48 protein-coding genes and 2 tRNA genes (1 of these 50 running past the window's edge) are annotated in these 57,671 nt (G+C 39.4%); 44 read left to right on the forward strand and 6 right to left on the reverse strand.

Features of this window, described 5'->3' with window-relative positions:
- Positions 1-48: 48 nt before the first annotated feature.
- From ICL16_RS36110 to ICL16_RS36120, 3 genes are all read right to left on the reverse strand, one after another.
- Positions 49-1,059, reverse strand: a complete 1,011-nt coding sequence (locus ICL16_RS36110; protein WP_190836405.1) for a peroxidase family protein — start codon at positions 1,057-1,059, stop codon at positions 49-51.
- Positions 1,060-1,190: 131 nt separating this feature from the next.
- A complete protein-coding gene (locus ICL16_RS36115; RefSeq protein WP_190836406.1) occupies positions 1,191-1,517 on the reverse strand; it encodes an S-layer protein in 327 nt (108 codons plus the stop codon).
- 1 nt (position 1,518) lies between these two features.
- Positions 1,519-1,671, reverse strand: coding sequence for a hypothetical protein (locus ICL16_RS36120; protein ID WP_190836407.1), 153 nt, complete (start codon positions 1,669-1,671; stop codon positions 1,519-1,521).
- A gap of 188 nt (positions 1,672-1,859) precedes the next feature.
- On the opposite strand from ICL16_RS36120, the gene ICL16_RS36125 reads away from it, so the two are divergent.
- A complete protein-coding gene (locus tag ICL16_RS36125) occupies positions 1,860-2,117 on the forward strand; it encodes an acyl-CoA thioesterase (RefSeq protein ID WP_238361108.1) in 258 nt (85 codons plus the stop codon).
- 8 nt (positions 2,118-2,125) lie between these two features.
- Positions 2,126-2,365, forward strand: a complete 240-nt coding sequence (locus ICL16_RS36130) for a hypothetical protein (RefSeq protein WP_190836408.1) — start codon at positions 2,126-2,128, stop codon at positions 2,363-2,365.
- Positions 2,366-2,424: 59 nt separating this feature from the next.
- On the opposite strand, the gene ICL16_RS36135 is transcribed toward ICL16_RS36130, so the two are convergent.
- Together ICL16_RS36135 and ICL16_RS36140 are read right to left on the reverse strand one after the other, a co-directional pair.
- Positions 2,425-3,213: a TrmH family RNA methyltransferase gene (locus tag ICL16_RS36135; RefSeq protein WP_190836409.1), complete on the reverse strand. Its 789-nt coding sequence runs from the start codon at positions 3,211-3,213 to the stop codon at positions 2,425-2,427.
- A gap of 40 nt (positions 3,214-3,253) precedes the next feature.
- Positions 3,254-3,335, reverse strand: a tRNA-Leu gene (locus ICL16_RS36140).
- A gap of 174 nt (positions 3,336-3,509) precedes the next feature.
- Here ICL16_RS36140 and murA point away from each other — a divergent pair.
- The 10 genes from murA (at position 3,510) to ICL16_RS36190 (ending at position 14,471) form a co-directional block, all read left to right on the forward strand.
- The gene (gene murA, locus ICL16_RS36145; protein ID WP_190836410.1) at positions 3,510-4,871 is read left to right on the forward strand and encodes a UDP-N-acetylglucosamine 1-carboxyvinyltransferase; all 1,362 of its coding nucleotides are present in this window, start codon (positions 3,510-3,512) and stop codon (positions 4,869-4,871) included.
- A gap of 125 nt (positions 4,872-4,996) precedes the next feature.
- Positions 4,997-5,866 carry a M48 family metallopeptidase gene (locus tag ICL16_RS36150; RefSeq protein WP_190836411.1) on the forward strand — a complete coding sequence of 290 codons (870 nt, stop codon included), beginning with the start codon at positions 4,997-4,999 and terminating at the stop codon, positions 5,864-5,866.
- Positions 5,845-5,929, forward strand: a tRNA-Leu gene (locus ICL16_RS36155). The genes ICL16_RS36150 and ICL16_RS36155 overlap by 22 nt, the downstream gene beginning before the upstream one ends.
- A gap of 278 nt (positions 5,930-6,207) precedes the next feature.
- Positions 6,208-6,405 (forward strand): hypothetical protein, encoded by a 198-nt coding sequence (locus ICL16_RS36160; RefSeq protein ID WP_190836412.1) that lies wholly within the window; start codon positions 6,208-6,210, stop codon positions 6,403-6,405.
- Positions 6,406-7,074: 669 nt separating this feature from the next.
- Complete coding sequence (locus tag ICL16_RS36165) at positions 7,075-7,887, forward strand: WecB/TagA/CpsF family glycosyltransferase (protein WP_190836413.1); 813 nt, start codon at positions 7,075-7,077, stop codon at positions 7,885-7,887.
- Between the two features lie 195 nt (positions 7,888-8,082).
- Positions 8,083-8,892: an ABC transporter permease gene (locus ICL16_RS36170; protein ID WP_420485324.1), complete on the forward strand. Its 810-nt coding sequence runs from the start codon at positions 8,083-8,085 to the stop codon at positions 8,890-8,892.
- A gap of 43 nt (positions 8,893-8,935) precedes the next feature.
- The gene (locus tag ICL16_RS36175) at positions 8,936-9,925 is read left to right on the forward strand and encodes a KpsF/GutQ family sugar-phosphate isomerase (RefSeq protein WP_190836415.1); all 990 of its coding nucleotides are present in this window, start codon (positions 8,936-8,938) and stop codon (positions 9,923-9,925) included.
- 109 nt (positions 9,926-10,034) lie between these two features.
- The gene (kdsB, locus tag ICL16_RS36180) at positions 10,035-10,760 is read left to right on the forward strand and encodes a 3-deoxy-manno-octulosonate cytidylyltransferase (protein WP_190836416.1); all 726 of its coding nucleotides are present in this window, start codon (positions 10,035-10,037) and stop codon (positions 10,758-10,760) included.
- A 27-nt stretch (positions 10,761-10,787) separates the two neighbouring features.
- A complete protein-coding gene (locus ICL16_RS36185; protein ID WP_190836417.1) occupies positions 10,788-12,662 on the forward strand; it encodes a GtrA family protein in 1,875 nt (624 codons plus the stop codon).
- Between the two features lie 90 nt (positions 12,663-12,752).
- Positions 12,753-14,471, forward strand: a complete 1,719-nt coding sequence (locus tag ICL16_RS36190) for a hypothetical protein (protein WP_190836418.1) — start codon at positions 12,753-12,755, stop codon at positions 14,469-14,471.
- A gap of 25 nt (positions 14,472-14,496) precedes the next feature.
- Here ICL16_RS36190 and ICL16_RS36195 read toward each other — a convergent pair whose 3' ends face one another.
- Positions 14,497-16,506 (reverse strand): AbfB domain-containing protein, encoded by a 2,010-nt coding sequence (locus ICL16_RS36195; RefSeq protein WP_190836419.1) that lies wholly within the window; start codon positions 16,504-16,506, stop codon positions 14,497-14,499.
- 465 nt (positions 16,507-16,971) lie between these two features.
- Between ICL16_RS36195 and ICL16_RS36200 the strand changes: the two genes are divergently transcribed.
- From ICL16_RS36200 to ICL16_RS36355, 32 genes are all read left to right on the forward strand, one after another.
- On the forward strand, positions 16,972-18,240 hold the full coding sequence (locus ICL16_RS36200; protein WP_190836420.1) for an ABC transporter ATP-binding protein: 1,269 nt from the start codon (positions 16,972-16,974) through the stop codon (positions 18,238-18,240).
- A 6-nt stretch (positions 18,241-18,246) separates the two neighbouring features.
- The gene (locus tag ICL16_RS36205; protein ID WP_238361109.1) at positions 18,247-19,101 is read left to right on the forward strand and encodes a motility associated factor glycosyltransferase family protein; all 855 of its coding nucleotides are present in this window, start codon (positions 18,247-18,249) and stop codon (positions 19,099-19,101) included.
- Between the two features lie 35 nt (positions 19,102-19,136).
- Positions 19,137-20,642, forward strand: a complete 1,506-nt coding sequence (locus tag ICL16_RS36210) for a glycosyltransferase family protein (protein WP_190836422.1) — start codon at positions 19,137-19,139, stop codon at positions 20,640-20,642.
- Between the two features lie 84 nt (positions 20,643-20,726).
- Complete coding sequence (locus tag ICL16_RS36215; RefSeq protein ID WP_190836423.1) at positions 20,727-22,187, forward strand: MBOAT family O-acyltransferase; 1,461 nt, start codon at positions 20,727-20,729, stop codon at positions 22,185-22,187.
- A 58-nt stretch (positions 22,188-22,245) separates the two neighbouring features.
- Positions 22,246-23,334, forward strand: a complete 1,089-nt coding sequence (locus ICL16_RS36220; RefSeq protein ID WP_238361110.1) for a hypothetical protein — start codon at positions 22,246-22,248, stop codon at positions 23,332-23,334.
- Between the two features lie 47 nt (positions 23,335-23,381).
- On the forward strand, positions 23,382-24,224 hold the full coding sequence (locus ICL16_RS36225; RefSeq protein ID WP_190836425.1) for a 2OG-Fe(II) oxygenase family protein: 843 nt from the start codon (positions 23,382-23,384) through the stop codon (positions 24,222-24,224).
- Between the two features lie 79 nt (positions 24,225-24,303).
- Positions 24,304-25,629 (forward strand): hypothetical protein, encoded by a 1,326-nt coding sequence (locus tag ICL16_RS36230; RefSeq protein WP_190836426.1) that lies wholly within the window; start codon positions 24,304-24,306, stop codon positions 25,627-25,629.
- Positions 25,626-26,621 (forward strand): glycosyltransferase family 4 protein, encoded by a 996-nt coding sequence (locus ICL16_RS36235; RefSeq protein WP_190836427.1) that lies wholly within the window; start codon positions 25,626-25,628, stop codon positions 26,619-26,621. The genes ICL16_RS36230 and ICL16_RS36235 overlap by 4 nt, the downstream gene beginning before the upstream one ends.
- A gap of 73 nt (positions 26,622-26,694) precedes the next feature.
- A complete protein-coding gene (locus ICL16_RS36240) occupies positions 26,695-27,543 on the forward strand; it encodes a glycosyltransferase (RefSeq protein ID WP_190836428.1) in 849 nt (282 codons plus the stop codon).
- 29 nt (positions 27,544-27,572) lie between these two features.
- Entirely contained in the window at positions 27,573-29,732 is a 2,160-nt protein-coding gene (locus tag ICL16_RS36245) for an NAD(P)-dependent oxidoreductase (protein ID WP_190836429.1), read from the forward strand.
- A 130-nt stretch (positions 29,733-29,862) separates the two neighbouring features.
- Entirely contained in the window at positions 29,863-31,500 is a 1,638-nt protein-coding gene (locus ICL16_RS36250; protein ID WP_190836430.1) for a GDSL-type esterase/lipase family protein, read from the forward strand.
- Between the two features lie 128 nt (positions 31,501-31,628).
- Complete coding sequence (locus ICL16_RS36255) at positions 31,629-33,851, forward strand: carbohydrate-binding protein (RefSeq protein WP_190836431.1); 2,223 nt, start codon at positions 31,629-31,631, stop codon at positions 33,849-33,851.
- A gap of 97 nt (positions 33,852-33,948) precedes the next feature.
- The gene (gene kdsA / locus ICL16_RS36260) at positions 33,949-34,785 is read left to right on the forward strand and encodes a 3-deoxy-8-phosphooctulonate synthase (RefSeq protein WP_190836432.1); all 837 of its coding nucleotides are present in this window, start codon (positions 33,949-33,951) and stop codon (positions 34,783-34,785) included.
- The gene (locus ICL16_RS36265; RefSeq protein ID WP_190836433.1) at positions 34,782-35,291 is read left to right on the forward strand and encodes a KdsC family phosphatase; all 510 of its coding nucleotides are present in this window, start codon (positions 34,782-34,784) and stop codon (positions 35,289-35,291) included. Before kdsA ends, ICL16_RS36265 begins: the two co-directional genes overlap by 4 nt.
- Before the next feature lie 68 nt (positions 35,292-35,359).
- Positions 35,360-36,643 (forward strand): polysialyltransferase family glycosyltransferase, encoded by a 1,284-nt coding sequence (locus ICL16_RS36270; protein ID WP_190836434.1) that lies wholly within the window; start codon positions 35,360-35,362, stop codon positions 36,641-36,643.
- A 74-nt stretch (positions 36,644-36,717) separates the two neighbouring features.
- Positions 36,718-37,563, forward strand: a complete 846-nt coding sequence (locus ICL16_RS36275; RefSeq protein ID WP_190836435.1) for a class I SAM-dependent methyltransferase — start codon at positions 36,718-36,720, stop codon at positions 37,561-37,563.
- A 28-nt stretch (positions 37,564-37,591) separates the two neighbouring features.
- The gene (locus ICL16_RS36280) at positions 37,592-38,464 is read left to right on the forward strand and encodes a glycosyltransferase family 2 protein (protein ID WP_190836436.1); all 873 of its coding nucleotides are present in this window, start codon (positions 37,592-37,594) and stop codon (positions 38,462-38,464) included.
- A 20-nt stretch (positions 38,465-38,484) separates the two neighbouring features.
- Positions 38,485-39,750: a glycosyltransferase family 4 protein gene (locus tag ICL16_RS36285; RefSeq protein ID WP_190836437.1), complete on the forward strand. Its 1,266-nt coding sequence runs from the start codon at positions 38,485-38,487 to the stop codon at positions 39,748-39,750.
- Between the two features lie 4 nt (positions 39,751-39,754).
- The gene (locus tag ICL16_RS36290; RefSeq protein WP_190836438.1) at positions 39,755-40,957 is read left to right on the forward strand and encodes a glycosyltransferase family protein; all 1,203 of its coding nucleotides are present in this window, start codon (positions 39,755-39,757) and stop codon (positions 40,955-40,957) included.
- Positions 40,958-40,971: 14 nt separating this feature from the next.
- A complete protein-coding gene (locus ICL16_RS36295) occupies positions 40,972-42,240 on the forward strand; it encodes a glycosyltransferase family 4 protein (RefSeq protein ID WP_190836439.1) in 1,269 nt (422 codons plus the stop codon).
- The gene (locus tag ICL16_RS36300) at positions 42,221-43,666 is read left to right on the forward strand and encodes an AMP-binding protein (RefSeq protein WP_190836440.1); all 1,446 of its coding nucleotides are present in this window, start codon (positions 42,221-42,223) and stop codon (positions 43,664-43,666) included. Before ICL16_RS36295 ends, ICL16_RS36300 begins: the two co-directional genes overlap by 20 nt.
- Before the next feature lie 16 nt (positions 43,667-43,682).
- Complete coding sequence (locus tag ICL16_RS36305; RefSeq protein WP_190836441.1) at positions 43,683-43,973, forward strand: acyl carrier protein; 291 nt, start codon at positions 43,683-43,685, stop codon at positions 43,971-43,973.
- 25 nt (positions 43,974-43,998) lie between these two features.
- Positions 43,999-45,273 (forward strand): coproporphyrinogen-III oxidase family protein, encoded by a 1,275-nt coding sequence (locus ICL16_RS36310; RefSeq protein ID WP_190836442.1) that lies wholly within the window; start codon positions 43,999-44,001, stop codon positions 45,271-45,273.
- 43 nt (positions 45,274-45,316) lie between these two features.
- Complete coding sequence (locus ICL16_RS47490) at positions 45,317-46,561, forward strand: glycosyltransferase (protein WP_190836443.1); 1,245 nt, start codon at positions 45,317-45,319, stop codon at positions 46,559-46,561.
- A 35-nt stretch (positions 46,562-46,596) separates the two neighbouring features.
- A complete protein-coding gene (locus tag ICL16_RS36320; RefSeq protein ID WP_190836444.1) occupies positions 46,597-49,359 on the forward strand; it encodes a condensation domain-containing protein in 2,763 nt (920 codons plus the stop codon).
- A gap of 196 nt (positions 49,360-49,555) precedes the next feature.
- Positions 49,556-50,614 carry an NAD-dependent epimerase/dehydratase family protein gene (locus ICL16_RS36325; RefSeq protein ID WP_190836445.1) on the forward strand — a complete coding sequence of 353 codons (1,059 nt, stop codon included), beginning with the start codon at positions 49,556-49,558 and terminating at the stop codon, positions 50,612-50,614.
- The gene (locus ICL16_RS36330) at positions 50,601-51,863 is read left to right on the forward strand and encodes a glycosyltransferase (RefSeq protein ID WP_190836446.1); all 1,263 of its coding nucleotides are present in this window, start codon (positions 50,601-50,603) and stop codon (positions 51,861-51,863) included. Before ICL16_RS36325 ends, ICL16_RS36330 begins: the two co-directional genes overlap by 14 nt.
- Positions 51,864-51,876: 13 nt before the next feature.
- On the forward strand, positions 51,877-53,070 hold the full coding sequence (locus tag ICL16_RS36335) for a glycosyltransferase family 4 protein (RefSeq protein WP_190836447.1): 1,194 nt from the start codon (positions 51,877-51,879) through the stop codon (positions 53,068-53,070).
- A 6-nt stretch (positions 53,071-53,076) separates the two neighbouring features.
- A complete protein-coding gene (locus tag ICL16_RS36340) occupies positions 53,077-54,261 on the forward strand; it encodes a glycosyltransferase family 4 protein (RefSeq protein ID WP_190836448.1) in 1,185 nt (394 codons plus the stop codon).
- A gap of 42 nt (positions 54,262-54,303) precedes the next feature.
- The gene (locus ICL16_RS36345) at positions 54,304-55,596 is read left to right on the forward strand and encodes a glycosyltransferase family 4 protein (protein WP_190836449.1); all 1,293 of its coding nucleotides are present in this window, start codon (positions 54,304-54,306) and stop codon (positions 55,594-55,596) included.
- 15 nt (positions 55,597-55,611) lie between these two features.
- On the forward strand, positions 55,612-56,853 hold the full coding sequence (locus ICL16_RS36350) for an O-antigen ligase family protein (RefSeq protein WP_190836450.1): 1,242 nt from the start codon (positions 55,612-55,614) through the stop codon (positions 56,851-56,853).
- A 37-nt stretch (positions 56,854-56,890) separates the two neighbouring features.
- Positions 56,891-57,671, forward strand: the 5' portion of a protein-coding gene (locus ICL16_RS36355) for a glycosyltransferase family 4 protein (protein WP_190836451.1). Its footprint extends 389 nt past the window's final position; 781 of the gene's 1,170 nt are visible here — the first part of the coding sequence; the start codon lies at positions 56,891-56,893; the stop codon falls past the right edge of the window.

A 57,671-nucleotide genomic window follows, 5' to 3' on the forward strand; every position in this document is an offset into this window, starting at 1 on the left:
GCCCGACTTAGCTCTCTAGGTCGTATTCACCCTGTTTCTACAGCTGTTTCATCCTCGTAATTTGGCAAAGGTATTGCAGTCAATGATCCAATCACTAGGAATAGGAATGTTAGCGAAATCGCCTAACTCACCAGATTTGGCAGTGAACAAAAACAGCAGTCGCAGAGTAGCAGCAGGTATAGTTCTGCCTTCTACTTCTCTGGGAACGTTAGTGAAAACCCGATTATAATCATAAACCCCACGCACCATGCTGTGACCGAGACGATAAGCAGCTACGGAAAACTCGACAGGGATGAATGGCTGTTCCTTAAATAGGAAAAAGCGCCTGCCGCCCTTGAGTACTATTTCTAGCTGTTCTCTGTCAATAATACGACCCAAAAAGTCGAAAAGTACAATCCACTGATAATGCCAAATCACTAATTCTCTGGCTTGTTCAAAAACAGACTTGTCAGTGGAATGATTTAGTTTAATGCTGCCATCCCTGATACCTTGAACCACCTTGTTGTGAAACTTCAGGAATGCTACATGCATTTGGGCAACAATTAAGTTTTCGTCGTTGCGTGGATCACCAATGATACCTAAAGTACTTGAAGCACGAGGGATGTCGTTGGGTAGTTTTGTAGGAATTGTGGGATCTCCACCACCTGGCTGTTCGTTCGTTGTTCCAATCAAAAACAGATCTGGGTCTTCAAGTTGATATAGATAAGGTTGTGCATCAGGTCCAGAACCATAGATACTATCTAAGTCAAGCATCGGCGTGCGAAAATTTCTGATCGCCAATGGATCAACAATAATCTCTTGCAGAGCAGTTGTATCAAAGGTGATGTCATGATCTACAAATTGACCGAGATAGGTGAATCCTGCAGGAACTTTTTCATTATCCCCTTCAGGAGACTCTGTTGATTCACTCATTGCTTTCCCCAGATCGGTCAAACTTTCCACTGAGGGAGTAAAAGCTGGCAGTTTGGGAAACATTCTGCCAAATTTTCCAGTAGGGACAAATTCACCGCAGGGGTGATTTTCACCTTTACGAGGCGGGAATCCATGACGTCTACGCATACTACATTACCTTATTATTTTTGAGAATGAATATCCATTGGAGAAAATTCCGTTGGATATGTTTGTAGTATGGTGTAAACAAAGTAGCCTTGACAGCACCCTCATGGGTACTATCTTCTTAAAACAGAAACTTACATTCGTAATTTTAATGCTTCATTTTGGCTCCTGTCTCCTGACTCCTGTTTTTCGGTTGGTCGAAGCCGCTCAAATAAAGCAGGCGGAGTAGCTTGGCGGAATGCACCACAGTAGTGCATAGTCATAACTGCTTTAAAAGCCCAATGGTTGGGTGAGACATCGCTAAAAGGTATGGGCAATGTCTCAGCCCGATTTTGGACACAAGCATTGAGAACTTGATTTGATGTAGTTGGGGTTTGAGTAGGTGGGTTTTGAGCTTTGACAGGAGCTAACGTACTAGCTGTGGTTAGCAGCACTGTTGTAACAAAAATTTTTAGATTCATGCTAAGTGGGTATTTCTATAGTGTTGGCATACATTGTCATGATCATTAACAATATAACCAACGCAAAAACCCAAAGTACTAAAGATCCCCAACTTGCAGAATCTTGTTGTACTTTCTGCCATAAGTTATTCACTAAATTATTACGGCTTGCCATTGTAAACCCTCAAATTTTTAGTAGTCAGATTTAAATCAACACAATCAGAGCGAGTTTATGCGCCTAAGCTCGTTTCTTACACAAGAAAAAAGTTTACAAAAATAGATTTATTGACTCTATAATTTTATTTTTACCCACTTAAGAGTTTACACTCATAAATTTCCCTATTTTGAGAAAATTCTTAACGCTTGCCATTAGATGTTTACCGGGAACTGGGAGGTGTGTTTGTCATGCGGCGGGTGGAAATCGACTATTTACGTCCTGCAGTAGCTGGTGATACACTAGAAGTCACCACTTGGTTGAAGGAAATGCGCGGTTCTCGTGTTCGATGTTACGAAATTCGCGTTAGATACCAAGATAATTTATTGGTAACGGTGGAAGCGTCTACAATGCGTCCACGTCCAATTCCCAGTGTACTGTTAGAGAGGTTTTTACAATCTGATTAAAAGGAAAGATGGAGCAAGATCAGCAACAACAGCGCCGTGCTGCAAAGAATGAGTTTCTTCAATCTCTAAATCAATTAGAGGATATGTTCCACACGGGTACAACTGAGGATGAAGAAACGCCATTAGAAAGTAATTGTACTATTGATGACGAAGTAGTTGAATCATCGGTCATTGATCTGGCGGCTTTTGAAGCAGCAGTTGCTGATATTGAGCAGTATTTAGAACAGGAAAAGAGGCATGGGGAATAGGGAATTGCTAATTGCTGATTGCTAATTGCACAGAATTCTCTACTATTAGCCATTAACTATTAACCATTAGCCATTCCCAATCTTTGCCTTTGGGCTTCATACAAAATTACAGCGGCGGTAACAGCAACATTCAATGATTCTACACCCGGACTTAAGGGAATTTTGACTTTTCCATCTGCGATCGCCTCTAACTGAGCTGACAATCCCGCACCTTCATTACCTAGTAGAATTAAACTTGGTTTACGCCAGTCTATTTCCCAATGGGTGACAGTAGCACTTTTGTCAGTTGCTATTACCTGCATTCCTGCTTGCCTTGCCGCTTGCACTGTGGTTTTTAAATCTGGACTTACTGCTATTGGTAAACGAAACCACTGTCCCGCAGAAGCACGCAACACTTTTGGGTTCTCTAAATCTACACTGTCTTCACTCAGCCATAATCCAGATGCTCCCGCTGCGGCTGCTGTCCTGATTATTGTACCTAAATTACCTGGGTCTTGCACTGTTTCTAAAGCTAGTACCAAACCAGTTAAAGGTACAACCCCTGTGTCACGACTTTTTGCTATCGCTACTATACCGTCTGGTTGAACTGTTGTGGCGATCGCTTTCAACACTTCCTCACTGACAATTTCTATCCGTTCGGTGTTTTTGACAACTTCTGCCCATATCCCCGGATATTTTGTTTGCCATGTGGGTGTACAACATACTGCTACTAGTGGGTAGTTTACTGCACAAGCTTCTTCTAGTAAGTGAGTTCCTTCCACCAAGAATAATTCTTGCTTGTGCCTTTCCTTTGACGAATGTAGTTTGCGAATTTGCTTAACTAGGGGATTTTGTATACTTGTTAACATGATTTTTAATTTTGGATTAATCTAAAATCCAAAATTGATATGCGGAACCCGGGACTTGAACCCGGAAGCCTTGCGGCACTAGAACCTGAATCTAGCGCGTCTGCCAATTCCGCCAGTTCCGCTCTTGTTAATAATTTATTCACCGTTTATAATTATTACTCAACCGAATGAACTTTGTCAAGGGCATGATTTGTAGATAACAAAAACTTAGCGGAAAAATAATAATACTGCAATAATGCAGAAAATCTAATGTTTACTGTAGAATCGAAACCAACTTTATAAAAAATACTGTTGTTTTGGAGGATAGCCTTATTAATCCTTCTCTTCGCTTACCAGATGCCATACCACAAGCAGACTCCTCAGTCCTGCAAATATGGGGTGGACAAAGTTTGCAAGGTCATGTGAAAATTAGCGGGGCAAAAAATTCAGCCCTGGTAATTATGGCAGGAGCCTTGCTGTGTTCAGGTGATTGTCGCATTCACAATGTGCCGAAACTAGCGGACGTGGAGCGCATGGGACAAGTTTTGTCAGCTTTGGGTGTTCGCTTAAAGCGAGATGACACTACTTTAGAAATCAATGCCAGTGAACTAACATCATCAAAAGCGCCCTACGAACTAGTAACCCAACTCAGGGCAAGTTTTTTTGCGATTGGAGCAATACTGGCTCGACTGGGAATAGCGCAAATGCCTCTACCAGGAGGTTGTGCGATCGGGGCAAGACCGGTAGATCTCCATGTACGGGGATTACAAGCGATGGGCGCTGAAGTACAAATTGAGCATGGTATTTGTAATGCCTACATACCTGGTAATAGCCGCCGATTAAAAGGAGCCAAGATTTACTTGGACATCCCCAGTGTGGGAGCAACAGAAACATTGATGATGGCAGCTACACTAGCAGATGGCGAAACGATCATCGAAAATGCCGCTCGCGAACCAGAAGTAGTGGATCTGGCAAACTTGTGTATCTCAATGGGCGCACAAATTCGGGGTGCAGGCACAAGTACAATTACAATTCAAGGTGTCTCCAAGTTACATTCTACTGAATACAGCATTATTCCCGATCGCATTGAGACGGGAACGTTTTTAGTCGCAGGAGCAATTACTCGCTCAGAACTGAGTTTGTCACCAGTAGTGCCGGATCATCTCATCCCAGTAATTGCTAAATTACGGGATATTGGGGTGAGCATTATCGAAGAAGCTCCCGATTGCTTACGTATTCTCAAGACGCAAAACCTCAAAGCAACGGATATTGAAACCTTGCCCCATCCAGGTTTTCCCACAGATATGCAAGCGCCGTTTATGGCTTTGTTGGCTCTAGCTGAGGGAGACAGCATCATTAACGAATCTGTATTTGAGAATCGTCTACGTCATGCCTCTGAATTAAATCGTTTGGGGGCAGACATTCGCGTTAAAGGTAATGCGGCTTTTGTGAAGGGAGTACCGATTTTATCAGGTGCACCAGTTTTAGCCACAGATTTACGCGCAGCAGCAGCATTAGTTTTGGCTGGGCTGGCGGCATCCGGAAAAACCACAATCCAAGGATTGCGTCACCTTGATCGCGGCTACGATCAACTCGATATCAAGTTACAGAAGTTAGGAGCGAAAATACAACGTTTGTCTTCGACAGATAGTGATGCCGTTCTTAGCTCTGTGAAATAGGAGTCAGTTCTTACTCAGGATTCAGGACTTGTGAACTGAGAAACATATATAATAGTTGGGGATAGCTAGTTATTTGACTAGCCTTATTCCCCAAAGTTCTTTCACTTGATGCAGTGCTTTTTGTCATGTCTCCTTCCACGAAGCTAATTGGTCTTAAAGCCGACTCTTTTCGTCATCCCCTAGATTTAGAGGCTACCAAAGCTCTCAAGCAAATTCCGGGTTTAGATATGATGGTACGGAATCTATTGGGACCAGTAGCAGAGCAGGTTTTCTATGTGGAAAATATTGCATCTAGCATCTTGGTAGGTGAAAATCAACTACCACAGTTACACGAACTGTTGTTGTCAGCTTGCAAAACTTTGGATATGGAGCCTCCCCAGCTGTATGTACATCAGCATCCGGCTCCCAATGCTTACACTTTTGCTCTACGAGGTAAGCAGCCTTTCATTGTGTTGCATACCTCTTTGATTGATATGCTCACACCAGAAGAAACTCAGGCGGTAATCGCTCATGAGTTGGGACACCTGAAGTGCGATCATAGTCTTTACTTGACTCCAGTAAATTTATTGATTTTAGCGGCAACAGTTGTTCCTACGGTAGGAGTAGTTCTGGCTCAAGCAATGCAGGCTCAACTTTTGGAATGGATACGCTGTGCTGAGTTTACGTGCGATCGCGCGGCGTTATTAGCAACCCAAAACCCCAAAGTTGTGATGTCAGTATTGATGAAACTTGCTGGTGGCTCACCCACCATCGCACCACAACTTAACCTAGATGCTTTTATTGCTCAAGCTCGTGCTTACGATGAAATCAGCAAAACAGAACTAGGTGAAATGGTTAAAAATGCACGCACAGCCCAGTTAACTCATCCAGTTCCTGTGCTACGGGCGCGAGAAATTGATCGTTGGGCAAGTAGTAAAGAATATCAAAACTTGTTGCATTCGGCAAAAATAGTGTATAATGGGGAAGCAACCTCGGGCGGGTGGCGAAACTGGTAGACGCAGCAGACTCAAAATCTGCCGCCCTCAAAAGGCATGAGAGTTCGATTCTCTCCTCGCCCATTACTGTAGAGACGCGACATGTCGCGTCTCTACATTTTTTTTGCCCATCTCTACATTTTTTTGGTTTATTCCGGAAAAAGATTAAGACTTTGTGAATAGTTATAAATAGTAGGCAGTTCATTTACAGCGCTTTTCGTCTGAGTGAGGTATATTACCCCACCCAGCCCTCCCCTTATAAAGGGGAGGGTTAGGGAGGGGTTGAGATAGTTTAATTTGACAATTAACTTAATATAAGTTAAAATCTATATAGTCAACAAGTTAAATAGGGTGTAGAAGTTATGCGATTAAAGCGATGGGAGTCTCCTCGCCGAGAAGGTAGGAATGATAAAGGAAGAGGCGGTTCAGCAAGACAGAGACAACTCAAGAAACAACAACAGGTATTGCGGAAACGACTCAAAGAAGATAATCAAAAAGACAATAACAAAGGTAATCAAAAGGGGGGAGATAAATTAATCTTCCCCCTAATTTTTTTGTGAATAATTTGCCTATTCGGCAGTTTATCTAGAAAGCTAGATAACCAAGGTATCAAAATTATAATGGTACTGTATGTTTGATTAATTACTAAAAAAATAGTATTATAAATTACATTTAATTAAAAATACATAGATGCAAAAAAATCTTGAACATATCCTCACAAATAAAATCAGTAGCTGTACAAAAACGGTTTATAAATAAAGTAATTGTGATGAGAAGTCTACAATGATGGTACTTACAGAAAATATACGCCCATAGACTTATAGTCAAAGAACACTCCTTGGATTGATAGAATGGCTTTGAAGTTAAGCCTTGTAGCTATAGATAACTTTGCTTTACTGTTTATTTATTTTAAGACGAGAAATATTAATTTTTCTATTACTTACTACTAATGTAGCCAGGAAATGAACAAAGTAAAAAGATAACATAAAATAATTATGAAGTTTATTTAAAATCAACTGACAGAGAATTGATTTAAGTGTAAATTGTTATACAGGATATATTGACTAAATTATTACCAGGGAAGCCGAAAATATACTTTAATACTGATTGCATCTCCATGTGTTAACTAAACCATGCCCCAGACCTTGAGAAAACAGCAACGAAGGTACAACCTAACTGGGAATGGGTTAGTTGGTGAGTTGATTTTTGTGGAACACAAGGAGTGAAATATGGTAGGAAGAGTTTTTCTACCTAATCAAAGAGTGCTTGATTTTCCGATTACTGCCTTACGCTTTGACGAACAGATACAGACAATACTGAAATGGGCAAAAGCAAAAGAAAGTAGGACTGTATGTGTAGCCAATGTACATATGCTCATGGAGGCTTACTGGAATCCAGAGTTTGCTAATGTATTGAAAAATGCTGACCTTGTGACTCCTGATGGGATGCCTCTTGTCTGGATGATGAGGCTTTTGGGCGCACATCAACAAGATCGTGTTGCGGGGATGGATATTTTCCAAGCCTTGTGTCAGTTCGCCCAAACAATGGATATCAGTGTTTTTTTTGTAGGTTCTCAAACAGAAATTCTTTCTCGAATGAGAAAGAGGATAGGAGAAGAATTTCCTCATCTGAAAATTGCTGCTATGGAGCCTTTACCATTTCGCCCTCTCACACCAGATGAAGATGAAGCTTTGATTAGGAGAATTAACAGTAGTGGAGCAGGTTTAGTGTTGGTATCCTTAGGATGCCCAAAACAAGAAAGTTGGATGGCTGAACATCAAGGTAAAATTCAGGCGGTAATGATTGGTATAGGAGGAGTTTTTCCTGTATACGCAGGAATACAGAAGAGAGCTCCTCGTATAGTGCGAAACTTAGGTCTTGAATGGCTTTATCGCTTTATTCAAGAACCCCGTCGGCTTTGGCGTCGCTATGCGCAGACTATTCCACCCTTTATTTGGCTGGCTTTGAAACAACTGTTAACATCTCATGCTGTTGGTACTCCACTTCATATTCGCGAACGATATTTAGGATGGAGAGATTAGTAAAGCCATGACAGGGTAATGTGGGGCAAAGACTGGGGTAGAAAACAACTTGCAATAAAGCACGATAAATCAAGATAATTAGACTAGTGTGACAAAAGCATGATCAATAACAGCCAACAAAATTCTCGACGCGATCGCGACTTTATACCACCAAAAGTAAGAAGAGAGCGGATTGTGCATCGACCTGAGAGTCACATGAAGCATCCGCTGCAATTACTTAAGGATATGGGGCGAGATTTATTAGCTTCAAGAGACTTAGCTTGGCGTCTATTGGTTAGAGATATCAGTGCTAAATACCGTCAATCATTTTTAGGAATTTTTTGGGCTTTTGCTCCAGCGGTAATTATGGCAGCTGGTTTTACCCTCGCGAAGGGAAGTGGAGTTGTTAATATCAATGCGACAGACTTACCTTATCCTGCTTATGTTACTTTTAGTATGACTCTATGGCAAACCTTTGTAGAAGCTTTGAATGGTCCGATTCAAGCAGTAACATCTGCAAAACCGATGTTGTCGAGAATTAATTTTCCGCGTGAAGCTCTAATTATTGCCAAACTCGGTGAAGTATTCTTTAACTTTGGCATCAAGCTCATACTAATTTTCGGTTTGTTTATTTGGTTTAAAGTGCCAGTCACTTGGAACGCAATTCTCGCACCAGTAGCGCTAATTCATTTAGTGTTGCTCGGTACATTTTTAGGTATGCTGCTAGCTCCTATCGGCGCTCTTTACAATGACTTTGCTATGGGTATTACCTTACTGACTGGATTTTGGCTGTTTCTAACTCCAGTTGTATATCCAGTTCCCAGTGAGGGTATATTTGGTAGTATTGTCAAGTTTAATCCTGTAACGCCACTTTTGGTAACAACACGGGAGTTGGCAACAACAGGTATCCTTTCTAATGCTCAGGGATTTTGGGTAGTTAGTTTAATAGCGATTGTGGGAATACTGGTTGCTTGGGTAATTTATCGCCTAGCGATTCCTTATGTAGTAGAAAGAATGAGTTCTTAATATGTAAAGGTTTTTTCTATATTTTTTAATAGAGACATAAAAAATGAATTCACTTGTTACTACAATTCCAGTTAATCAAACTGTCGAACTCCTTAAGCTAGAAGCTAAAGCTATTAGTCAAGCTGCTGAAAGATTACAAATAGATCAAGTAGAACATGCATTACAACTGCTAGCAAATTGTCAGGGAAAGGTTGTCTTAACAGGAGTTGGCAAGTCGGGAATTGTTGCCCAAAAAATTGCTGCTACTCTTAACAGTATTGGTATTGTGTCTGTTAATTTACACCCTTGTGATGCTTTGCACGGCGATTTAGGGATTGTGACATCTCGTGATGTGGCAATGTTGTTAAGCAATAGCGGTGAAACAGAGGAATTAATTGAGATGATTCCTCATTTGAAGCACAGAAGAGTACCAATGATTGCAATTTTAGGCAATCTCCACTCTACTTTGGCTCTTCAAGTAGATGTAGTTCTAGATGCTACAGTTGACCGTGAAGCTTGTCCTCTGAATCTAGCTCCCACTACTAGCACTACGGTAGCTTTGGCAATTGGAGATGCTTTGGCAATGACAGTCATGCAGATGCGAGGTATCACTCCTGAGGATTTTGCTTTTAATCATCCTGCGGGAAGATTGGGCAAGCGTTTAACGTTGAAGGTGAGAGATTTAATGCGTAAATTTCCAGATAGTCCCTCTCTCACACCTCAAGCTTCTTGGATTGAAGTAGTAACTGCCATTAGCACTGGTGGTGTGGGAGCAGTGAATATTGTTGAGGAAGGGTTGTTGGTGGGACTAATTACTGACGGAGATTTGCGTCGATGGGTACAGAAAACTCCTCCTGCTCAGTTGGAAAGTTTAAATGCTGCCACAATTATGACTACTAATCCAGTAAGTGTTACCCCAGAAGTACTAGCTTACGATGCTCTCAAATTAATGGAAAATCGCCCTTCCCAAATTTCTGTTTTACCAGTTGTGGATGAGCAAAAGCGCTGTATGGGATTGATTCAGTTACACGATATTTTTCGCAAAGGTTTGTGATGTCAGGAGAGACGCGATTAATCGCTTCTGTACAGCATTCAGGAGTAGAGACGCGATTAATCGCTTCTGTAAAAATTTTTATTTTGGCTAACATTGTGAGGAGTTTTTTGTGAAAATTTTGGCAGTAATTCCCGCTAGATACAATTCTCAGCGTTTTCCTGGTAAGCCTTTGGTGAAGATTGGCACTCGTCCAATGGTGCAATGTGTTTACGAAGCAGCTAGTCGATGTCCTGATTTCACCAAAGTGGTTGTTGCTACTGATAGTGAATTAGTTGCTAACTGTGTGCGAGAGTTTGGCGGCGTAGTGGAGATGACTCACAGCAATCATCAAACAGGTACTGACAGAGTGGCGGAGGTGGCGACACGGTATTCAGAAATGTCTGTGGTTGTTAATGTCCAGGGAGATCAGCCTTTTGTCACGGCTGACATGTTGACTCAACTGATTACTCCCTATTTGCAAGGTGAGTTACCAGATATGACTACCCTTGCTTGCCCTCTAGATCACAAGACAGGGTATGATGACCCCAACGTTGTGAAAGTACTGTGCAATCTTCATAATCATGCACTTTACTTCTCGCGATCGCCTATTCCCTACTACCGCAATACTGTCGTTGCTCCTGTATATCATCATCTGGGACTCTACGCTTTTCGTCAAGATTTCTTAGCAAAATATGCTCAACTATCATCTACACCTCTAGAACAGTGTGAAGGTTTAGAGCAATTAAGAGTGTTAGAACACGGATTTACTATTCGAGTCTGTCTCACCGAAAAGGCAGTGTTAGAAATTAACACTCCCGAAGATTTAGCTCAAAGTAAATTATTACTTTCTTTATGATGTACACCACAAAGGTATTTGCCTAACATGAATAAAACCAACCCAATTTACATTCTTGGTGGGGGACCTGCCGGTTTAGCCGCAGCTTATATCCTCACTAAGCAAGGTCAATCTGTAGTAGTCGTAGAAAGAGACTCAACAGTAGGTGGATTAGCTAAAAGTTTTGAATACCAAGGTTTTATTCTTGACTACGGTCCACACCGCTTCTTCACGAAAATTGCTCCAGTACTGAAACTTTGGAATGAAGTATTGGGAAAAGATCAAGTAACAGTTAATCGCCTCACACGTATTTACTACGGTGGTAAATACTTCAGTTATCCTCTTAAGGCTTCAGAAAGTTTACTTGCTCTTGGTGTGATTGAAAGTTGTCAAATCATTACCTCTTACATCAAAGCTAGATTATTTCCTAATCAAAGTCCGAAAAACTTTGCTGAGTGGGTAACAGACAAGTTTGGTAAGCGGCTGTTTGAGATATTTTTTGAGGGTTATACTGAAAAACTTTGGGGCATTCCTTGTACTGAAATTAGTGCCGATTGGGCTGCGCAACGGATTAAGGGCTTGTCCCTGATGAAGGCAATTCGTAATGCTCTGGTTGGGAATGATGGTAAAGTCAAAACACTGATCGATCAGTTTCAGTTCCCTCGCTTAGGCTCAGGGCAACTTTATGAAAAAATTAGTGACTACCTGATAAGTAATAACCAACCTGTTCTCTTAAATACAGAAGTTGTACAGGTACACGAGCACAACTTTCAGGTAAATCAAATTACCTTGAGAAATCGCCAAACAGGAGAAGAGCAAACGGTTGATTGCGGTGGCGTAATTTCTTCTATTCCCATTAGTCAATTGGTGCAGCAACTAGAGTCGCCACCAAGAAAAGTAGTTGAAGCAGCTAAATCACTCAAGTTTAGAAATACTGTCCTAGTTTATCTAATCGTTGAAGGCAGTAACTTATTCCCAGATAACTGGCTCTATATCAACGATCCAAGAGTAGAGGTAGGGCGAGTAACTAATTTTGCTAACTGGTCTAAAGAATTGCTCCCAAATTCACATCAAACACCCTTGTGCTGTGAATACTGGTGTAACATTGGTGAACCAATGTGGCAGCGATCGGAAGCAGAACTTGTAGCTCAAGCACAACATGACCTGAGAAAAATTGGTCTGCTGCATAATGAAGAAGTTTCTGGAGGATTTATTGTCCGCTTACCTCGCACTTACCCAATTTATGCAGGTAACTACAAACAAGCTTTAGCAGAAATTCAAAGCTATCTCCAGAAATTTGCCAATCTGCAACTAGTTGGGCGGTATGGCGCATTCAAATACAATAACCAAGACCACAGCTTATTAATGGGAATTTTGGCAGCTGAGAATGTCTTAGAACCTGGTAAGCACGACCTGTGGGCAGTAAATTCTGATAGTGAATATCAAGAAGAAGCCAAGGCTGATGTCAAGACTACAGCTACTAAACGGACAAAATCTTCTCGCAGACAACAAACACGCAGAATCTTAAAAGAGTTTGGCAGTTATATCTTCACGGGTGGGGCTGCAACTGTCATTGATGTTTTCGTTTTCTCTGCCCTCGTTAAGTCTGGCTGGTGGTCAGTTTCAGCATTGTGTGTTAGTTATTTTCTCGGCTTAAGCACCAACTTTTGGCTCTCGCGGCGCTACGTGTTTGGCGTTTACTGGGGGAACTGGCTGATGCAGTATATCGTCTTTGCTGCTGTTGCTCTCAACAGCTTACTTGCTAACTTAGGACTTTTACAACTTTTAAGCAACGATCTTCGTTGGGATGCTACTACTGCACGTTTATGTAGTGCTGCTTGCGTTGCTCTTCTCAGCTTTACAGGTCATAAGTTATATTCCTTTGCCTCTCATAATCAAAATACAATTCGGCAAAACACCTAGTAGGGCGTCGCATATTTGCGGAATGAATTTTGTTTTCTTGTGGAATGGGCCTCTTGCCCGTTCCTTAAATTTTTAGGAGGAATAATTTTCATGAAATTCTTTAACTATCTTACTAAAAATATTTACCTATTAAAATCTATATTTTGGCTGATTACTATATTAATAGGTATTCTGCAAGCATGGTCTAACCGTTTTAACTTATCATCAGCAGATGCTGTTTCCTATTTAGATATTGGTGATGCTTATTTCAGGGGAGATTGGAATGCGGCAATTAATGCTTACTGGAGTCCTTTTTACTCCTGGCTTTTAGGTTTAACAATATCTACTTTTAATATAACGCCATATTGGGAATTTCTTGCTGTTAAGCTAGTTAATTTATGTAATTTAATTTTCGCAATTATATGTTTTGAATTTTTTCTCAGACAACTAATACTATATCATCAAAAAGGAAACTATCATCCTTTTGCCAAAAAAACTCTTGAAATCCCTGAATGGGTTTGGACAGTCATAGGCTATACTCTATTTCTCTGGTCATCTCTTGTGTGGATAGGTGTTAATCTGGATGCTCCAGATATGGCTACATCTGCCCTTGTCTATCTCGCTGCTGGTATTTTACTGCAATTACATATTCAACCAGTAAGATGGTCTATTTTCATTATTTTAGGTATAGTTTTAGGATTTGGGTATTTATCAAAATCTGTGATGTTTCCCCTAGCTTTTGTATTTTTTATAGTAGCTATGTTTACAGGAGAAAATATTAGAAGAATATTTCCAAAGGTTTTAGCAGCAATTCTTGCTTTTATGATTATAGCTCTCCCCTTTGTCACAGCAATTTCTCTAGCAAAAGGGCGACTAACATTTGGTGATACAGGGAAGTTAAATTATGTATGGTATGTAAGTAAAAACATTGACGTGGATAGATTTTGGCAAGGAAAAGAACTAGATAGCGGTATTCCTAAACATCCTCCGCAAACAATTTCCAATAATTTTCTAATTTATGAGTTTAAAACTAACCTGAAAAATTCGTCTCCTTTTTGGTATGAACCATCATATTGGTTTGAAGGTGTTGAACTTAAATTTAAATTAAAACAGCAAATAAAAGTTTTGCTAAAAAACGCTCATTTATATTATCAGTTATTTATATTTCCTCTAATTATATGTTATGTGATATTAGTTTTTGTCAGTAGTCATATAAAAACTGCATTAAAAGATTTGGTAAGAGGTTGGAGCTTACTTGCTGTAGCAATGGGAGGACTGGGTTTTTATATGATTGGCATTGATTTATCCAATTCATTTATTGCAACTAGGTATATTGCTCCCTTTATAGTTGTGCTATTTGCTGGAGTATTTACAAATGTATATCTCCTCAATTCACAGCAATCAAAAAAAATGTTAATAACTTTAACTATAATTGCTTTAGTAAGTACAAGTAGTAATCTTGGTTATCATATATCAAAAGACTTGAAAACTGTATTGAAAGGAACAGAACATACCTATTGGAATATTGCTCAAGATTTAAATAGGTTAGGAGTAAAACCTGGAGATAAAGTTGCAGTTTTGGGACATGATGATAAAAATACTTATTGGGCTAGATTAGCAGGAGTTCAAATTACGACTGAAGTTTTTAATCCGGAAAAGTTTTGGCAAGAAAAAACTGCTACTCAATCTGAAGTTATCCAAGCTATAAAGAAAACAGGGGTAAAAGTTATTGTCCAACAAATAGGGTGGACGATGCCAAAATCTGTAATGGCAACAGGTTGGCAAAGAATTGGGAATACTGATTGCTATGCTTATTTTTTCAAGAAGTAGAGACGCGATCGCGTCTCTACTAATTTCATGGACTCCAAGGAGCTACAAATTTAAATGTAGCATTGCTTTTATAGACAGAATCTGCACTATGTGAATCAAGCCACAACTCATTGTTACGATGACGAAGATAGCGTGTAGAAAGGTTAAATGAACGGAACGAGACTGAAGATGCATCAGCTAAACCAGGCTCTGGGCAGAAAGTTGCATCTTTCCTATACAAATCTGAGTTCTGATTCGCCTGAAGTTGAACACGATAGTTGACGTGGCGTAGGAAGTTGCCAGGAAAGTTCTTGGACTCAAACGAGACACACTGTCCATTAGCTAGACCAGGTACAATCTTGAATGTAGCATCATTCTTTTCCATAGTTGAACTGCCACTATTGACTGAGTTAGTGTAGCCCAAAAAGTTGATGTGGCGTATGTAGTTGTTCGGATTGTCAAAGGACTGGATTGACTGCTGCTGATTGAATGGAATTTGTACAGTTGGGGGTGGTGGCACAGGTAGAGGATTTCCCCCTACTTGGATAGTTTTAGCTACAGAGGGTACACCATTGCTGTTAACAACAAAGAGCATATAGTGACCAGGAGGCGCAATATTATTATTTGCAGGTGCAGTGATGTTGAGTGTTGTACCTGCCTGAGAGAATGAGAGAGGAACCAAACGCTGGTCAAAGTTAGTTGCATGTGTCACCGAACCGAGTTTGATTAGGTGCGCTTTAACTATATTACTTGTTTGCGACAATGTGACGCTAAATTGTTGACTATAGCCGAGAGTGGCTGGCGCATAAGTAATATCTGGACGTGTAGCAGGTGAGCCATCCGAGTTGAATAGATATGGTGGTGAGAAGATCTCAGCATTTTGTTCGCTTTGACATGGAGTACAAATACCTCCAGCAACGACTACTCGAGCATCTGGCAACAATAAGGCTGTGGAGTGATATTGGCGCGATCTAGCCATACTTGATAGAACCCTCCACTGACCAGTTGCGGGGTTCCAAATTTCTGCTGCATATACTGCGGTGTTGATGTCGAACTGAGATCCTGGTTGTCCATCTCGACCATTAGGATTTGAATTGCCTCCTGTTACTAGCACTTGACCATCAGCCAAGATAGTCAAATTCTGCTGCCGTCGTCCAAAAGTCAGCGAACCACTTTGCGTTACTGAAGGTGACCAATTATTTATGTCGATGACATAGGTACTGTTGAGTGCAGAACCACCACCTACCACTAGTATCTTGCCGATGTCATACATTGCGTAACTACCGTAGTCGCGAAAGGCGTTGTCGCCCCGTTGACCGACAGTTTGCATTCCACCTGCCCCATTTGTATCTATGTAACGTAGTGTGTTTTCTGGTCCTGCATAGAATACCTGACCGTTAGGTGCTGGCTGTGTCCAGGGGAAGTATGTTGTATTGTCGATGAAACCTCTTGGTGCATCTCCAAAGGGAATCCGCGCACCAGTTAATAAGCGCCAATTACCTGATTCAAAACTTTCGGGTATGTCACCAATTCTGTCTGGATATCCGCCACCAGACACTAACACCCCACCGTTGGGCAGCGATGTAGTACTGGGGTAGTAGCGAGGAAAAATTAAAGTTGGCTGGCGAACCCATCTTTTCAATCCATTGTCAAAGATGACTGCGACTGGATCTCCTTCACCTACAGTTCCAGTGACAATCAACAAATTACCATCAGCTAGATGAGTATGTGGAGAGCAAAATAACTCTTGCCCTGCCAGAGGAGCGTTTGAGATGCGGGTGTGTTGATTGGTAATAGGGTCCCAAATTGAGGTGTTGGTTGTAGCGTTAAAAGTTGGTGCATCATCTTTTGTGCTATCCCAAACGAGTACTTTTTCGTCTGGCATCAGAGCCAAATGCACTCCATATACAGGCCAGTTGTATATTTGCGACCACATCCCACCCTGATTTGGATTGGAGACTTGGGCAGTTACTACGCTTGCGGTAGTGATAATTGTAGCTATGACAACCGCTATAGTACTGAATTTGAGGATTTTACGTAAGTTATAAGTTCTCATCAGAAAAGTTAACAAAAAAAAACCTCCAAAAGAAATAATAAGATTGATGTGACATCTATAGAAAGTATTATTAATACAAAAGCAGTATTAACTAACTGTCTTGAACTAAACTTCATAAAATTGAGAACAAAGATAAATAAAAAAATTACTCTCAGTATGCAAATTTGATGAAGAAGGCTGTTGTATCGAAAAACTTGTAAGATGCAACGGATTATATGGTTCGAGCGATTAATTTTGATTTTTTTAAGTTAAAAATTTTACATATCCCCTCAATCTGTAAAACTTTCATGAAGTAAAAACCAATTCCGACAAATTATTCCTGACACGGATACTGATGTCAGAAGATGTGTCTAGTCAAGTAAATCACTGTGATGCGATTTGTAAGCTGCGATCGCACTTTGAAACCAGTTTCTACAGTGAGAGTAAACAAGTTATTTATTCATCGGGGAGAGAAAAAGAGCGAGCATGATGACTGCACAAGAAATTCCAGATGAAATTGTTCTCTCAGTGAATGGGGTATCGAAGAAGTTTTGTCGAGATTTGAAGCGATCGCTCTTCTATGGACTTCAAGATATTGCCGCTGAAGTGTTAGCGATCCGTAACAAAAGTGAAAATTTGCGTCCAAAGGAGTTTTGGGCGTTGAAGGATGTTACTTTTCAGGTGCGACGGGGAGAAGCACTAGGCTTAGTGGGGAAGAATGGCAGTGGTAAATCCACACTGCTAAGGATCATATCTGGTTTGATTAAACCAGATACTGGATTTGTTGAAGTTTATGGTCGAGTAGCACCACTGATTGCATTGGGTGCTGGATTTAATCCTATTTTGACAGGTAGGGAAAACATTTATGCCAACATGTCAATTTTAGGTTTATCTAACCAAGAAATAAACGAGCGATTTGCTGAAGTTGTCGATTTTGCAGAAATCGCAGATGCAATTGAAGCACCAGTACAGAGTTATAGTTCTGGGATGGCAGCACGATTAGGCTTTGCTTGTGCCATTCATACCCAACCAGATATCCTACTGATTGATGAAGTACTAGCCGTCGGAGACATCAAATTTAGAGCCAAATGTTACCGAAAACTAGCTCAATTGCGAGAGCAAGGAGTTGCCTTCATATTAGTATCTCACAGTTCAAATTCAATCCTCTCCAAATGTGAATCAGCAGTTTACCTTTCCCAAGGAGAAGTGATTGCAGCGGGAGATGCAGTTGCGGTGACACGTAAGTATGAAAATGATTTATTTCAACAAGGAGGAGCAAAAACAGCAGGGGAAATTTGCCTACAGAAAAAACTTGAGCAAGATAGCACTGGTTTGGATATTACTTCTGTCTTCTTTAGAGATCGGTATGGTAATAAAATTAGTCCTATTAGTGGAGAGTTTGTCGAAGTTTGTGTAGGTTGCTTTGTTCACAAAAAAATGAATGGAGTCAACATTACTCTTAGTTTTAGAGAGCAGGTAGGAGAAGGAGACAAAATTTTAGTCATCAGTACTCTCCACGATCGCGAACCACTCCAGCTTTCACTAGGGGAAAACGACATGCTGATAGAAATGCCTTACCTGGGCTTAAAACCAGGTGCATATGTAATGGATATTCACGTATTTGAAGGTAATTACATATTACTTGATACTGTTGTATCCTTTGAATTTATGGTTGAGGGACTTGGTAGCATGAGCCAATGTTTATTCTATCAACCAAGAATCTGGAAGGCGGAAAGTTCAGCACAAACATATTAATTGATCATGGATAGTGAAATTATGGTAAAGTGTGTTTCCCAGCTTTATAATGTTCATCCTAATAGCGATATATATGTTATTGGCACAGGTACGAGTTTGAGAGTTTTTCCCATATCTCTACTCGAAAACAAAATTACTATCGGCTTAAACATGGCATGGAAAACAGTTCCTGTTCGTTATAGCATAACTATTCATCCTGAGTTAAGCATTCCTGAGTTTTTACCTGACGAAAAGCCAAAACCAGAAATCACCTGGGTGACAAAATACAACAAAACTAAAGGTTTAGTTTCTCCTGAGCAATTTAAATATGCTGAAGAAAACTTCTATTTCTTTGAGACAGAAGGACGCTCTAATACACAACCACCAAACAAACCTTCTGACGCAGGGCGGATACTAGAGTGGGTGCGCAAACCTACAGATAATAAATTGTATCTCTGGACTTCTATTGCCCAATCAGGGGTAAATTTAGCTGCTAATATGGGAGCCAAAAACATCATATTAATAGGTTGTGATAACTGCGCTCTGTTAGATAACCATCATGCGCATCAACAACATACAAGATGGAGAGATGCATCTCCAGAAGAGCGCTACAGAGAATATTATGAAGGCTTGGCAGAAATGCGTCCAGTTTTGCGCGATCGCGGAATAAACCTTGTCAGTTTAACGCCATTTCTCAGCCTTGCCCATCCTGAAAAAGACTTTGAGCGTATTTGTACAGAAACTAATCAACCTAAATACATTGCTAGTAAGCCGGATATAACTCCAAAGCTGGATTACAGAAGATATTACCTACAACAAATAAAAAAGACAATCAAAAAAATATTGTTACTCGAAGAAAGGCAAAAAGTAGAAGGAAAGTAAGCTTGAATAAAATTAGACTTGAGTAAAAAATACTTATGTTCAAACAAAAAAATCAACTATACTTGAGTGTATTCATTTTTTTCTGGGCATTATTTGCTTTAACAAATAATGGCATAGATTTATCAGAAGGTAGATATCATTACCTCTTAGCAGAACAAATTATCAAATATGGAAGATTAGACTTTGATTCTGTACCGCCAGACTCAGTTTTTACATTAGCACCCAATGGTAAATACTATGCTTCACATGAAATAGGCAACACACTCTTCTTACTACCCACAACAGCTATTAATATTTTCATAGAAAAAGTTTTATCACTTTTTACCACTAAAGGCATAACTAGAATCAAAGATTTTATAGTTTCTTTTCAAGCTGGTTTTTATTCCGCAGTTTGTGCCACCACCTTTTTTGCTATATTACAAACTAGATTTTTTCTGCCAATTGCCTCCTGCTTCTTGGCAACTTTGTGCCTAGTATTTACTACTTTTTTCTGGACTTACTCGCGTAATTTATTTGATGGCGTTCTTTGTTCTACACTTTTAACTTTATCTATATTTTTCTTATTTAACTTCCGTTTGAATAAAAACAATTTATTTTTAGTTAGTGCTTTTATTTTCTTAGGTTTTGGATTCATTACCAGGTTATCAATAATAATTGCAATTTTTCTTTCATTAATATACGTAATCACAATTAGAGGAACTTTTTTACTTAAATTTAAAAGAGTTGGTATTGCAACACTAACTTTGATACCTTTTATAATCTGGCAGTTTTGGTATAACCAGATCAGAACTGGTGTGTTTTATCTTTCTCCAGTACAAACACCACAGTACGTAATTAACAACGGTTTAGATGGCAATCTTTTGGTTGGAGTATTAGGGTATTTACTGAGTCCAGGTAAAAGTATATTTGTTTATGCACCTTTACTACTTTTATCTCTCATACTTTTTCACAGATTCTATAAAAGCTATAGGTATGAAGCTATATATATATTGTCAATATTTATATTATGGCTGTTGTTACATGGAAAAATGAGAAGTTGGTATGGTGCGTGGGGATGGGGACCACGTTATTTTATCATCATATTACCTATCTTGTTTATTCCTTTTGCATCTCACATCGACTTGATTATCAAGAAAGTATTTTTCCGGTTAATTGCCATTGTTTTAGGTACTTTTGGTTTTGCTCTAGCTATTTCTTCTATGATGTCTAACTGGTTGGTTAGAATAGATTATGCAATTCAAAATAAAACATTTGACGATCGCGAGTTTGTTTGGGGATTTTGGAATAGTCAATCAGTTGATATGCTGAGAGCAGGTTTAGAAAATTTGATGCGGATAATTACAAATTCACCAGTACCTGAAAAAGCAAAAATTTACCCTGGACAAATTGAATATGTAAGTAATACTATTAATATTTGGTTGAATTATAATGGTACTAAATTGCCGCTCATAATTAGAGCGCTTCCTCTAATATTTTTGTGTTTTTTGATGTATATAGCTTTGCGTAATATTTTCAGGTATGAGTATGCGAAAAGCGGATGAATTTGAGAAACCCGGTTTCTTGAAGAAACCGGGTTTCTCAAGGGATCAGCAAATTTATTACCTATTTACATTTGAGGCTGGAGTATGCTTTTTAATTCATATGCTTTTATCTTTGTTTTTCTCCCTATCACTCTTTTCGGATTTTTTTCTATTGCTAAATATCGTTTAATTAAGTTAGCGATAGGTTGGTTAGTATTAGCTTCGTTAGTTTTTTATGCTCAGTGGACTATTGTATATCTACCGTTATTACTGATTTCTATTTTATTTAACTATCAAATCAGTACTTTTATAACTAATGCCAAGCAAGGAAGTAAAAAAGCCAAAACTTTTCTGTGGATAGGACTTTTAGTTAATTTTGGACTGTTGGGATATTACAAATATGCTAACTTTTTTCTCGGAGCCATAGATAAGGTAACGGGACTTAATCTGGGTATTTCTGAAATTGTGCTACCGATTGGAATTTCCTTTTACACATTTACCCAATCAGCATATTTAGTAGATGCTTACCGAGGCGAAACAAAAGAGTATAGTTTTCTCACCTACTGCTTATTAGTTACATTTTTTCCTCACTTAATTGCCGGTCCAATTTTACATCATAAGGATGTAATTCCCCAGTTTGAAAATCTGCGCAATTTCGTTTTTTCACCTAAGAATATGGCTTTAGGTTTATCCTTATTTGTGATGGGGCTGGGGAAAAAGTTGTTAATTGCCGATCCTGTGTCGCAGTGGGTAGATCCTCTGTTCAGAGCTGCTGATACACTCAGTTGTTTAGAAGCGTGGGTAGGTGCGTTGGGTTATACGTTCCAACTATACTTTGACTTCTCCGGATACTCGGATATGGCAGTAGGTTTGGGATTAATGCTGAATATTCACTTACCGATAAACTTTGATTCCCCTTACAAGTCTATATCTGTCATTGAGTTTTGGCGGCGCTGGCATATTAGCCTTTCTAACTTTCTACGTGATTACTTATATATCCCTTTAGGTGGTAACCGTCGAGGAAAGACTAGACAATATATTAATCTCTGGCTAACTATGTTACTGGGTGGTTTATGGCATGGAGCAGGTTGGACATTTGTGATATGGGGTGCGCTACACGGAACTTTACTGGTAATTAACCACTGGTGGCGTAAACTACAGATACCTTTGCCCAAGCTGTTATCGTGGACGATGACGTTTGTTGCAGTAGTAGTTGGTTGGGTAATATTTCGAGCCGCATCAATTAAAGATGCGATCGCAATGTTGATAGCAATGACTGGTGTGAAAGGATTTATCATGCATCCTAGCTATCAACCTTACCAAGAATGGATGGATAAATTTGGCGCTAATATGAATGGAGAATTACCACGTTTAGCAGTGAGCTTTGGATGGATATTAACAGTTTTAATTGGATTGTTATTGTGGGTTACTCTTCTTCCAAATTCACAACAGGTATTGCAAAAAATAAAATTTAATTTGTGGTGGGCTACATTTCTTGGTTGTATAGCTACTCTTTGCTTGTTGAGTCTAAATCGTGTTTCTGTCTTCCTTTATTTTCAGTTCTAACCATTGTACTACCATGACAATTTCAACCGTTAAGTATAAACGCTTCTTGTTTTCAGTTTTGACAATTGTTTTGTGCAGTTGTTTATTTATTGCTGGACTGAACCTTATGATCGATCCTTTTGGATTCATGGGTAGTCCAGCTATTGCAGGTTTAAATAAATTCAAAACGGAAAGAGAAGATTACCCCAGATTATTTAAGGCAGCAGATATTATTCGGATTAAGCCAAAAACAATTTTTTTAGGTACTTCTACAACTGATTATAGTTTAGAGCCAAATCATCCCGGTTTAGCTAACTTACAACCTGCTTATAATTCTGCATTACCTGCTGTAAATATGTACGAGCTAATGCGTTATTTTGAACACACGCTCTACAACCAGCCTGAGCTTAAGCAAGTGATTATTGGTATTGATGCATTTATATTCGATCAGTATAGACCAAATAGGGTTGATTATGATGAGCAGCGGTTATTGACTAATAAACGCTCTTATCATGATATGTTCAATGTAACTTTTTCCATGAATGCTTTTCTCGCTAGTTTAAAAACTATTGGCACAAATTTGCACAATTCTGACTTTCAACCTTATGCTTTTAATGGTAAACGTAATGAAAATTGGTTTACTAATAGTAAGCCAGCTATTTACAGGTTTATTAGTTCTCTAAATAGAGATTTGCCAGAAATTATTACACTTTCAGATGAGCGATTTAATAATTTCAAGAAAGTGATTGAAGTATGTCGTGAACGAAATATTGATGTCAAAGTATTTATGCCACCTCTACATGCTAGTGTTATGGCTGGCTATGTTCTTAATGACAAAATCAAAGTAATTGAAGAAACGAAGCGTAGACTTGTGAACATTATTCCTGTCTGGGATTTTTCTGGCTTTAATAGCATCACTATAGATCCAGTTAGCAATAACATGAAAAACTATGTAGATGCCTTTCATTACCGCAGAGAAATTGGCAACTTAGTACTGAATCGATTACTTAACTTTCAAACGCAAACTGTGCCATCTGATTTTGGTTATTTGATGAAGCCGGAAAATATTGACACTCATTTTGCGGAAATTCGTTCTCAGGCAAAAAATTGGTTGAAAGATAATTCTGAGTTGGCGAAGTTATTACAAGAAGTAGGGGGTGTGAAGTAATTACAACTACATAAAAAAGCTAATTACAAAATAGGAGGATAATCAAGATGCAATCTTTACTCGCTAATGTTAAGAAAAGTGATATATTTACTGAACCATTCCCACATATAGTTATCACTGATGCTCTTGATAGTGAAATCTGCTCTAGATTAATTGATGAATTTCCTCCTTTGAACATAATTACTGAAGGTGTAGAGTTTTCTAGCAATGAACGGTTTAGCTACTCTGCTCATAAAGTTTTATCAAACTCACAAATTAGTGAGTTGTGGCGGGAATTTGTTAAAGTTCAAACTTCTCAAGTTTTTTTTGCTCAATTTGTCAGTTTGTTTGGGGAGTATATTCAGCAAATATATCCTGACTTTGAGCAAAACATTCAATCTATTCAAACCCTAACATCTGGAATTAGGTATGTTGATGAATTTCCTAACGTCGATGTCTTACTTGATGCTCAAATTTGTGTAAATGCTCCTGTAATTAGTAAACCATCTTTGATTAAACAAGCTCATGTGGATCGTCGGCAAGTTTTATTTGCGGGACTTTATTATTTACGTCGTCCAGAAGATCAATCTACTGGTGGTGATTTAGAAATCTACCAGTTTAAAAATGGCAAAGCTTACGGCTTTAACAACCAATTTATTGATGATAAATACGTTGAGTTAGTTAAGACTGTTAAGTATGATAGCAATGTCTTGGTTTTGTTCCTCAATTCCATACAATCTTTACATGGTGTTACTGTTCGCTCTGTCACTGATTCGCCCAGATGCTTTCTTAATTTAGTTGGAGAGGTTAAACAACACTTATTCGATTGGACATTTTATCAAGAAAGAAAAAGTTGGACAGATCAACTCGCAGCCAAGATGAGTAAAGTTTTATCTTTGGCTTCAAGGTAGGAAAAAGCAAAACATATCTCTGTTACCGCCTGATTATCTAAAAAATCAGGCGATCGCTATCTATAAAAAATCATTTGCTATGCAGTTAAATAAATTCACTAAATTTGAGCAATTGAAAACTGATCTCGCCAATCAGTTTTCTAATATCTATAAACAAGCTTGGCAAAACTGGCTGGATATTTTGCTCATGGTTATTCTTGGTATCTTGGCAGGAATAGCATCTTACAAAGGCGCACAAATGATTCATCCTTTCCTACTTGCCGATCAAGCAGAGGATATCTGGTTTGGATCTGATCTTGCAAGAGTCTTAGCCAACATGGTTTCTCGAACAAGTAATAATTTTCGCACTACCGTACATCCTTTGTTTCCACTCTTCGCCTATCCACCAATGGCTGTACTTGCTAAATTGGGATTTCATCCACTGGTGGCAACTAGAATAGTCATTGCTACAGTAGCTGGGCTATGGTTAGGGGCAATTTTCTGGCTCTTACGACTTATTGGTTGTCAGCGATTTGATGCAATTATTTTTAGCTTACTAGCAGCTACTAGCGCCGCCGCAGTGTTTTGGTTTGTTGTCCCAGAAACCTACTCTTTTGGCTCTCTTTCTATGTTACTAGGATTATGTTTTGCTGTCGTCGCACAACAGCAAAAATTTTCTTCTTTGTGGTACATCGCTGTAAGCGCGATGACATTAAGTATCACCACAACTAATTGGATGGTGGGAATCATCGTAACATTTGTCAATAATTCGAGAAAGCGAGCTGTACTAATTACTGTTTATGCACTCTGCCTTGTGGGCTTGCTGTGGGGCGTGCAGAAATTATTCTTTCCCAGCGCTCAGTTTTTTATTGCTCAGAAAGAAGAAGCAAACTATATATTACCAGCCACATCCGGTGGTCCTATCCGGATCTTTCAAGCTTTAATATCTCACACAATAGTTATGCCCGCGATCAAAATAGATAAAATTCCTGGAGGGCATGATTGGCTTGTGATGTTTACCCAAATGTCACGCCCAGGTTCAGCAACTATATGGGGAACAGTAGCCGTTATTTTATGGACTGCTTTACTTGGCTTGGGCTTGTGGGGATTTTTCTCGACTAAGCAGCACTTCAAATTCCGAATAATTCTAGGACTAACACTCCTTGGACAAGTCGCACTACATTTAGTATATGGCGATGAAACATTTCTCTACTCATTACATTTCGTCATATTTTTTATAGTTTTGGTGGCATTTAGTACGCTGACTCGTGCCCGCCCCTTAGCGTTACTGTTAGCAACGATGTTAGTGCTAAGTGCAGGGGTGAATAATGGCTCGGAGTTTGAGCGAGCTAAAAGTTTTGTTGAGAGTGTCGCTCCGGCACAATACGAACTACCTTTATCTATCCAACCTGAGATTAAAAAATGAATTTACTGCACAAACTCAAACAATTCATTTCTAGAGTAAAGGGATATCAACTTGATTGGCTTAAATCTTACTACAAAATGGTGGGTGGCGATCGCATACAAGAGTATGATTTAGTTTTCGTTCTCTATGACACTACCCGTGGCTGGATACTTGAGGCAATCTGTAAAGAGATTGCTGCTTATTTTCCTGGAAAGTACTGTTATCATTACTCAACCTCAAAACTTCCTCGCAGTAGAGCTTATTTTTTTTCTCACTACGGATTATTCCCTCCTTCTCTACAACAAAATCCGTTTCTTAGGGATGCAAAATCAATTATTTGGTATACTCACCCAAAAGATATAGGTATTAGTAACCAAGAACTCATCTCCGTGCTCAATCAAGCGACAAAAGTTGTCTGTACATGTTCTGAGTTTGTACACCTTCTTCAATCTCAAGGTTTGAGCAGTCATAAAACTACTTTTGTGCTTGGTGGTGCAGATGCGGAGATTTTTCAACCGCATCAACGCGCTCAGGGAGCGATTGGCTTCTGTACTGCCTACTATCCGCGAAAATCTCCAGAAAAAATATTAAGCATTATTAAAATGATGCCTCACAGAAAATTTATTTTACTGGGGAGAAATTGGCGTGAATATGAAAATTTTGTAGATTTAGTCTCATTACCGAATATTTCTTACATTGAAGTACCATATACAGACTATCCTAAATATTATGCACAAATGGACGTTTTTGTTTCTGTCGCAAAACTAGAGGGTGGTCCTATTCCTTTAATTGAGGCAATGATGTGTAACGTTTTTCCAGTTGCTAGTAAAACAGGGTTTGCTCCAGACATCATCACTCATGGAAATAACGGATTTCTTTTTGAGATTGATAGTCCCGTGGAAGAGATATGTGACTTGATTGAAAAAGCTTTTCAAATTGAAACAGATGTGAGGGCAACAGTTGAAAATTTAACTTGGAGAAACTTTTCCTTAGAAATTCAAAAGTTGATTTAAAACGAGAAAACCAAGAGAAACCCGGTTTCTTAAAGAAACCGGGTTTCTGAGGAAAAAATTTGAAATAAGTGTTATGAACAAGCAAGAACGTGTCAAAGTATTTATTGGATCTGGAGAAGCCAGTCTAATTGAAAGAAAAGTTTTAATTTACTCACTGCGGAAAAATTCTCAAAGAGAAATTGACGTTTATGTATTCAACGGAACTCATAACTCTGTTGAGTTAAATGACGAAAAGCCATTTTTAGCGCCAATGTCACTCAGGGTTAAGTATCGTAATGTAACTGAATTTAGTTTTTACAGATTTCTCATTCCTGAGATTTGTAATCATCAAGGAAAAGCCATTTGGCTTGATTCTGACATGATTGCACTAGATGACATTGGGGAATTATTTGATACGCCAATGAATGGGTGTGATTTGTTAGCAAACAAGGTAGTCTACCCAGATATACCCTCTCATCGAGATCCACGTTGTCTGGCTGTTACAGTTTTTGACTGTGAAAAGGTCAAATTTGACTTAGAATCTCTGCTTGATGAGGTTGACCAAAACCATTACTCAGATCGAGATTTAATCCATCTTACCACTAATTTTCGCTCGTTTCACCCATACAAAATAGGAGAATTTGAACAAAATTGGAATATCCGTGACTACTGGGACAAAGATACGAAACTGATTCATTACACAAATCTTACTACCCAACCTTGGAAGTACCCAAATCATCCCTACGGTGAGCTTTGGTTTCAATATTTTAACGAAGCACTTTCATCTGGATATATCACCCAAAAAGACATTAATTTAAGTATGGTTAGAGCGGCTGTTAGGCTCGACTTGTTAAAAGGTAACTTCTCGTTTATGGGACGTGAATTTAACTATGCCAGATCCGCTATTAAGAAACTGAAAACATTTTCGGCTGTGAATAATTAATTGTCATATATTTATCTGGAGATTAACTGATGGTAAAAATTCTTTTTATTGGTTGTGGAGAAGTTGGTAATTTAGCACATTTACCAGTATTAAAACAATTACAAAATCAAAATTATGTGGAGATAGCTGGGGTTTGTGATGTTGATTCAAACAAAGCTCAAGCTGCTGCTACTAAATTTGAAATATCAAATTTTGGTACAGATTGGCAGCAAATGGTAAAAGATACATCTGCCGATGCTGTTTCAGTTTGTCTACCACCAGGAATTAATGCAGAAATATCGACTCAAGCAATTGAGATGGGACTGCATGTACTTTGTGAGAAACCACCTGGTCGTAATGTAGCACAAGCAGAGCGTATGGCGGCAGCGGCAGCAGCGCATCCGGAATTGGTAAATATGATTGCCTTTAACCGTCGTCACGCTCCACTGTATACCCATGCGATGAAGTATTCACTGGAATTAGGCAAGCCACATGTATTTCACGGGCGGTTTACTCGTGCATGTTTAGGTGCTAATCCTAGTAATACTGTTAAAGACTGGATTACATCAGATGCGTCTCACACCTTGGATTTAGCGATCGCCACCATCGGATTTCCTCACAGTGTCAGCGTCACTCGCAAGCAGGTAGGCAAGGGTGCTGACAATGTTTGGACAATACAACTGCACTCCGATTCTAGTTCCGCAGTACTAGTATTTGATTTTACCGCAGGAAGGCGAGTAGAACGCTTTGAGTGGTCTGGACCTGGTTATGATGTTCTGCTCAGTTTACCAGATCGTGGCGAGTGGTCTTGTCAAGGAGAACCTGTACAGCAATGGAAAGCAAGCGATCTCACCACATCTAATGATTTCACTGTTAACTATGGTTTTCAGGATGAATATCGTTACTTTATCGATGCCATTGTTGGTAATCGTCCACGTCCTCAAGCTGACTTTATTTACGGTCAAAGTTTCATGTATTTGGTACAAACAATCCTAGAATGTCCTTCAGGAGAGTTGCGCCAAATTCCAAAACTAGATAGTGTAGATAGCCCAACCAAAAAAGAAAATATTCCCCAACAAACAACTTTTATTAGTAGAGGCTCTCACCGTCCTGTAGTTCAAGTCATGCAATTGCCTGCTGGACAAACTAGGTTTTTTGACTTAGAAAAACTGTCTCAAGTTAGAGAACACTGCGATCTGCGTTTAGGGCTTAGTAATGGCGACCAAAAGTGTGACATTAATGATACTGAAGTATTAATTACTGGCTGGGCATCTCATCCTTTATCGGCTGAAGAAATCGCCAAGCTAGAGAAATTAAAGTTGGTGATTTTGGTTGGCGCATCAGTTAAAGCATTACAACCCCAACAACTAATAGAACGTCAAATTCAAGTATGTAACACAGCAGATGCGATCGCCGCTAGTGTTGCGGAACATTGTTTACTTGTCACCTTAGCTGGATTGAGACGTTTAACACAGGTAGATCGACAAATGCACAGTGGTGGTTGGACTTCTCTGCCTGCAACTAATTCTCAATCGTTTTCACCCATCCGTCTCGCTAAGAAGTTACCAGGCATTAATAAATTAAAACCTGTACTGAAACCGATTGTTCGTAAAGTCATCAAACCCAGTCCCTCCACTAACATTGTCAAAAACTGGAATGACTTGCAAGGACAAATCGTTGGTTTTATTGGTTGGGGATACACCGCTGTACATTTTGCGCGTTTACTTCAACCGTTTAATTGTAAATTGTTAGTTTGTTCTGAAAGTATTACAGAAGAAGAACTCAAAACTTTCAACGCTCGGCGTGCCTCGTTAGGAGAAGTTTTGGGTTCGGCGAAAGTCATCTCCTTACATAAAGGTTTAACAGAACAAACCAAGGGTATGATTGGTGCGAAAGAATTAGCCATGATTAGACATGGCTCAGTGTTAGTGAACACTGCCAGAGGCGCATTAATCGATGAGCAAGCTCTAATTGCCAAAGTTCAACAAGGAAGTATTGTTGTCGCTTTAGATGTATTTCATGAAGAACCCCTACCCCAAAAGCATCCTCTGCGTACATTCGAGAATGTAATTCTATCTCCACATAACGCCAGTACTACCCCTGAGTGCGATCGCCGGGTAGGTGAACAGGCTTTAAATATTTTACTAGATTGGGTTGCTGGTAAACCCATACCAGCAATTACCCAGGAACGATTAACCAGAATGACGTGAAGATTTCACGACATCTGTAGAGACGTTCCGGCGGAACGTCTCTACAAGATAGGTGCGTTTTAATAACAGATTTCGGATTATATCTAATTGCCAACATAATTTTTGTAATCATAACAGGAAACCTAACATCATGGCAACAGTTCGAGTCGAAGCAGAAAACTACAAACCAGGACAGCTTGGAGTAACCTACTATGATACAACATCACAAAACATTCCTGGTTACTACCGTCCTAATGAAGGAGTAGACATTGCTCCAGGTGGAAACACCAGCAATGGACACTTAGTTGGTTGGACAGACGATGGGGAATGGTTAACCTACGATATACAAATTCCCGAAACAGGAACATACAACCTAGTAGCTCGTGTAGCCTCAGCATTAGAAAACACTTCCATGCAGCTTGGGGTATCTGTAGATGGAGGACAACAACGAACCTTGCAATTTTCTGGTAAGGGAGACTGGGTGAATTGGCAGGACATCAGAACTGAGAATTTGAGCTTAACAGCAGGTCAACATACCCTACGTTTAGATATACTCAAAGGCGGCTATAATTTAGACTATATTGAACTAGTTTCTGTCAATACTTCATCTCCATCACCTCAACCATCACCTCAACCATCAGTACCACAATTAGGTAATATAATTAACGGTTTTACAGGTAGCAATAATTACACAGGCGGCGATGGAATTGATACTATTTCTTACACTCAAGCTAGAGGAGGAATCGTTGCCAATCTTGCTACGGGAGTAGTCACTCATAAATTTACTACCATCCCGGAAAGACCAATCAAAATTATGCCCACAGGAGATTCCAACACCTTTGGTTTAGCTAATCTAGGGGATGATGGAGCTTATCGTGACGATTTATGGAGGCTGTTGAGAAATAATGGTTATAACATAGACTTTGTCGGTCCTCAATCTAGTGGTTCAGGTGATTTTGATAAAGATCATGCTGGTTATCCTGGATGGAAAACAACTGATACTGCTGTTTCCATCAATGGTTGGTTAAACACCTATCAACCAGATATGGTGTTACTAATGACTGGTACAAATGACTTCCGCTTCACAACAAATACCAGTGAAGTAGCGCAAAGACTCAGTAGTTTAATCGATCAAATTACTAATCAAGCACCTAATACTCAGGTACTAGTTGCCTCAATTCCACCAATTGCTACTCTAAATAAAGAGAATCGACCTGAGTTAACACAACTAGTTGCTGATTTCAACTCCAGAATACCCAGTATCGTTAACTCTAAAGCATCTCAAGGTAGAAAGGTTTCGTTTGTTGATGTTTTTAACTCCATAAATGAAAGTGATTTAGTGTATGGGGATGGAGTTCACCCCACAATGGCAGGCTATAGCAAGATTGCGAGAACTTGGTATGATGCGATTTTGAGCGCCAACAGTAGTACAGATAGACTACAAAAGATTGAAAATATCATTGGCTCGTCTTTTGACGATGTTCTGGCAGGTGATGAACGTGACAACATCATCAATGGTAGTGCTGGTAATGACACAGTTACAGGAAATGGTGGTCGAGATACGTTTGTAATCGCTGTTGGACAAGGAACAGATACAATCACTGATTTTATTGTGAGTCAAGATTGGATTGGTTTAGCTAATGGTTTGAGCTTTGATCAATTAAGTATCACTCAAGGAACGGGTACTAATATTAACAATACTTTGATTAGTTATATAAATACACCACTAGCGATACTTAATGGAGTTCAAGCCAGTACAATCACGAATCAAGCTTTTATATCTGTCTAAATTAACAATATCCCAACAAGATCCCCGACTTCTTTAAGAAGTCGGGGATCTGGGACTGATGTGGCAGACAATTTTGATAAATGGTATAAATTAATAAGTTCCCTAAGCAAAAAATCACTTAAGCAAAAATGGCATCAATTAGAGTAGAAGCTGAAAATTATAAACCTGGAGCGCAGGGTGTAGCTTATTACGACAAAACACCTGGTAACGACGGTAACAAGTATCGAACCGACGCAGTAGATATTTATGCGTCAAACAGTGCTGGTGGAGGCTATGTAGTAGGTTATACTGAACCTGGAGAATGGCTAACCTATGACGTAAATATTCCTTCTGCTGGAACTTATTCCTTAGTTGCGCGTGTGGCATCGGCAGCGCAAAATACTTCTATGGGACTAAAAGTCTCTACAGGTTCTGGACAGCAGAAAACAGCACAATTTTCTCCCACAGGCGGTTGGACTACCTGGCAAAATGTCAACATTGGGCAACTAAACCTCAGTGCCGGTCAAAATACTTTACGTGTAGATATACTCGGCGGTAGTTTCAGTTTCGATTACCTGGAATTGGTTTCTGATTCGACTTCCTCTTCAAACTCAACACCCACTAATACCACTCCAGCGTCTACTGCTCCAACAACAAGCTCAACATCTACTACCATAACGCCTACAGCGCCAACAACAAACCCTACACCTGCGACTAGCTCCACTGTCTCCATAAATCCTGCTGTTGTTACAGGAACAAGCACTACTCGGATTGAAGCCGAAAATTATAAATCTGGAGCGCAGGGAGTTACTTACTACGATCAAACACCAGGTAATACTGGCGGTAAGTATCGCTCAGATGGAGTAGACATTTATGCCTCTAGTAACGCAAGTGGCGATTATCTGGTTGGTTACACTCAGGATGGAGAATGGTTAACCTATGATATGGACGTTAGCACAGGTGGAACCTTCAACATAGTTGGTCGTGTAGCATCAGCCGCCAGTGGTTCTCTGGGTGTAAAACTGTCGGTAGATGGAGGGCAGCAGCGCACAACACCATTCTCTGCCACAGGCGGTTGGACGACTTGGAAAGATGTTAACTTTGGCTCTTTTAATTTAAGTGCTGGTAGACATACTCTACGGGTAGATTTACAAGGCGGTTTTAGTTTAGATTACCTAAATTTAATTCCTGGAAGTACCTCCACGCCTCCCGCTCAAACACCAACTCAACTATCAAACAGTCAGGTTGGTCAAATCATTAATAGTCGTATAGGCAACAATACTTACAGAGGTACAGATGGAATTGAGACAATTTCTTATCTAAACTCATCTAGTGCGATCGCCGCTAATCTAAGTACAGGAGTCGTCACGCACAAATTTCCTGGCTCATCACTCAAACCAATCAAGATTATGCCCACAGGAGATTCCATCACCTTTGGACTAGCTAAAACTGGAGATGCAGGATCTTATCGCGATGATTTGTGGGGATTGTTAACAAATAATGGATATAATGTAGACTTTGTGGGACCACAATCGACCGGTCCTGATGGCTTTGACAAAGATCATGCAGGATTCCCAAATTGGTCAATTGGTGATATTTCTGGTTCAATCAACAACTGGTTAAGTACCTACCAGCCAGATAAGATCTTGCTCACAGTTGGGACAAATGATATTCTGCGGAGAATTAATCCGACTGAAGCACCTGAAAGACTAAGCAATCTAATCGATCAAATTATTACTCAGTTGCCTGATATTCAAGTATTAGTTGCCGCAGTACCACCAGTTGCTCAAGGCTATTATGATGGCGTCTTCACACAGCAAATTGTCCAATATAATTCCACCATACCCGGAATTGTCAACTCTAAGGTTTCTGAAGGCAAAAACGTCACTTATGTGGATCTTTTCAGTTCATTAAAAGACACTGATGTACCTGATGGAGTTCACCCCAATCAGGCTGCTAACGTCAGAATTGGTCAAAATTGGTATAATGCGCTTGTGCAAAGCAACACCACAACAGATAACTTGAGCAAAATTGAAAACATCATTGGTTCCAAATTTGACGATGTAATTATTGGCAATCAAGCAGAGAATATTATTAATGGTGGAGGCGGTAATGATACACTCACAGGTGGTGGTGGTAAAGACGTATTTGTACTCAAACCTGACCAAGCAACAGTAAGAATCACTGATTTTATGATCGGGCAAGATTTATTAGGTATATCAAACGGGTTGAAGTTAGAACAACTAGACTTTGCTCAAGCAACTGGAGCAAATTTCCGGGATGGTGTCATTGAGTACAAAGGTAAACAATTAGCGGTATTAAGTGGAGTACAAGCAGGTTCTTTAGCAGCAAATTCCTTTATTACTGTATAATGTGACGAATTTCAAAGCTGAACGGGGTGTCTGCCATTTTGATTGAATTATGTGAAAAATACATTATTATTGCATCAGAAAAGAAGAACGAATGCTTATGACTCGCACTCAAATAACTGATACACTTTGGATTGGCGATCGCTGCCCACTAACTTTAATTGGTGGTCCCTGTGTGATAGAGTCAGAGGACTTCACCCTGAAAATGGCCCAAGAAATACACAAAGTGTGCGATCGCTTAAAAATCTCCTTCATCTTCAAATCTTCTTTCGACAAAGCCAACCGCACCTCAATCAACTCATTTCGGGGACAAACCCTAGACGAAGGATTAGAAATTCTGCAAAAAGTCAAACAAAAGATCGGTGTACCAGTACTAACCGATATTCACGAAAGTTATCAAGCTTCCACAGTAGCAGAAGTCGTAGATATTCTCCAAATTCCAGCCTTTCTCTGTCGCCAGACTGACTTACTATTAGCAGCAGCAGCCACTGGTAAAGCCATCAACGTCAAAAAAGGGCAATTTCTCGCCCCTTGGGATATGAAAAACGTTGTGCGCAAACTAGAAGCAGCAGGAGCAAAAAACATTTTACTTACCGAGCGAGGCACATCCTTTGGTTACAACACCCTAGTAGTAGATTTCCGTTCACTACCCCAAATGAGAGAACTAGGCTACCCTGTAGTATTTGATGCCACCCACAGCGTACAAATGCCAGGAGGACAAGGAGACAAATCTGGTGGGCAACGACAATTCGTACCATTAATGGCAAGAGCCGCCGCCGCCGTAGGCATAGACGCCTTATTCATGGAAATCCACGAAAATCCAGACATTGCCCTAAGTGACGGTCCAAACATGGTGCCATTAGCAAACTTAGAAGAAATCCTCAAACCAATTATAAACATTCACAACTCTTTACAAACACCACTGGCGATTGCATGAGTAACAACTCCCAGTCTGAACTTCACACACGTTTATCCCAAGTTAAACTGCTAGTACTAGACGTAGACGGCGTATTAACCGATGGAAGTCTTTACTACACTGAAACTGGAGAAGAGTTAAAAAAATTTAACGTCAAAGATGGGCTAGGAATTAAATTAGTAATGCAAGCAGGAATTGAAGTAGCGTTCATCACCACCAGCACTTCTCTTGCCGTATTGCACCGAGCCAAAAAGCTAGGTGTAAAACACGCATTTATTGGTACTGAAAATAAACTAGCCGTCCTCAAAAAACTCTGTGAAGATTTAAATCTATCCCTATCTCAAGTCGCTTATATTGGAGACGATCTCGTTGACTTACCTGCCTTGCGTGCGGTAGGATGTCCTATCACAGTAGCTGATGCCATGCCAGAAAACAAAGATTGTGCGGTATACGTTACAACCTTAGCTGGTGGGCAGGGATGTGTCCGAGAGTTTTGCAATCTTTTAATTGCACAGATTACATATTAATACAGTAAATTTTCCAGATTGGCAAGATATCCCCTGAAAAAGTGAGTAGACAATGCTGTAGGGGAATCATGAGCGATCGTCAAGTTATTAGACGGATTATTACTTGCCAGGGGAGCATTCAACTGGTAACAGCCCTTTCAGTATTAAGGTATAGAGAAAAACAGCAAAATTTCAATCATACTTATGAGAACTACCTAGTCATTTATGACCTAAATACTCCTGAAAAGCAAATAGAAGAATTTGCTGCCTTCATCAAAAAAATGGCTGAAAAGCTTCTAGATTGGCAGAAAATTACTTACATTAGTCCAGAAAAGCTCAAAAATATCTCTGACAAATTAACCTCCACCCGCCCTGCCAAGTTATATCAGATAGTACATTCTTTAGTAGGAACTGAATTAACTGAAGAAATCTACCTATGTAGAAATTGGCAATTTGGTAATCAACTTTTCATCAATGCTTACCAATCAGCCGAAAAAATTTGTTACGGAGATAGCATAGGTATATATTTTTCATCCAACGCAGCAGCATTTTTTGCCGCGTCTACTGAAGAACCTCAAAAACACCAGTTATCTTTGCCAACCTTGATTTTTAACTGGATACGCTCCTGTAAAAATCAAGTCAAAACCTTAATAGAAGGTTGGAAAGAGCAACTAAAACTCAAAACGGTGCTAGCAACCATAGAGTTTGATCGAGGCTACTTTGTCTTACCTGAAATTATGGGCGAAGTGCCGCCTATGTCAACAGTAAAGTTAGATAAAACTTATATATTAGAAAACTTTCAGCGATTAAGAAGTTTAGCAAATCCAAATTATGTTGCTCAAACTAAAGAAAAAATAGCAGGTTTTCCTGTCGTTATCCTACTAACTTCTAATCTATCTGAAGCATGTCGAATCTCTGTGGATGATGAGATTATTGCCTATCGTGAATTTTTAATTTCTCAAGGCATAGAAGATACAGTTTTAGTCATCAAACCTCATCCCAGAGATGATATCACAAAAATTGAGAGATTAAAACTCAGTTTAACAGATTTGTTTATCCACATATTAGTTTTATGGGAGCCAGAATTATTCTTTTTACCATTTGAAGTATTCTTTTTAGAGGCTTTTTTATCAGAACAAAAAATCTTAAACAATAGTATGAAAGTTTTAGCAGTTAGTTCTGCTTGTATATCTCTTAAACTACTGTTTAATGTTCCCAGTATAGTTGGCTTTGGTGACAAAATTACTTCTAATTTGTTTTATGAAAATTACATTGCTGGTAGATTAGCTCATGAACACGAGCTAAGAACAGCAGTTGAAAATTTGAATTTAAACGAAGAATCAGAAACCAGGCTTATCAAAGAAACTTGGTAACTTTTTGTCTTCCCTTCTGCCCTCTGCCCTCTGCCCTCTGCCTTTCTTATTATATGTTCATTTATCTAGAGTCAATGAAATATCTTAACCTTGGCTGTGGTAGCCGCTACCACCCGGAATGGACTAATGTTGATTTTACCTCAACAGGAGAAGGTGTAATTGCTCATAACCTCGCTAAAGGCATTCCCTTTCTTGATGGTTCCTTTGATGTTGTCTATCATTCCCATGTTTTAGAACATTTTTCTAAAACAGCAGCAGAGGTATTTTTACGGGAATGTTATCGTGTTTTACGTCCTAAAGGTATCTTAAGAGTAGCAGTTCCAGATTTAGAGCAGATGGCTCGAACTTATTTACTGGCGCTGGAGCAAGCCAGTGCTGGTTCTCAGGAATGGGCAAATAATTACGAGTGGATTTTACTGGAAATGTACGATCAAACTGTCAGAACCTCCAGCGGAGGAAGAATGGCAGCTTATCTTTATCAAGGAAACATTCCTAATCAAGAATTCATCCTTAAACGTTGTGGTACGGAAGTTAAAAACTTGATCGAAGCTGGGCATTTACGTCAACAAGTACCTCTACCAGCACCACATAATCAATCAAAGCGATTGTTAAAGCAGGCATATCGCTTCTTTCGCTATCCCCACCATCGTCGAGAATCATTACTCAAGATTATTTTAGGTAAAGAATACAATGCATTACAAGTCGGACGGTTTCGCCAAAGTGGCGAAGTTCATCAGTGGATGTACGATCGCTATTCCCTAACTACTATATTAGAACAAACTGGCTTTCAAAACATCATTCAACAAAGTGCAACTGAGAGTTATATCCTGAATTGGGTTAACTTTAATCTCGATACAGAACCAGATGGCACAGTTTATAAACCAGATTCCATCTTTTTAGAAGCCATTAAACCTGGATAAACCTCATAAATTTGCTGAAAAATCCCAAATGTATCCTTCAATATCAGTAGTAATTCCTTCATACAATCAAGGACAATATATAGAAGAAACGCTCCTTTCAGTGATTGGGCAACAATATCCTAACTTAGAGATATTGGTAATCGATGGAGGTAGTACAGACAATACTGTAGAAATTATAGAAAAGTATGCAAAACATATTTCCTACTGGCACTCAAAAAAAGATAATGGACAATCTGATGCTATTAATCAGGGAATAAATCTTAGTTCAGGTGAGATAGTGTGTTGGCTTAATTCCGATGATATGTATCTGCCAGGTACATTACTAGATGTAGGTAAAAGGTTCATCGGTTATACAGATAAAAATTATCTCATATACGGAGCCGCAGTTACTATTGAGCAAAGCAATGAAAAATTATACGGTGGCGCTCAACTTGCTGCACCTTTTGAAGCATTTAGATTAACATATGATGATTTTATTGTCCAACCAAGTAGCTTCTGGACACGAAAGCTATGGCAAAGTACTGGAGAAATAAACATTAACTATAACTATATACTGGATTGGGATTGGTTTATTAGGGCATCAAAATTTACATCTTTTGAATATGTACACAGATTTTATTCTGTGTATCGATTTCACCCGCAACATAAATCAGGTAATGGAGGGGCAAAAAGACGAGCAGAAATTATAGATGTAGTGAATAAATACTCATCAAAATATTGGTGTAATTTGTATGAAGAAATCAATATGTATTATGAAGCGATCGCATCTCGTAATCAATTGATGCTGAAATTAAAAGTTCCCAGACGACATGCTATGTTACCAATATTTTTTCCGAAAATATTGTCAAGAGTTCAACACAAGCAAGATTTTCTTACAGCCTTATTTATGTATGGTATCTGATCTGAGGGAGAAAAGTATTAATGGACAATCTCAAAGTCCTACATATCAATACATGGGGTGGCATTGGTGGAGCATTTATTGCAGCAAATCGCCTTCACGAGGGTTTGTTAAAATTAAGTATTGATTCTCAGCTAGCTTATGGAAGAGTAATAAATAATAGTGATTCAGAAATCAAGGAATTAAGTGAATATATAAAAATTAATCAGAATCAAAATATAATTGAAAGGTTTTGGATTAAATTTTTCAAAAAACTAGGATTAAACGACATTGGTAATATTTCCTCGTTTAAACTAAAAAATCATCAGTATTTCCAGCAAGCAAATATTATAAATTTTCACAATCTTCATAGTGACTATTTCTCCTATCTTGCTCTACCAGAATTAACAGCAAGTAAACCTACTATCTGGACTTTACACGATATGTGGGGTTTAACTGGACACTGTGCTTATAGTTATGACTGTATGAAGTGGCAGAATGGATGTGGAAAATGTCCCTATCCAGATACCGAGCCATACATTCAAAGAGATGCAACTCATACGGAGTGGAAACTGAAAAACTGGATTTACAACCGCTCAAATCTAACTATAGTTGCTCCTAGTAACTGGCTAGCTCTGGCAGCAAAGCAAAGTATACTTGGGCGCTTCCCAATTCATCACATTCCTAATGGGATTGATACAGAAGTTTATCAACCTCTTGACTCAGGAGAGTGTCGCCATATCCTGGGTATTCCAACAGGCAGAAAAGTTTTGATGTTTGGAGCGCAAAGTTTGACAAATATCCGCAAAGGAGGTGATTTGTTACTGCAAGCACTTTCTCACTTACCCTTATCTGTGAAAGCTGAAACTGTGCTATTGACTTTAGGTGACGGCGGTGAAGAAATTTCTACTCAAGTGGGAATGGATACGTTGAACCTTGGTTATATTAGCAGCGATCGCCGCAAAGCTATTGCCTATTCTGCTGCTGATTTGTTTGTTTTTCCTACCCGTGCTGATAATCTCCCCTTGGTATTGCAAGAGAGCATAGCTTGTGGTACTCCAATGGTTTCATTTAAAGTTGGTGGCGTTCCTGATTTAGTACGCCCTGGTATTACAGGCTACTTGGCTACCGCAGAGGATGCTCAGAATTTATGTAATGGGATTGTGCAGCTATTAGAAGATGATACTTTGCGCGAGCGGATGCGTCAAAATTGTCGAGCGATCGCACTTGCAGAGTATTCTTTAGAGCTTCAAGTACAACGGTACATTAATTTGTACCACCAAGTTTTAGAGAAGAGTAAAAGAGGCTAAAACATTGAAAACTATTGCTCTATTTGACTATTTTCAATATGGTCATCATCTTACCTTCCTCAGGTTATTTAGTAAAACATTATTGGAAATGGGTTATCAAGTGATGACTTTCTGTCCGGAGCCTGAGCTAGTCAGCAAGTGGATTGCGCAAAACTACCCACAGGAAACTAAACATTTTCATACCTTTAAAGTTCCAGAATTTAAGATACCTGTAATGCCAATTATTGGCAACCTACCTCAACCACTCGTAACACTAACTAGATGGCAGCATACTGCTGCTGTGATTAAAAAAGCATCTTCAAAGATGGGATTTTCACCAGATTTAGTTTTTCTCAATTGGCTTGATAGCTACTTCAGCAATTACTTAACTCATCAAATTATAGAGCGTGTTTTTCCTTACTCTTGGTCGGGAATATATTTTCATCCTAACAACTTACTATCGAAGCAACATTATTTGCCCATAACTGGTACTCCCTTGATTCATTATGGTGTTGCCTTGTCTTCTCGGTGTTGTGGTATTGCTGTTCTTAATGAGATGGAAGCCAAGAAAATAGAAGATACAATCAAAAAGCCAGTAATTATCATTCCAGATATTGCCGATGAATCGCCTCCTGATCTCAATTATAGTATTGCTCAACAAATTTGTAGTCAAGCTGGTGAGCGAAAAATCATCGGCTTGTTAGGTATATTGAGTAAACGTAAGGGACTGTTAACACTTTTAGAAGTAGCGCTACAGTCAATGCAAGAAAATTGGTTCTTTATATTTGTCGGACCTTTGGTAACGAGTGATTTACTTCCTCAAGAAGTTGCCAGAATTGAGGAGATTGTGAATTCAAAACCAAGTAATTGCTTTTTTCATTTTGAGCATATTCCTGATGGAGCGCCATTTAATGCACTAATTAATGTTTGTGATGTTTTGTTTGCTGCCTATGAAGATTTTCGTTCTAGTAGTAATACTATAACTAAAGCAGCAGTTTTTGAAAAGCCCATAATTGTTAGTGATGGTTTTTGTATGGGTGAAAGGGTGAAAAAGTATCAGTTAGGGATAACTATTCCCCAAAAAAATGTACCTAAATGTATTGAAGCATTGCATCATATACTAGAAAAACCAAATACTCAGAACCCAGATTTTGAAAGTTATAGAAATTTTCACTCTATTAAACAACTACGTTCAGCATTTGAAGAGATTTGCCAGACAATAAGTTAGATGAAAGGAGTAAAATGAAAGTATTACATCTAAGTACTTTTGACACACTGGGTGGTGCGGCTCGTGCTTCTTATCGATTGCATCAAGGTTTACAAAGAATTGGTGTAAACTCACAAATGCTAGTGCAAAAAAAGTTTAGTGACGATAGAACTGTAATTGCTACAGAACCAAAGTCAGGAATAAAAAGAGCGCTCGCCAAATCAAAACCACTATTAGAAGGTTTACCATTACAGTTATATCCCAAGCGAAACACCACAATGTTTTCCACAGAGTGGTTGCCTGATGCACTTGCCCCGAAAATTGCTCAACTTGCACCAGATATCATCAATCTGCACTGGGTAGGCAATGGGTATCTACACATAGAAACTCTAACTAAACTTAATCAACCAATCGTTTGGACTCTTCTGGATATGTGGGCTTTCACTGGGGGATGTCACTATAGCGAAAAGTGCGATCGCTACACTGACTCCTGTGGAGCTTGTCCTCAACTTGGTAGCAGTAATCGAGATTTATCATATAATATATGGCAACGTAAAGCCAAGGCTTGGGGTAATTTAGATATAACAGTTGTTGCCCCTACTCAGTGGTTAGCTGATTGCGCCAAAGCTAGTTCTGTTTTTAGAAATGTACGAGTGGAGGTAATTCCCTTTTGTCTTGATACCAAAAGTTATAAACCAATCAACCGTCAGCTAGCACGACAACTACTAAATTTACCGCAAGATAAACAACTAGTACTTTTTGGGGCGATTAGTGCAACTAGCGACGAAAGAAAAGGATTTCATTTACTGCAAGCAGCTTTAGAAAAATTGGGTGTGTCAGAATGGCAAAAAAAAGTAGAGCTTGTCGTTTTTGGTGCGTCTCAACCTGAAAAACCAATTAATTTTGGCTTTAATTCTCACTATTTAGGTCGTTTATACGATGATATTTCCCTGGCGATCGTTTACTCGGCTGCTGATGTGATGATAGTGCCTTCGATTCAAGAAGCATTTGGGCAAACTGCATCTGAGGCTCTTGCTTGTGGTACTCCAGTAGTTGCATTTGACGCCACTGGTTTAAAAGATATTGTTGAGCATCAGCACAACGGTTATCTCGTCAAACCCTATGAAATTGAAGACTTGGCGGATGGAATAGTCTGGGTGCTGCAAGATACAGAACGATACCAAAAATTGTCTCAATCAGCTCGTTTAACAGCTGAGGGCAAGTTTGCCTTGGAAATGCAAGCACACCATTATCAATCTTTGTACTCTGAGATTCTTAAAGAAAGTGATAAAAAATATTATTAGAACTTGGACGACGGAGACAAACGGGCTAACAGATGGACAAATAACCTGTACTTATGCGGAAATTCCCGAAATATTTGACAGGTTTCATAGGTATTTTGCCCAACAGGGAATTGGGATAGAAAATTACCTTGCCTTAGAATGCGATAATTCCGTAACCAGTGGGCTAGTATTGCTGTACTTACTCTCCTCTGGGTACAGTTTTTTACTGTTATCCAAAGAAGCTAATTTCTCCCCAGCACCAAATACAAAGCGCCTTGTCCAACCATTCTGCTCATACAGGATTGCAACCGAAAGTACTATAGGCAAAGATGCTGTTAATCTCAAACATCCCGAACAATTTTTGCGCCTAGTTAAGAATGAAGATTGTTCGAGCGATCGCCACTACAGCAATCACGCTAGTCATGAACTCTATTTGCGCACATCAGGAAGTATGGGGAGTCCCAAAATGGCAGTACACTCCCACAAAAAACTGATGGAAAACGCTCTCAACTGTGTGCAGCGATTGAAACTTCAGCACGATGACAGAATTGCAATTCCCGTTCCCATCACACATATGTACGGTTTAGGGGCAGCTTTTCTTCCTGGTGTGGCTGTTGGTGCATCAATTGACTTACAACCAAGTGCCAACCTACTCAGGTATTTACAACGGGAGAAAGAATTTAATCCCAATGTTACCTTCCTAACACCGACTTTTTGTGAAACCTTAATTAAAGGCCGAAAATCTTCGCGGTTCTACAAACTGACTGTAGCAGCAGGCGATCGCCTCAAGGAAGATACATTTACTCTCTATGAATCCCGTTTTGGTTGTTTAGTGAAATTATACGGCAGCACAGAAATGGGAGCTATAGCAGCTGCTAGTCCAGACGATCCAGCGTCACTGCGGATTAAAACTGTTGGTAAACCCATGCCAGGAGTGCAAATGCGCGTAGACGAAGAAATCGAGGGCATCGGCGAAATTTGGTGTCAGCACCAATGGGGGTTCGAGAGATATATCGATGAAAATGGTAACTCAAATAGTCAAGGAGTACAGACTCAAACTGATTGGTTCCGCACCAAAGACTTGGGTCGATGGATAGATGGACACATAGAAGTCCTTGGTAGATGCGATCATAGCGTCAATAGGGATGGTTTTCTGGTTTTCTTTTCAGATGTAGAAAAAGCAATGGAAACAATAAAAGGTATCGATTCTGTTGTCGTCGTTTCCAAAGGAGAAAGCCAACGAGGGAAAGCAATTGTAGCCTATTGCGTTCTCACCCCTGACACAAATATTGCGTCATCAGATATCAAAGCAGCTTGTTTCCATATTCTACCAAAGCGTGCAATTGCCGATCGCATCTTTATTGTTAAATCCTTACCAATGCTACCCAATGGCAAAATTGATCGGCAAAAACTTATCAATATGGAAGATCAAATAAACGAATCATAAATAGAGAGGTAAAAAAATGTCTGAAATAGTAACTCAACTAAAAACCATCATAGCAGAAGAACTAGATGTCAATCTTAAGGTAGGAGAAATAGATGAAAACGCCTCCTTATTTGAAGAAGGATTAGGACTTGACTCCATTGCAATTGTTGAACTCATATCTTTAGTCGAGCAACACTTTAACTTTCAGTTTTCTGACTCTGAACTAACCCCTAATTATTTCAGCACCATTAACAACTTAGCCAACTTTATTTCTCATAAAATAGCATCCAAAAAACTGGAAACCTCAACCACTCCCTTTATCCCATAAAATTACCAATAACAGGAAAAAACATATGTCCTTAACTACTGAACTAACAAAGCTAGAACCAAAAAGATTACCTTTAATTCCTAACTATCCACCTTTTCGACAATGGAAAAAAACTACAGTCGAGGAAATGTTAGGAGAAAAACCAATCAACATTTATTTACACATTCCCTTCTGTACCCAAAGGTGTGCTTTTTGTTACTACAAAACCGTTGACTTAAAAGAAAGACCAGAAGTCGAAGGGTATGTAGCTACTCTGTGTAAAGAAATCGAGATGGTAGCAAAAAGATTTCATTTAAGCCACAGACAAGTTGCTTCCATCTATTTTGGAGGTGGAACCCCTTCGCTATTAAAAGAGCATCATTTCGAGCGGCTAGTTGAGTGCCTTCATCAAAATTTCCGGATTGAAAATCCCCAGTTTACTGTTGAAGCTGAACCTCTAACCGTTTCAGAAAGCAAAATGAATACCCTGATTAAATTGAAAGTTAATCGTCTCAGTATGGGGGTGCAATCATTTTGCGATGACATTATTAAGCTCAGCGGACGGGGACATGACGAAAAACAGGCTTTTAGAGCTATAAAAATTGCACAGCAAGCAGGTGACTGGTCGATTAATATCGATCTGCTCAGTGGATTAGCAGGAGAAACTGAAGAAACCTGGACGCGGAGTGTAGAATGCGCTCTTTCAACAGGAGTAGAAAGTATTACCGTTTATAAGATGGAAGCTTTTTCCAACACAGAATTTTATAAGTCTGGAGTGAGAGAAAAAACTTTAGAATTACCATCTGATGAGCAAGAATTGAAATTCATGCAATACGCGATGAAGCAGTTTGAGAAAGTCAATTATTTGCCGTGGAGCTTTTTTACCTTTACAAAAAATGGTCACTATATCAATCAGTACACCAAGAATATTTTTCAAGCAACAGACCTTTATGGTTTTGGCGCATCAGCTTATGGGGTTTTGGGTGACACACTACTTCAAAATACCAGCGACTTAGAAAAATATACAGCCACTGTGGAAGCAGGTGAAATTCCTCTAGCGCGGGGCTATCGTTTAAATAGCTTAGAGCAAATGATGCGAGAGGTATTGTTAGAAATGAAGCTGCTTTGTCTGGATTTAGGAGATTTTCAAAAGCGGCATGGTTTCAAGTTAGAGTCATTATGCGCCCCAACTCTTAGACAACTTGAGTTAGAAGGATTTATTTCTGTATCAGAAAAAGAGATTAAGTTAACATCAACAGGAATTCTTTATGGAGACTACGTAGGACAAACTTTAGTTGATTGTTTGAAGAAAATGTGTTGAGATGACTAAGTAATTACAAATCATTTTTTCTGGAGGTAATAAGGTGAGAATTGCTATTTGCTCTCTCTCCCAATTTACTTATATTGCTGAGTTTTGTGATGCGGCACAATGTTTAAATGAAAAGCATGAAGTTTGCTATTTTTTGGGATTTTATTGTCAAAATTCCATTAGGTTATTGGAGCAGAAAAATCTGTCTTATCAAGTTGCTATGGATGAGCAGGTAGATATTACATCTATGTTAACAATTCCCGCAACAGCAAAATATGCGTATGAGATATTTAAAAGTTATTTCTTTAAACATGCGGAAGTGATGCTGCCATATCTCATTAAAGCTCTTAAAGCTTGGAAACCTGATTTAATTTTGTCTTATTTTCGAGATTATGCAGGTATGACAGCGGCAGAGATTTTAGATATCCCAATGGTATCTTTTGGCAGCGCTGGTTCAGTTTTCCGAGTTGAAGGAATAGATCCTCCATACGGTTCAGGCGTTAGTAGAGAAGCGCCTAAGCGACTATTACAATTGATGTGGAAACTCCATCACGAATTCAATCATAAACTGGATTGGGTATATAATGAAACAATCAGACGACCCTATGGACTTGATGATGCTCATAATGTTAGTACTCTCCACTCAAACAAACTCTTCTTACTTTCAACAATCTCGTCTTTAAGCAATAAATACTCTCAGGAACCGCCATACATAAAATATGTTGGTCCGCTTTTTTCGGGGAAAGTTAAATCACGAGAAATTGATGACACTGATGCGATCGCCTATATCAATTCTCTGCCACAACCTAGAGTTTTTATGGTTCTTGGCACTACCCATGCCGAACTAATAATTGAGAAATGTCTCGAAGCACTGTTAGCTTTTCCTGGTAGCGTTATTGTGAGCTTAGGAGGTAAAACAGTTGCTCATATTAGTTCGCTACTCAAAAGCAAAAACGTAACATGGAGTCCTTTCTTCTCTGATTTGAATCAAGTCTTAAAACTAGTAGATGCTGTGATTACAGTAACTGCACCTAAAACAGTTTTAGCTTCACTTGCAGTAGGTAAGCCTTTAATATGTTTACCACAACAAGGAGAGCAATACGAACTAGCGTATCGACTTCAGTCACTTGGCGTTGGTGAAATACCTTGTCCAAAGCGTTGGGATGCTCAGGCATTTGCATTTATTACTGAGCAGGTAGCCACCGAGTCAAAATATATCAAAGCTGCCTCTATTTTACAGGCAGAAATTGAACAAAGTGGAGGAATAAGTGAAGTGGTTAAGGCAATTGAAGCTTTGTAAAAATTATCTTTATTCTTAATAATAAAACAGATTTTATGAAATACCCTTTTTCTGAAATTACTAACGACAATGATTTGAGCCAGAACCATTCAGAAAAAACTCCTTCAGATTTTTGGAAAGCTGTGAGGACTAACATTAAATTAAAGCATCAGACTCCGATCATTAAACCCGTTTCACGAGATGGAAACTTACCTCTTTCCTTTGGACAGGAAAGACTATGGTTATTCGATCAGTTGCAACCCGGTAGTTCTATCCATAATATGCGTGCTGCTTATCGCCTCCAGGGTTTACTCAACATCGCCGCATTGGAGCAGAGCTTTGTGGAAATTGCGCGACGCCACGAAATTTTGCGCACCACTTTTCCGGTTATAGATGGACAACCAGTTCAAGTCATCTCAAAAGATATCGCCTTGAAACTTCCAGTGGTAGAACTCCAAGAACTCCCTACTTCTCAACAAGAGATTAAAGTTCAACAGCTCATCACTGAGGAGAGCGATCAATCTTTCGATCTTGCAAGTGGACCATTATGGCGCGTCAAACTTCTACGCCTAGCCGAAGAAGAACACGTCTTACTCCGGACAGTACACCATATTATCTTTGATGGCTGGTCTTATGGCGTGTTCATGCGGGAGGTGGCAGTACTCTACGAAGCCTTTTCTACAGGTTCGCCTTCTCTGCTTCCTGAACTCCCAATCCAGTATGCCGATTTTGCTCAATCGCAACGGCAGTGGCTTCAAGGTGAGATGCTAGAGTCTCACCTTGACTATTGGAAGCAGCAACTGAGCGGCAGTGTTCCAACCTTAGAGTTGCCCATCGACAATCTACGTCCGTCAGTCCCAACTTATCGAGGAGCAAGTCAATCTTTGGTGCTATCGGAGACTCTCACTAAAGCTGTTAAAGCACTGAGCCATCAAGAAGGAGTTTCTTTGTTCGTCACTTTGCTCACAGCGTTTAAGTCCTTGCTCTACCAATATACGGGACAGAAAGATATGATTGTCTGTTCATCCGTCGCTGGTCGCCATCGAGTCGAAACCAAGAAGTTAATTGGGTACTTCAATAATTTAGTTGTGATGCGTACTGACTTATCTGGAAACCCAAGTTTTCGGGAGCTAATGAGTCGAGTTAGCCGAGTTAGCTTAGGAGCCTACCAACACCAGGAGTTGCCTTTTCAAAAGCTAGCGGATTTCCCCAATTTAGTTCGCACACCACTGCATCGAGGGATGTTTGTCTTACAGAATACTCCTCCTCAACCTTTAGAACTAGCAGATATAGCCGTAAGTCACTTGGATGTGGGGACGGAGGTGGCGAATTTTGATTTATTCTTATCTATGGAAGAGAAAGGGGAAGGACTGAGGGGGGTACTTTACTACAAGACAAACCTGTTCAATTCCACTACCATTACCAGTATGCTGGAAAATTTCCAGATCTTACTGGATTTTGTTGTTCAAAGCGATCGCCACCTCAGTGACTTACCACTTTTAGCATCAGAAAAATTACCTCAATTAATTAACACCCTCGGAGCGCCTGAGCAAAACACACAAAACTCAGAAGATTCTTTTGTCGTAGTCACTCAGGATGAATTAGAACTGCAATTGATCAAAATTTGGGAAAAAGTTTTAGGTATCCAACCTATTCGAGCGCGAGACAATTTCTTTGAGTTGGGAGGGCATTCCCTGGCAGCTGTACGCCTCTTCACAGAAATTGAAAAAACCTTCGGCAAAAATCTGCCCCTAGCTACCCTTTTCCAAGCAGCGACAGTGGCAGAACTAGCTCAGATTATTCGTCAAAAAGACTGGTTAGCACCTTGGTCATCCTTAGTAGCCATTCAACCACATGGTTCTCAACCGCCTTTATTCTACATCCATCCAGTCGGTGGCAATCTGCTCGTGTATCGAGATTTAGCACTTTCTCTCGGTTGTGATCAACCAGTTTATGGTCTGCAAGCCAAAGGACTTGATGGGAAATTTGTTCCCATTACTAATATTATGGAGATGGCAGACCACTACATTACCCAAATACGTAGTATCCAACCTCATGGTCCTTATTTTCTCGCTGGATTATCTAGTGGAGGGATGGTAGCTTGGGAAATGGCTGTGCAGTTCGTTGCCCAAGGTGAGAAAGTCGCAATGCTGGCTTTATTTGATACTCCTGGTTCAGGATATCCCAAGCTGTTGCCACCAATTCCCAGATTTTTCTCAGTTTTAAATTGGGTAGTGCTTGATTTTCTCAGTATGCCCATCACACTTTTAGCGAAGTTAAAACAATTGGGAGTTAAATATACATTGGCAAAGATTCTCGGCAGATGGGGGATGTTCTCGTTACTTGATGAGGATAACCAAATTCAATATCTGAACGTGCAAAGCCAAATGAGACGCTCCATTGATGGGTACAAAAGCAATTCTAGTCAGGGAAATTTTTGGAAAAAGTGGCTCAATTTTTTCACCATCTTTCTGTTAAAAAATTCTTCTAAGTCTTACTACGCTAATACATTCGCTGGTGGACTATACTATGATGCTATTAGTTATTTACCAACAGCGCTGCAAAAGGTTCAACAAGCTAACAGGCAAGCCGGAGAATCTTATACACCGCCAATCTATCCTGGTCACGTAATTTTGTTTCGTGCCAGTGAGCGCCCTCCTGGTATTTACCGCGATCCGCAACTAGGCTGGGGTGGTATGGCAGAGGGGGGAATGGAAATTTATGAGATTCCCGGCGATCATACATCAATTATGAAATCACCACTGTTAGCTGCACAATTACGGGCTTGCTTAGAAATTGCTCACAAAGGTGAAGTATAGTTACGCAGGGAAAAAAACCAAATAAATATAAATAGTTAATAAAGATAATTCAATTTAGCAGAAATTTTCCTGTCAGCACAATTGAGTAAAGAAGTAGTGATCTGAGTGAAGCTGTATAGCTAGCTACTAGCAGGTAAAGGATATTACCTCACCCAAACGTACTCGTAGGCATAGTCGGAAAAGTTAGAAAAAGTAAATGAAAGTACTAGTTACAGGTTCAAGTGGTTTAATTGGCTCAGAAGCGGTTGAATATTATGACCGTGAGGGTCATCATGTGATTGGTGTAGATAATAACATGAGAGCTACATTCTTCGGCGATCAAGGGGATACTACCTGGAATCTCCATCGTTTGCGGGAATGTACCAAGAACTTTGAACACAGAAATATTGACATTCGCGATCGCCAAAGCATTTTTGAGTTATTTCAAGAGCATCCTTTCGACTTGATTATTCATTGTGCTGCTCAACCATCTCACGATAAAGCTTGTCAAATCCCCCTTTTAGACTTTGAAGTTAATGCTTTAGGCACTGTAAATTTACTAGAGGCAACTCGTCAATTCTGTCCTGAAGCAGTATTCATTCACATGAGTACAAACAAAGTCTATGGTGATGCTCCTAACGAAGTACCGTTGATTGAGACAGAAAAACGATTCGACTACGCTCAGCCAGAAGATTTTAATGGAATCTCCGAGGAGTGTCGCATTGATAGATGTTTACACTCTCTGTTCGGTGCTTCCAAAACTGCTGCCGATGTGGTTGCTCAAGAATATGGTCGCTACTTTGGCATGAAGGTGGCAATATTTAGAGGTGGTTGTCTAACTGGACCTTCTCATTCTGGTGTTGAGCTGCATGGGTTTCTATCATACTTGGTGAAGGTAGCAGTTAGTGGTGGTACTTACAAAGTATTTGGCTACAAAGGCAAACAAGTAAGAGACAACATTCACAGCTACGACGTGATTCAAGCATTTGAGGCATACCGACACAATCCCAAACCAGGTGAAGTTTACAACCTTGGCGGTGGTCGCGCAAACAGTGTATCAATTTTAGAAGCGTTTGACCTAATTGAAAGTTTAACGAACCGAAAGGTGGATTGGATCTACATCGACCAAAACCGTATTGGCGACCACATTTGCTACATCTCCGATCTCAGCAAGATGAAGTCTCATTTCCCGGAGTGGGGAATTACCAAGAGTCTCAAAGATATTCTTCAGGAAATAGTAGAAGCTCAACATCAGCAGCAATATGTTAAAAGTTAGTGACAAAAGTGTTGGCTTAGAGCGTAGTCAAAGCAGCGATCGCAAGATTATGCTGTTTGACCTAGTAATTGATGGTCATCACGCTGGTTATATTTACCATTTAATTCGCTTTTGGGGTGAACAAGAATTACCAGGAACTCTATATGTAGTCGTAGCGCCTAAGTTTATTCAACAACATACAGATGTTGTTGATTTGGCGGCTAAATACGGTAATCGAGTGAAATTGATGCCAATTACTGTTGCAGAAGAAGCTGCCCTTGTACCTCAATCAAATTATTTGCAGAGGAAAATTCATTATTTGCAGCAGTGGAGGTTATGTCGTTCTTACGCTCAGTCATTGTCAGCAACTCATTGCCTGATCATGTTCTTTGATACGTTTGCCATACCCATAGCTGTTGATGGAAAATTTCCCTGCTCTTTTTCTACTATCTACTTCAGACCAACTTTCCATTACCATAAATTTGAAAAATACAAACCCAGTGGGAAAGAAAGGTTACAGGAATGGCTTGATCAACTGTTGCTATCATTAATATTACGTCGTAAACAGTTGCAAATTTTGTTTTGCCTCGATCCGTTTGCATTGAAAGATTTGGAGCGGTTTAATAGCGCAGTCAAAAAGGTATATTTACCAGATCCAGTACAGACATATAATGATTCACTAATATCATTAGAGCAATTGAAAGAGAAATTAGGTATTGATGATAGTAGGAAAGTGTTTCTCTTCTTTGGTAGCATATTTGAACGTAAAGGAATAAATCAGTTACTCGACGCAGTTGCCCTACTTTCACCTGATGTTTCTCAGAAACTCTGCTTGTTATTGGTAGGTGAGATTGATCCGGGAATAGAACCAAAAATTAGAGCCAGGATCAATCATATTACTCAATCTTTGCCAGTGCAAATTATTACACATAACCAGTTTATTCCGGAGCGGGAAATTCAAACATACTTTCAAGTTGCAGATGTGATTCTTGCTCCGTATCAAAAGCATATTGGGATGAGTGGAATTTTAGTCAGGGCAGCGGCGGCACAAAAGCCTGTATTATCTTCAGATTATGGGTTAATGGGAGAAATTGCTCGACGATATCAACTTGGTATAACACTTGACTCAACTATACCTGCAGAAATTGCTCAAGGCTTAACTCAATTATTACTTGAATCTACAGAAATTGGCGATCGCACAAAAATGAAGTCTTTTGCCCAGCAGAATTCAGCCGAAAATTTCGCTAGTGTAATTTTCCAACATATCTAAAAGAAAAGATTTGATGATTAGTACAATTACAGAAAATCAGGCAGAGAAACTCACAAATAATCTTCGCGTTGCGTGGCTTTTACCTACTATACATGGAGGCAGCTATTGGCATCCACTATTCAGCGAATTTACCAAAATTTTTCCCCAAACAACTATATATACTGGTCGTTGGGATGGCTTTGCAGCGGGTTTTGAAAACTCTTTTAATATTGAACTAGTTGGAAAGACAAAGTTTTTTATCATAACTCCATCAGAGGAATCTTATCCTCGTGGCTTTATGTATGTTTCTCCAGCTATTATTGGTAAACTCCTGCGCTTCAAACCAAAGGTAGTATTTGTTAATGGTTTTTCTGGCTGGACGATGTTGGCGTTACTTCTCAAACCCCTAATGAAGTGGCGATTAATCATTGCTTATGAAGGTAGCTCACCAAATGTAGACTATCGCAACTCACCTACTCATTTATTCTGGCGCAGAAAGATAGTTGAGTTTACTGATGCTTTTATTACAAACTCTCAAGCCGGCAAGAAATATCTAAGTGAAATTTTGGGGGCAAAGCAAGATAAAATTTTTGCTAGACCTTATGAAGTACCAACTTCAAAAGCAATGTTAAAGCTGGAAAAAAATAATGAATTAAACCAGCAAAACTTACAGCAACCTATATTTTTATTTGTTGGACAGTTAATTCGTAGAAAAGGGTTACATAGATTGCTAGAGGCTTGCGCGATTCTGCGACAACAAGGATATACTAATTACACATTGATAGTCATTGGTCAAGGTTCAGAAAGAGAAAGACTAGAGAGGCTTACTCAAAAATACGAATTAGAACAAACTGTAAAGTGGGTAGGATGGGTTGATTATAGCCGCATTGGAGATTATTTCCAACTAGCAGACGTTTTTATTCTTCCTACTTTAGAAGATACTTGGGGCATGGTTGTACTTGAAGCAATGTTATTTGGTAAGCCTATTCTTTGTTCTAAATGGGCAGGGGCAGTAGAAATGATTATTCCAGAAGAAAATGGTTATATCTTTGATCCACATGCTCCAGAAGAAACAGCTAAATTAATGCGCTGTTTAATTGATAATCCTCATCTCATTACTTCTATGGGACAGAAATCTCAAGAATTAATTGCTAGTCATACATCTCAAACAGCAGCAGAATATATCGCTCAAGTTACATCATATGTGTTAAAGCAAATCAAAACTTAGGTATTTATGAATAATATTAGCATAAATTCTCATTTAAATTACGTTCAGACCAGAGAAGAACCAAGAATTGCTTGGCTTTTTCCTGCTTTATCTAAAGGTAAGTATTGGCAGCAAATTTTTAGTGAATTTAGTAAAACTTTTGAAAAAACGGTAATCTATACTGGTGATTGGCAAGGTTTCTCGCAGGAATATCAAGATCAATTTAAGGTGAAGATAGTTGGTAAAAGTTACTCCATAAAATTAAATCAGGCAGCGTCATTAATTACAGTTGTCTCGCCTAAAATTATTGGTTATCTCATATCTTATAAACCTCATGTTATCTTTACCAGTGGCTTCTCGATCTGGACTGTTGTAGCGCTACTTCTGAAGCTATGGATGAGATGGCGAGTGGTTATTCTCTATGACGGTAGTACACCAAGTGTTGATCATATCAACTCTGCACCGCGTCTATTTTTGAGGCGTCTGATGTCTCAGTATACTGATGCATTTAACGCCAACAATAAAGCAGCCCAAGAATATCTAACGAAGATACTAGGGATTGAGCAAAGCAAAGTTTTTTTACAACCTTATCTTGTTCCCGACGCAAAAGTTTTTCTCAAAAATATTGAGCGAGTTGATAATCGATATATAAAATTAACAAAACCAATTTTTTTGTATGCAGGTGATATTAACTACAATAAAGGTATTCATTCACTGCTAAAAGCCTGTTCTTTACTAAGACAACAAGGATATCATGATTTCACTGTCATGTTGATTGGTGACGGAGAACAGCGTGAAGAATTTGCAAATTTTGCCAAAGCTCACAATCTTGAGAATCATGTAGTTTGGACAGGGTGGATAAAATACGAAGAATTAGGAGCTTATTTTAAGCAAGCGGATGTCTTTGTTTTTCCTTCATTTGATGATGTTTGGGGAATGGTAGTTTCAGAAGCAATGCTTTTGAGTAAGCCAATTCTATGTTCTAAAAAGGCAGGAGTCTCTGAAATAATTGTTGAGTCAGAAAATGGATACCTTTTTGCTCCTGATAATTGGGAGGAGTTAGCTCAATTGATGCAAAAATTTATTGACAATCCCAGTCTAATTGAATTAATGGGTAAAAAATCGCAGCAGTTGATAGCTCACCATACTCCTCAATTAGCAACGGAAGGTTTTGTTACGGTAGTGTCTCATGTTTTAGAAGTTTGTAGCTAGTCCTACAATTAGAGATAGCAAAATACATAAACTATAAAAAGCATGAAACGCTTAAAAGTTTTACTATCTGCTTATTCTTGTGAACCTGGGCTAGGATCAGAACCTGGTATAGGTTGGAACACGGCAAAAGAGTTAGCTAAACATCATCAAATTTGGGTACTTACGTCAAAGCATCATCGTTCTCGTATTGAGGCTGAGCTAGCACGCAATCCTTTGATTAAGCTGCATTTTATTTACTTTGACCCTTTTGGCTGGGTGATCGATTGGAGTAATGAGGGTAAAAAAACACTGTGGGGAGTACAATTTCATTACTATCTTTGGCAAGTTTGGGCATATTTTGTCGCTCGAAAACTACATCAAGAAATTAAGTTTGACCTTGCACATCACGCAACTTATGTACAATATGCTCGACCAAGCTTTATTTCTCTGCTGCCAATTCCTTTTATTTGGGGTCCTGTTGGTGGCGGGGAATCTGCAGCTTTGGAGTTTTGGCGGGATTTTAGCTGGCGTGCTAAAGTTTATGAAACTGCACGAAACTTTGTTCGCTTTTTAGGAGAGTTAGATCCATTTGTACGTATAACTGCCAAAAGAAGTGCTGTAATCTATGCAACGACTAAACATACAGCTCAACGCCTGTACAAGATGGGCGTTAAAAATGTACAGATTATGCCTGAGTCAGGTTTACCAGAAGAAGATATAGCTATTTTGGCTCAACACAAAATGGTTGATAGTTCCCAAATTAGGTTTATTAGTATGGGCAGACTTTTGCATTGGAAAGGTTTCCATTTAGGATTACGCGCCTTTGCGACTGCTGACTTACCTAATGCAGAGTACTGGCTTTTGGGAGAAGGTCCCGAACACCAACGTCTTCATGCTCTTGCCCAAGATTTGGGAATTGCTCACAAAGTTAAGTTCTGGGGTAAACTGAAGCGCGAACAAAGTTTGAGCAAGCTTGGAGAGTGTGATATTTTGGTGCATCCTAGCCTTCACGATTCGGGAGGATGGGTATGTATAGAGGCAATGGCAGCATCTCGCCCAGTTATTTGCTTAGATACTGGCGGACCTGGGGTTCAGGTTACACAAGAAACTGGCTTAAAAATCCCAGCACATACACCAGAGCAAGCAGTACTTGATTTGGCATCGGCAATGAAAATTTTAGCTCAAGATCGAGAGATGCGATCGCGTATGGGACAGGCAGGACAGCTGCGAGTACGTGAAAATTTCGTATGGGAATCTAAGGGGGAGTTGATTGCCAAAGTATACCAAGAAGTTTGGCAGAGGATCTCTACCCAATCAACAGTCATGCTCAGCGAAACGCAAAATAGTGCAAAATGACACAATGAAAAAAATATGAATTTATATACAACTTTAATGTCTCTAACGCTGTTGCTGAGCGGACTGACAGATATACTAGGTAGACTTAGCTTAGGTCCAATTAGTGCTTCAGGTTTACTGACTGTTTTGTTAGCTGTAGCTAGTTGGGTTTTAGTTTTGAGTCGGCTCAGGATGCCCAAAATAGTGTTAAAAACATCTTTTTTAGTTTTATTCATTTTGTTTGCCATCCTGATTTGGATGTGGTTTAATCCAACTAACACCTTACCGTTGGTCACTTCAATTCAGAATTTATCAGTATTTGTGGGTTTTGTGGGATTTATCTTACTTAGTACTACACAAAGCTATCGTTTCGACAAAGTAGACTACTTAAGTAATAATTTAACAAAAGCTGCTCAATTATCAGTAGTACTGTATGGACTCAGCCTTCTTGTTTCTGGTCCGGGAGCAAGCACTTTGATGGGTGCCCGTTCCTTTGCTTTGTTTGCCATTATCGGGCTTTCTTGGTTTTTGGCAATGTGGCGGTATCGCTTGAATGGAGGACTATTTTGGGCAACTTGCACAATTGTAGCTATTGCTTTTAGTTACTCTCGAACGGCAACGCTGATCGGTGTAATCTTATTTCCTTTCTCTCAAATATCCTTAACAACTGTCAAAGGTTGGATACGGATGATTTTAACTATCTTTTTGATAGTTGTTGTTGCATTCTTGGCATTTAACTATGTAGGACCCATACGCGATCGCTTTACAGCTGTGGGAGATAATGCCAAAGTTGGTGGATTACAAATTAACACAGCAGGAAGAAACATAGCTTGGACAATTGCATATGAATCAGGTTTGCAATCACCTTGGATTGGCAAAGGTCCTGGTTCTGTGTCAATTACTCTAGTGAAAACTGTTGGTTCAGCGTTTGTTCACCCACATAACGATTACTTGCGCATATTTCACGATTACGGTTTGATTGGTTTCACATTATGGCTCTGTGGATATTGGGGATTAATAACTCAAAGTTGGCAAAACTGGCAGTGGGCAGATCGTCATGATAGAAGCAATGCTCATATTCATCTTGCGACTTTACTTGCCTTGGTGGCTGTGGCTTTTGCTATGACTAGCGACAACATTGTCGTGTATATCTTCGCTATGAATCCTTTAGGGATACTGGTAGGCGCTTCTTTTGGAAGTGCCAGTCGCCGGAAAAAGGAGATTAAATCAGCCCAGAATTTCACTCAAGTATCAGGCTTAGGTAACTTAGCTACATAGTTGGTGCTCACTTTTAATTCTTGAGAAATTGAACTTTATGAAAGTATTGGTGCTACATAACCGCTACCAACTAGCAGGCGGTGAAGATGGAGTAGTACAAGCTGAGAAACAGTTATTGGAAGCAAATGGTCATCAGGTACATTTGCTGGAAGTTAGTAATCAGGATATCACAGGCGCTGGGGATAAAGTTGTTGCTGCTGTCAGTGCAATTTATTCATATTCAGCAAAACAAAAAGTTAGCGATACAATAACTAGCTTTCGTCCTGATGTCGTTCACGTACATAACTTTTTTCCTCTGCTGTCTCCTTCTATATATGATGCTTGTCAGGAGCATGAGTTGCCTGTTGTACAAACTCTCCACAATTATCGACTTGCTTGTCCTAAAGCAATGCCTTTTCGTGACGGCAAAGTTTGCACCGATTGTATTGGTGAGGTGATACCTTGGCAAAGTGTTATGTATGGCTGCTATCGTAGTTCGCGTCTACAAAGCTCTGTTGTTGCAGGAATGATTACTTGGCATCGACTGCGAGGTACTTGGCTCCAAAGGGTGAATGCTTATATTGTTTTTACCCAATTTCAAAAAGAGAAAATGCTTCAAGCTGGACTTCCTGTAGAAAAGATTTATATTAAGCCTAATTTTGTGTTTGCTCCCTCTGTTCACCAAATCGAACAACGTAGTGACTACTTACTTTTTGTTGGTAGACTATCTGAAGAAAAAGGAGTTTCAGTTTTAATTGATGCTTATATACAACATAATTTATCAAGACCACTAAAAATTGTTGGCGATGGTCCGTTACGGCAGAAATTGCAACAGGTGG

Origin of the sequence: Iningainema tapete BLCC-T55, from assembly GCF_014698965.1 — a bacterium.
GTDB lineage: Bacteria > Cyanobacteriota > Cyanobacteriia > Cyanobacteriales > Nostocaceae > Iningainema > Iningainema tapete.

Bases quoted from the DNA above. Each gene is read 5' to 3' on its own strand.
- ICL16_RS36225 (WP_190836425.1), top strand. From the start codon at position 23,382: ATGCAATCTTTACTCGCTAATGTTAAGAAAAGTGATATATTTACTGAA.
- ICL16_RS36195 (WP_190836419.1), bottom strand. From the start codon at position 16,506: ATGAGAACTTATAACTTACGTAAAATCCTCAAATTCAGTACTATAGCG.
- ICL16_RS36110 (WP_190836405.1), bottom strand. From the start codon at position 1,059: ATGCGTAGACGTCATGGATTCCCGCCTCGTAAAGGTGAAAATCACCCC.
- ICL16_RS36330 (WP_190836446.1), top strand. From the start codon at position 50,601: ATGTTAAAAGTTAGTGACAAAAGTGTTGGCTTAGAGCGTAGTCAAAGC.
- ICL16_RS36215 (WP_190836423.1), top strand. From the start codon at position 20,727: ATGCTTTTTAATTCATATGCTTTTATCTTTGTTTTTCTCCCTATCACT.
- ICL16_RS36345 (WP_190836449.1), top strand. From the start codon at position 54,304: ATGAAACGCTTAAAAGTTTTACTATCTGCTTATTCTTGTGAACCTGGG.
- ICL16_RS36185 (WP_190836417.1), top strand. From the start codon at position 10,788: ATGAATAAAACCAACCCAATTTACATTCTTGGTGGGGGACCTGCCGGT.
- ICL16_RS36230 (WP_190836426.1), top strand. From the start codon at position 24,304: ATGCAGTTAAATAAATTCACTAAATTTGAGCAATTGAAAACTGATCTC.
- ICL16_RS36130 (WP_190836408.1), top strand. From the start codon at position 2,126: ATGGAGCAAGATCAGCAACAACAGCGCCGTGCTGCAAAGAATGAGTTT.
- ICL16_RS36235 (WP_190836427.1), top strand. From the start codon at position 25,626: ATGAATTTACTGCACAAACTCAAACAATTCATTTCTAGAGTAAAGGGA.
- ICL16_RS36250 (WP_190836430.1), top strand. From the start codon at position 29,863: ATGGCAACAGTTCGAGTCGAAGCAGAAAACTACAAACCAGGACAGCTT.
- ICL16_RS36285 (WP_190836437.1), top strand. From the start codon at position 38,485: ATGGACAATCTCAAAGTCCTACATATCAATACATGGGGTGGCATTGGT.
- ICL16_RS36275 (WP_190836435.1), top strand. From the start codon at position 36,718: ATGAAATATCTTAACCTTGGCTGTGGTAGCCGCTACCACCCGGAATGG.
- ICL16_RS36280 (WP_190836436.1), top strand. From the start codon at position 37,592: ATGTATCCTTCAATATCAGTAGTAATTCCTTCATACAATCAAGGACAA.
- ICL16_RS36160 (WP_190836412.1), top strand. From the start codon at position 6,208: ATGCGATTAAAGCGATGGGAGTCTCCTCGCCGAGAAGGTAGGAATGAT.
- ICL16_RS36165 (WP_190836413.1), top strand. From the start codon at position 7,075: ATGGTAGGAAGAGTTTTTCTACCTAATCAAAGAGTGCTTGATTTTCCG.
- ICL16_RS36265 (WP_190836433.1), top strand. From the start codon at position 34,782: ATGAGTAACAACTCCCAGTCTGAACTTCACACACGTTTATCCCAAGTT.
- ICL16_RS36320 (WP_190836444.1), top strand. From the start codon at position 46,597: ATGAAATACCCTTTTTCTGAAATTACTAACGACAATGATTTGAGCCAG.
- ICL16_RS36190 (WP_190836418.1), top strand. From the start codon at position 12,753: ATGAAATTCTTTAACTATCTTACTAAAAATATTTACCTATTAAAATCT.
- ICL16_RS36115 (WP_190836406.1), bottom strand. From the start codon at position 1,517: ATGAATCTAAAAATTTTTGTTACAACAGTGCTGCTAACCACAGCTAGT.
- kdsA (WP_190836432.1), top strand. From the start codon at position 33,949: ATGACTCGCACTCAAATAACTGATACACTTTGGATTGGCGATCGCTGC.
- ICL16_RS36200 (WP_190836420.1), top strand. From the start codon at position 16,972: ATGATGACTGCACAAGAAATTCCAGATGAAATTGTTCTCTCAGTGAAT.
- ICL16_RS36335 (WP_190836447.1), top strand. From the start codon at position 51,877: ATGATTAGTACAATTACAGAAAATCAGGCAGAGAAACTCACAAATAAT.
- ICL16_RS36310 (WP_190836442.1), top strand. From the start codon at position 43,999: ATGTCCTTAACTACTGAACTAACAAAGCTAGAACCAAAAAGATTACCT.
- ICL16_RS36210 (WP_190836422.1), top strand. From the start codon at position 19,137: ATGTTCAAACAAAAAAATCAACTATACTTGAGTGTATTCATTTTTTTC.
- ICL16_RS36175 (WP_190836415.1), top strand. From the start codon at position 8,936: ATGAATTCACTTGTTACTACAATTCCAGTTAATCAAACTGTCGAACTC.
- ICL16_RS36205 (WP_238361109.1), top strand. From the start codon at position 18,247: ATGGATAGTGAAATTATGGTAAAGTGTGTTTCCCAGCTTTATAATGTT.
- ICL16_RS36340 (WP_190836448.1), top strand. From the start codon at position 53,077: ATGAATAATATTAGCATAAATTCTCATTTAAATTACGTTCAGACCAGA.
- ICL16_RS36350 (WP_190836450.1), top strand. From the start codon at position 55,612: ATGAATTTATATACAACTTTAATGTCTCTAACGCTGTTGCTGAGCGGA.
- ICL16_RS36245 (WP_190836429.1), top strand. From the start codon at position 27,573: ATGGTAAAAATTCTTTTTATTGGTTGTGGAGAAGTTGGTAATTTAGCA.
- ICL16_RS36120 (WP_190836407.1), bottom strand. From the start codon at position 1,671: ATGGCAAGCCGTAATAATTTAGTGAATAACTTATGGCAGAAAGTACAA.
- ICL16_RS36295 (WP_190836439.1), top strand. From the start codon at position 40,972: ATGAAAGTATTACATCTAAGTACTTTTGACACACTGGGTGGTGCGGCT.
- ICL16_RS36255 (WP_190836431.1), top strand. From the start codon at position 31,629: ATGGCATCAATTAGAGTAGAAGCTGAAAATTATAAACCTGGAGCGCAG.
- ICL16_RS36150 (WP_190836411.1), top strand. From the start codon at position 4,997: ATGTCTCCTTCCACGAAGCTAATTGGTCTTAAAGCCGACTCTTTTCGT.
- ICL16_RS36135 (WP_190836409.1), bottom strand. From the start codon at position 3,213: ATGTTAACAAGTATACAAAATCCCCTAGTTAAGCAAATTCGCAAACTA.
- ICL16_RS36270 (WP_190836434.1), top strand. From the start codon at position 35,360: ATGAGCGATCGTCAAGTTATTAGACGGATTATTACTTGCCAGGGGAGC.
- ICL16_RS36170 (WP_420485324.1), top strand. From the start codon at position 8,083: ATGAAGCATCCGCTGCAATTACTTAAGGATATGGGGCGAGATTTATTA.
- ICL16_RS36325 (WP_190836445.1), top strand. From the start codon at position 49,556: ATGAAAGTACTAGTTACAGGTTCAAGTGGTTTAATTGGCTCAGAAGCG.
- ICL16_RS36240 (WP_190836428.1), top strand. From the start codon at position 26,695: ATGAACAAGCAAGAACGTGTCAAAGTATTTATTGGATCTGGAGAAGCC.
- ICL16_RS36305 (WP_190836441.1), top strand. From the start codon at position 43,683: ATGTCTGAAATAGTAACTCAACTAAAAACCATCATAGCAGAAGAACTA.